Origin of the sequence: Corynebacterium minutissimum, from assembly GCF_000805675.1 — a bacterium.
GTDB lineage: Bacteria > Actinomycetota > Actinomycetes > Mycobacteriales > Mycobacteriaceae > Corynebacterium > Corynebacterium minutissimum.
The window spans coordinates 1-57083 of record NZ_JSEF01000012.1 but is presented as its reverse complement, the minus strand read 5'-3'; the positions used below and the strand labels follow the sequence as shown (position 1 = coordinate 57083).

General features: G+C 58.9%; 53 protein-coding genes and 2 pseudogenes (1 of these 55 running past the window's edge). 20 read left to right on the top strand and 35 right to left on the bottom strand.

Features of this window, described 5'->3' with window-relative positions; translation table 11 throughout:
* A protein-coding gene (locus NX84_RS06570; protein WP_039675103.1) for a glycosyltransferase family 87 protein crosses the window boundary here: on the top strand, nt 1-964 show its 3' portion. It extends 305 nt beyond the left edge of the window; 964 of the gene's 1269 nt are visible here — the last part of the coding sequence; the start codon falls outside the window, past its left edge; its stop codon occupies nt 962-964.
* Between the two features lie 117 nt (nt 965-1081).
* Here NX84_RS06570 and NX84_RS06565 read toward each other — a convergent pair whose 3' ends face one another.
* The 4 genes from NX84_RS06565 to NX84_RS06550 all read right to left on the bottom strand — a co-directional run bounded on the left by NX84_RS06565 (nt 1082) and on the right by NX84_RS06550 (nt 3854).
* Nucleotides 1082-1396, bottom strand: coding sequence for a transcriptional regulator (locus tag NX84_RS06565; RefSeq protein ID WP_039675101.1), 315 nt, complete (start codon nt 1394-1396; stop codon nt 1082-1084).
* Nucleotides 1393-1830, bottom strand: a complete 438-nt coding sequence (locus NX84_RS06560) for a hypothetical protein (RefSeq protein ID WP_039675098.1) — start codon at nt 1828-1830, stop codon at nt 1393-1395. Before NX84_RS06560 ends, NX84_RS06565 begins: the two co-directional genes overlap by 4 nt.
* Before the next feature lie 94 nt (nt 1831-1924).
* On the bottom strand, nt 1925-2941 hold the full coding sequence (locus tag NX84_RS06555) for a DoxX family protein (protein ID WP_039675096.1): 1017 nt from the start codon (nt 2939-2941) through the stop codon (nt 1925-1927).
* Between the two features lie 28 nt (nt 2942-2969).
* A complete protein-coding gene (locus NX84_RS06550; protein ID WP_039675094.1) occupies nt 2970-3854 on the bottom strand; it encodes a LysR family transcriptional regulator ArgP in 885 nt (294 codons plus the stop codon).
* A gap of 70 nt (nt 3855-3924) precedes the next feature.
* Between NX84_RS06550 and NX84_RS06545 the strand changes: the two genes are divergently transcribed.
* Entirely contained in the window at nt 3925-4614 is a 690-nt protein-coding gene (locus NX84_RS06545; RefSeq protein WP_039675092.1) for a LysE/ArgO family amino acid transporter, read from the top strand.
* On the opposite strand, the gene NX84_RS06540 is transcribed toward NX84_RS06545, so the two are convergent.
* From NX84_RS06540 to NX84_RS06515, 6 genes are all read right to left on the bottom strand, one after another.
* A complete protein-coding gene (locus tag NX84_RS06540; protein WP_039675091.1) occupies nt 4611-6035 on the bottom strand; it encodes a YkvI family membrane protein in 1425 nt (474 codons plus the stop codon). The two genes, NX84_RS06545 and NX84_RS06540, sit on opposite strands and share 4 nt — an antisense overlap.
* Nucleotides 6036-6232: 197 nt before the next feature.
* Nucleotides 6233-7294 (bottom strand): NAD(P)-dependent alcohol dehydrogenase, encoded by a 1062-nt coding sequence (locus NX84_RS06535; RefSeq protein WP_039675090.1) that lies wholly within the window; start codon nt 7292-7294, stop codon nt 6233-6235.
* Nucleotides 7295-7349: 55 nt separating this feature from the next.
* Nucleotides 7350-8855, bottom strand: a complete 1506-nt coding sequence (gatB, locus tag NX84_RS06530; protein WP_039675499.1) for an Asp-tRNA(Asn)/Glu-tRNA(Gln) amidotransferase subunit GatB — start codon at nt 8853-8855, stop codon at nt 7350-7352.
* A 43-nt stretch (nt 8856-8898) separates the two neighbouring features.
* Nucleotides 8899-10497, bottom strand: coding sequence for an aspartate:alanine exchanger family transporter (locus NX84_RS06525; protein ID WP_039675089.1), 1599 nt, complete (start codon nt 10495-10497; stop codon nt 8899-8901).
* A gap of 32 nt (nt 10498-10529) precedes the next feature.
* Nucleotides 10530-11561, bottom strand: a complete 1032-nt coding sequence (locus NX84_RS06520) for a 6-phosphofructokinase (RefSeq protein WP_039675088.1) — start codon at nt 11559-11561, stop codon at nt 10530-10532.
* Between the two features lie 22 nt (nt 11562-11583).
* Nucleotides 11584-12957, bottom strand: a complete 1374-nt coding sequence (locus tag NX84_RS06515; RefSeq protein WP_039675086.1) for a DHA2 family efflux MFS transporter permease subunit — start codon at nt 12955-12957, stop codon at nt 11584-11586.
* A gap of 48 nt (nt 12958-13005) precedes the next feature.
* On the opposite strand from NX84_RS06515, the gene NX84_RS06510 reads away from it, so the two are divergent.
* Nucleotides 13006-13329, top strand: a complete 324-nt coding sequence (locus tag NX84_RS06510; protein ID WP_039675084.1) for a hypothetical protein — start codon at nt 13006-13008, stop codon at nt 13327-13329.
* A 413-nt stretch (nt 13330-13742) separates the two neighbouring features.
* On the opposite strand, the gene NX84_RS12800 is transcribed toward NX84_RS06510, so the two are convergent.
* From NX84_RS12800 to gatC, 3 genes are all read right to left on the bottom strand, one after another.
* The gene (locus NX84_RS12800; RefSeq protein ID WP_126297606.1) at nt 13743-13937 is read right to left on the bottom strand and encodes a hypothetical protein; all 195 of its coding nucleotides are present in this window, start codon (nt 13935-13937) and stop codon (nt 13743-13745) included.
* Nucleotides 13938-14402: 465 nt separating this feature from the next.
* A complete protein-coding gene (gatA, locus tag NX84_RS06505) occupies nt 14403-15887 on the bottom strand; it encodes an Asp-tRNA(Asn)/Glu-tRNA(Gln) amidotransferase subunit GatA (protein ID WP_039675082.1) in 1485 nt (494 codons plus the stop codon).
* Nucleotides 15888-15889: 2 nt separating this feature from the next.
* Nucleotides 15890-16192 carry an Asp-tRNA(Asn)/Glu-tRNA(Gln) amidotransferase subunit GatC gene (gene gatC / locus NX84_RS06500; protein WP_039675080.1) on the bottom strand — a complete coding sequence of 101 codons (303 nt, stop codon included), beginning with the start codon at nt 16190-16192 and terminating at the stop codon, nt 15890-15892.
* Nucleotides 16193-16393: 201 nt separating this feature from the next.
* Here gatC and NX84_RS06495 point away from each other — a divergent pair, with 201 nt between their 5' ends.
* On the top strand, nt 16394-17053 hold the full coding sequence (locus NX84_RS06495) for an ACT domain-containing protein (RefSeq protein ID WP_039675078.1): 660 nt from the start codon (nt 16394-16396) through the stop codon (nt 17051-17053).
* Here the strand turns inward: NX84_RS06495 and NX84_RS06490 are convergent.
* The 3 genes from NX84_RS06490 to ligA are packed head-to-tail and all read right to left on the bottom strand — an operon-like array spanning nt 17050 to nt 20599.
* Nucleotides 17050-17811, bottom strand: a complete 762-nt coding sequence (locus NX84_RS06490) for an HAD family hydrolase (protein ID WP_039675076.1) — start codon at nt 17809-17811, stop codon at nt 17050-17052. The two genes, NX84_RS06495 and NX84_RS06490, sit on opposite strands and share 4 nt — an antisense overlap.
* A complete protein-coding gene (locus NX84_RS06485) occupies nt 17808-18578 on the bottom strand; it encodes an HAD family hydrolase (RefSeq protein ID WP_039675074.1) in 771 nt (256 codons plus the stop codon). The genes NX84_RS06490 and NX84_RS06485 overlap by 4 nt, the downstream gene beginning before the upstream one ends.
* On the bottom strand, nt 18575-20599 hold the full coding sequence (ligA, locus tag NX84_RS06480; RefSeq protein ID WP_039675072.1) for an NAD-dependent DNA ligase LigA: 2025 nt from the start codon (nt 20597-20599) through the stop codon (nt 18575-18577). The genes NX84_RS06485 and ligA overlap by 4 nt, the downstream gene beginning before the upstream one ends.
* A 149-nt stretch (nt 20600-20748) precedes the next feature.
* On the opposite strand from ligA, the gene NX84_RS06475 reads away from it, so the two are divergent.
* The 10 genes from NX84_RS06475 (at nt 20749) to NX84_RS06430 (ending at nt 27269) form a co-directional block, all read left to right on the top strand.
* Nucleotides 20749-21420 carry a 3'-5' exonuclease gene (locus NX84_RS06475; RefSeq protein WP_039675497.1) on the top strand — a complete coding sequence of 224 codons (672 nt, stop codon included), beginning with the start codon at nt 20749-20751 and terminating at the stop codon, nt 21418-21420.
* 64 nt (nt 21421-21484) lie between these two features.
* Nucleotides 21485-22000 (top strand): ArsR/SmtB family transcription factor, encoded by a 516-nt coding sequence (locus NX84_RS06470; RefSeq protein WP_039675070.1) that lies wholly within the window; start codon nt 21485-21487, stop codon nt 21998-22000.
* Nucleotides 22000-23010, top strand: coding sequence for a serine hydrolase domain-containing protein (locus tag NX84_RS06465; protein WP_039675068.1), 1011 nt, complete (start codon nt 22000-22002; stop codon nt 23008-23010). The genes NX84_RS06470 and NX84_RS06465 overlap by 1 nt, the downstream gene beginning before the upstream one ends.
* Nucleotides 23011-23019: 9 nt before the next feature.
* Nucleotides 23020-23283 (top strand): hypothetical protein, encoded by a 264-nt coding sequence (locus tag NX84_RS06460; protein ID WP_039675066.1) that lies wholly within the window; start codon nt 23020-23022, stop codon nt 23281-23283.
* A 441-nt stretch (nt 23284-23724) separates the two neighbouring features.
* Complete coding sequence (gene cmtR / locus NX84_RS12635) at nt 23725-24084, top strand: Cd(II)/Pb(II)-sensing metalloregulatory transcriptional regulator CmtR (RefSeq protein ID WP_060920947.1); 360 nt, start codon at nt 23725-23727, stop codon at nt 24082-24084.
* Entirely contained in the window at nt 24081-24683 is a 603-nt protein-coding gene (locus NX84_RS06450) for a cadmium resistance transporter (protein ID WP_039675063.1), read from the top strand. Before cmtR ends, NX84_RS06450 begins: the two co-directional genes overlap by 4 nt.
* Before the next feature lie 508 nt (nt 24684-25191).
* Entirely contained in the window at nt 25192-25380 is a 189-nt protein-coding gene (locus tag NX84_RS06445) for a hypothetical protein (RefSeq protein WP_126297605.1), read from the top strand.
* 45 nt (nt 25381-25425) lie between these two features.
* Nucleotides 25426-25674, top strand: a complete 249-nt coding sequence (locus tag NX84_RS06440; protein ID WP_231913682.1) for a FitA-like ribbon-helix-helix domain-containing protein — start codon at nt 25426-25428, stop codon at nt 25672-25674.
* Complete coding sequence (locus NX84_RS06435; RefSeq protein ID WP_039675057.1) at nt 25671-26066, top strand: type II toxin-antitoxin system VapC family toxin; 396 nt, start codon at nt 25671-25673, stop codon at nt 26064-26066. Before NX84_RS06440 ends, NX84_RS06435 begins: the two co-directional genes overlap by 4 nt.
* A gap of 72 nt (nt 26067-26138) precedes the next feature.
* Nucleotides 26139-27269 (top strand): ATP-binding protein, encoded by a 1131-nt coding sequence (locus NX84_RS06430; protein ID WP_039675495.1) that lies wholly within the window; start codon nt 26139-26141, stop codon nt 27267-27269.
* Nucleotides 27270-27277: 8 nt separating this feature from the next.
* Here NX84_RS06430 and NX84_RS06425 read toward each other — a convergent pair whose 3' ends face one another.
* Nucleotides 27278-28186, bottom strand: a complete 909-nt coding sequence (locus NX84_RS06425) for a uroporphyrinogen decarboxylase/cobalamine-independent methonine synthase family protein (protein WP_039675054.1) — start codon at nt 28184-28186, stop codon at nt 27278-27280.
* Nucleotides 28187-28258: 72 nt separating this feature from the next.
* Between NX84_RS06425 and NX84_RS06420 the strand changes: the two genes are divergently transcribed.
* Entirely contained in the window at nt 28259-28627 is a 369-nt protein-coding gene (locus tag NX84_RS06420) for a PH domain-containing protein (protein ID WP_039675052.1), read from the top strand.
* Nucleotides 28628-28629: 2 nt separating this feature from the next.
* On the opposite strand, the gene mnmA is transcribed toward NX84_RS06420, so the two are convergent.
* The gene (gene mnmA / locus NX84_RS06415) at nt 28630-29715 is read right to left on the bottom strand and encodes a tRNA 2-thiouridine(34) synthase MnmA (protein WP_039675050.1); all 1086 of its coding nucleotides are present in this window, start codon (nt 29713-29715) and stop codon (nt 28630-28632) included.
* A gap of 104 nt (nt 29716-29819) precedes the next feature.
* Between mnmA and NX84_RS06410 the strand changes: the two genes are divergently transcribed.
* Nucleotides 29820-30662 carry a spermidine synthase gene (locus NX84_RS06410; RefSeq protein WP_039675048.1) on the top strand — a complete coding sequence of 281 codons (843 nt, stop codon included), beginning with the start codon at nt 29820-29822 and terminating at the stop codon, nt 30660-30662.
* A 23-nt stretch (nt 30663-30685) separates the two neighbouring features.
* Here NX84_RS06410 and NX84_RS06405 read toward each other — a convergent pair whose 3' ends face one another.
* The gene (locus NX84_RS06405) at nt 30686-31840 is read right to left on the bottom strand and encodes a glycoside hydrolase family 25 protein (RefSeq protein WP_039675046.1); all 1155 of its coding nucleotides are present in this window, start codon (nt 31838-31840) and stop codon (nt 30686-30688) included.
* A 198-nt stretch (nt 31841-32038) separates the two neighbouring features.
* On the opposite strand from NX84_RS06405, the gene NX84_RS06400 reads away from it, so the two are divergent.
* Complete coding sequence (locus tag NX84_RS06400) at nt 32039-32413, top strand: hypothetical protein (RefSeq protein WP_039675044.1); 375 nt, start codon at nt 32039-32041, stop codon at nt 32411-32413.
* A gap of 615 nt (nt 32414-33028) precedes the next feature.
* Here NX84_RS06400 and NX84_RS06395 read toward each other — a convergent pair.
* The 9 genes and pseudogenes from NX84_RS06395 to NX84_RS06355 all read right to left on the bottom strand — a co-directional run.
* Nucleotides 33029-33349: pseudogene (locus NX84_RS06395) on the bottom strand (Panacea domain-containing protein); the annotation flags it as partial.
* Nucleotides 33350-33769: 420 nt separating this feature from the next.
* Nucleotides 33770-35140, bottom strand: coding sequence for a hypothetical protein (locus NX84_RS06390; protein ID WP_039675042.1), 1371 nt, complete (start codon nt 35138-35140; stop codon nt 33770-33772).
* Between the two features lie 260 nt (nt 35141-35400).
* Nucleotides 35401-40383, bottom strand: a pseudogene (locus NX84_RS06385) (DEAD/DEAH box helicase).
* A gap of 112 nt (nt 40384-40495) precedes the next feature.
* The gene (locus NX84_RS06380) at nt 40496-41653 is read right to left on the bottom strand and encodes a cysteine desulfurase family protein (RefSeq protein ID WP_039675040.1); all 1158 of its coding nucleotides are present in this window, start codon (nt 41651-41653) and stop codon (nt 40496-40498) included.
* A complete protein-coding gene (locus NX84_RS06375) occupies nt 41653-42612 on the bottom strand; it encodes an electron transfer flavoprotein subunit alpha/FixB family protein (RefSeq protein ID WP_039675038.1) in 960 nt (319 codons plus the stop codon). Before NX84_RS06375 ends, NX84_RS06380 begins: the two co-directional genes overlap by 1 nt.
* A gap of 12 nt (nt 42613-42624) precedes the next feature.
* On the bottom strand, nt 42625-43425 hold the full coding sequence (locus tag NX84_RS06370; protein ID WP_039675036.1) for an electron transfer flavoprotein subunit beta/FixA family protein: 801 nt from the start codon (nt 43423-43425) through the stop codon (nt 42625-42627).
* 34 nt (nt 43426-43459) lie between these two features.
* Nucleotides 43460-44611: a THUMP-like domain-containing protein gene (locus tag NX84_RS06365; RefSeq protein ID WP_039675033.1), complete on the bottom strand. Its 1152-nt coding sequence runs from the start codon at nt 44609-44611 to the stop codon at nt 43460-43462.
* Between the two features lie 33 nt (nt 44612-44644).
* The gene (locus NX84_RS06360) at nt 44645-45472 is read right to left on the bottom strand and encodes an NUDIX hydrolase (RefSeq protein ID WP_039675031.1); all 828 of its coding nucleotides are present in this window, start codon (nt 45470-45472) and stop codon (nt 44645-44647) included.
* Nucleotides 45473-45537: 65 nt separating this feature from the next.
* Entirely contained in the window at nt 45538-46350 is an 813-nt protein-coding gene (locus NX84_RS06355; protein WP_052319691.1) for an ABC transporter ATP-binding protein, read from the bottom strand.
* Nucleotides 46351-46470: 120 nt separating this feature from the next.
* Here NX84_RS06355 and NX84_RS06350 point away from each other — a divergent pair, with 120 nt between their 5' ends.
* Both NX84_RS06350 and glgB read left to right on the top strand, forming a co-directional pair.
* On the top strand, nt 46471-48477 hold the full coding sequence (locus tag NX84_RS06350) for a maltotransferase domain-containing protein (RefSeq protein WP_039675027.1): 2007 nt from the start codon (nt 46471-46473) through the stop codon (nt 48475-48477).
* A 48-nt stretch (nt 48478-48525) separates the two neighbouring features.
* Nucleotides 48526-50646: a 1,4-alpha-glucan branching protein GlgB gene (glgB, locus tag NX84_RS06345; protein WP_039675025.1), complete on the top strand. Its 2121-nt coding sequence runs from the start codon at nt 48526-48528 to the stop codon at nt 50644-50646.
* Nucleotides 50647-50801: 155 nt separating this feature from the next.
* Here glgB and NX84_RS06340 read toward each other — a convergent pair whose 3' ends face one another.
* Together NX84_RS06340 and NX84_RS06335 are read right to left on the bottom strand one after the other, a co-directional pair.
* Nucleotides 50802-51194, bottom strand: a complete 393-nt coding sequence (locus NX84_RS06340) for an arsenate-mycothiol transferase ArsC (protein WP_039675023.1) — start codon at nt 51192-51194, stop codon at nt 50802-50804.
* Between the two features lie 22 nt (nt 51195-51216).
* Nucleotides 51217-52821, bottom strand: a complete 1605-nt coding sequence (locus NX84_RS06335) for a peptide ABC transporter substrate-binding protein (RefSeq protein WP_039675021.1) — start codon at nt 52819-52821, stop codon at nt 51217-51219.
* 147 nt (nt 52822-52968) lie between these two features.
* Between NX84_RS06335 and NX84_RS06330 the strand changes: the two genes are divergently transcribed.
* Nucleotides 52969-54075, top strand: coding sequence for an HNH endonuclease signature motif containing protein (locus tag NX84_RS06330; RefSeq protein ID WP_039675019.1), 1107 nt, complete (start codon nt 52969-52971; stop codon nt 54073-54075).
* A 151-nt stretch (nt 54076-54226) separates the two neighbouring features.
* Here NX84_RS06330 and NX84_RS06325 read toward each other — a convergent pair whose 3' ends face one another.
* The 5 genes from NX84_RS06325 to NX84_RS06310 are packed head-to-tail and all read right to left on the bottom strand — an operon-like array spanning nt 54227 to nt 56940.
* Nucleotides 54227-55147 carry a tetratricopeptide repeat protein gene (locus NX84_RS06325; RefSeq protein ID WP_039675017.1) on the bottom strand — a complete coding sequence of 307 codons (921 nt, stop codon included), beginning with the start codon at nt 55145-55147 and terminating at the stop codon, nt 54227-54229.
* A complete protein-coding gene (locus NX84_RS06320; RefSeq protein ID WP_039675493.1) occupies nt 55144-55452 on the bottom strand; it encodes an MTH1187 family thiamine-binding protein in 309 nt (102 codons plus the stop codon). The genes NX84_RS06325 and NX84_RS06320 overlap by 4 nt, the downstream gene beginning before the upstream one ends.
* Nucleotides 55453-55462: 10 nt before the next feature.
* Complete coding sequence (locus NX84_RS13160) at nt 55463-55747, bottom strand: hypothetical protein (RefSeq protein ID WP_082013923.1); 285 nt, start codon at nt 55745-55747, stop codon at nt 55463-55465.
* Nucleotides 55747-56439, bottom strand: coding sequence for an endonuclease NucS (gene nucS, locus NX84_RS06315; protein ID WP_039675015.1), 693 nt, complete (start codon nt 56437-56439; stop codon nt 55747-55749). The genes NX84_RS13160 and nucS overlap by 1 nt, the downstream gene beginning before the upstream one ends.
* Nucleotides 56440-56463: 24 nt before the next feature.
* Entirely contained in the window at nt 56464-56940 is a 477-nt protein-coding gene (locus NX84_RS06310; RefSeq protein WP_039675013.1) for a DUF2550 domain-containing protein, read from the bottom strand.
* Nucleotides 56941-57083: the final 143 nt, after the last annotated feature.

Sequence of the window (57083 nt, the reverse complement as noted above, 5' to 3'; positions counted from 1 at the left end):
TCTCGTGTTGGCCTGCCTGTATGCCATATTCCACGCGCTGAAGGTCAAGCCGCTGTTGCCCGTAGTGGCGCTGGTGTGGGCAGCCACGATGTTCTTTGAGCCTATTCGCCTCAACAATGGCTTTGCCCAGATCAATATCGTCATCATGGCGTTGGTTGTTTTTGACCTCGTGCCGCGCAAGCGTTGGCTGCCCCAAGGCTGGCTCATCGGTTGTGCAGCGGCCATCAAAATTACGCCGCTGGCCATGCTGCTGTACTTTTTGCTGCGCCGCGAGTGGAAGCCGATTCTTACTGCTTTCATCTCCGCGGTTGTCGCCACGTTGCTAGCCGCTGCCTACCGCTGGGATGCCTTCGTGGAATTCTTCACCTCGAAGCTGCTCGACATGGGCTCCGGTGGGGACTTCGGCGTGGGCACGGCCTATCAGTCCAATTCCTCCCTCAAGGGCGTCATCCAGCGCCTCTTTACGTCTCAGGAGGCCATGGACAACCACGGCCCGCTCATCAACGTGCTGTGGCTCGTGGCGGCCCTGGCTGTCATCGCTCTAGGTTCCGCGCTCATTGTGGCGCAGGTAAAGCAGGGGCTGCTTGTCGACGCCCACCTCACCACCGCCACCGTCATGCTGCTCATCTCCCCAGTCTCGTGGTCTCACCACTGGGTCTGGCTCTCCCTCATCGTGCCGGTGATGATGTACCGCGCGTGGACTTGGCGCCAGTCCACCTGGGTCGCCGGCAGTCTACTGGCAGTGCTCGCGGCCTGGGTAGGCATGCTCGTCACCGTCCCAGGCAAATGGTGGTTCGGCGATAACATCGATGTCCACACGATGCCGCTGTATCAGAAATTCCTGGTCGATGACTTCGTGTGGCTCGCGCTCCTAGCGTGGGCGCTCTACGCCATCTGCCTCAAGGTTAAGGACACCCAAGCAGACAAACCTCATGCTGCACTCGCTGCGCCCCCTAGCAGCTAAGCCAAACGCAGATTCGGGATGCACACTGCCCTACCTGCCAAAGTTATGCGCCGTCATTGCCGCGCGAGGGAAAACTTTGGCAACTTGGGCACCTCATTCATTGCCACGATTCAGATCTCAGCCCTCGGCTAGAGCCTTGAGCGCTGCTAAGTGACCTCTAAAGGCCACTGCACCTTTCTCCGTGAGCGCAACCCACACTGAATCTTTAGCGCGGCTGGTTCCGTACTCGCGGAAGCGCGTCACGTAGCCGGCTTTTTCCAGAGCTCCGAGTTGCTTGGACAGGGAGGCATCGGAAAGCTCCGTGCGGTCTCGCAACATAGCGAATTTCATCTCGCGATTAACGTCTCCGCCCTGCGTGGCCCCAAAAGCATTGAGCGTGGCACAGATTTTGAAGCGGTTGAGCGGGTGAATAACAGGGTCGAGGCCATTCATCGCGGCATCCGATCCAGAGCACCCGTGTGCAGAGTCCAGAAGACCGCCGCAGCACACAGGACACCCGCAATACACGAGGCAACGAGGTGACCTTCAACGAAGGGATTGAAGAGCGCCGGTAAAAACAAAAATCCTAATCCTGCGTAGTAGCGCCACGTAACGCTACGGGAAGCATGAGGATCCACCTTCTGGCGCATCGAATCCCGAACCCCCGTGCGATAAAAGAAAGCCAGCCCTATCAGAAGGCCGAGAACTAGCAGAAGCCCACCCACGACGACGAGCGGGTGGACATCATCCTTGATCCACATATAGGCAAACCAAGCTCCGTAGGCCACCGCCGCAAGCAGAGTCAACCAAACGGGCGGCCGCTTGGCCGCGTCTGCGTGTTGCTTTTCCGCAAATGCGAGTGCTTCCCGGACATCCTGATCCGCCATGACGAAGACTCCCCTCTCGCGGCTTCCACCGCGTTGTTTTCCATTCCGGAAATCAACTTACTTTACACAATGGAAAACAACAAGAGGGAGGGGCTTAGCTCAGCGGATTAACACCTGCTCCGAACCACCAGATAGCAACGAGTGCCGCGACGCCAATGACGATGAAAATCCAGGATGTCGCCAGTGGGCGGCGGGTCCAGGAACGGTTGAAGTCCAGGGAGATGAAACCCGGACCGGTGAACTGCAGTGCTACCGCGATGGCGAACAGCACGAGGCCCAGCCACACGCTTTCGTTCCAGGCAAAGACATCAAGGCCATCGCCCGAGGCGTTGAGTCCGTGAATGGCCTCGAAGCCAGTCACAATAAGGCCGAACATCGCCGCCAGCGGAGTCACCAAGCCGAGCAGCAGGAAGGCGCCTGCGATGAGCTGGACGGTCGGAACACCAATGGCCAGCGCGGCCGCCATGGTGTACTCGCCGTACTCATTCTCTAGTCCCGACAGGCCCTCATTGCCGCCAAGCTTGAAGAATGTCGATGCACCGGCGACGAGCAGGTAGATGCTCAGCGCCAAGCGCACAAAAAGCAGACCGAAGTCGATGGTGCCGCGGCGAGCTCGCTGAGGCTCCTCCTCGGTCACCCTGGTCTCAGAATCAGACTCGATAGCCGGGTCAGCCACAGCGACGGTGCTCGGCACGTCATCGTACGTCTCAGCTGAAGGCTCTGCAGTGGCTTCTGCTCGCGGAAAAGCGGTGGTCTCAGTATCTGCAGCGGAGCTATCAAAAGACAGGGAGTCGCGAGTGTCACGGGAAGCACTCTCGAAGGTTTCGGTCTTGGCCTCAGCAGCAGGATCAGACGTAGGTGCAGAGTCGGTCGTGGCGGCCTCCGCTGGCTTTGGCTTAATAACCGTCGGCTCAGCGCGGCCAGCACGCTGGAAAAGACGGCTCTTCTTCGGCTCCTCAGCAGAAGCGCTGCCGGAAGCCTTATCAGTCACTGCGTCAGTGGTGGTCTCTGCCTTGTCAAGCTTGCCCGCCTTTACGGAGTTAGCACCAGAGTTGTAGGTTGGGATGTCATCGTCGATGTCGGTTGCTTTATCAGGAGTCTTATCGCTCATGCCTCCAACTTAAGCCAGCGCACGGTCCTTATGGTGCATCCTGTTCGGCGCGGCGTGTAGCTAAAACTGCCCGGCCAGCGGCCAGGACGTCAGCGGTGAGGTCTGCAAGCACCTCAGATTCGAGGCGCCATCGCTGCCAATAGAGGTCGATGTCGAGCGGGAAATCGTCGAGAAGCACCAGCTCCCCCGCATCCAACAGAGGCTGCGCCTGCAGCCGCGGCACCAGGCCCCACCCCAGTCCAAAGCGCACTGCCTCGACATATGACTCAGACGAGGGGATCTGTGAGACCCGCGCGCGCAGAACACGGGAATCAATAAACCTTTCGCGCATCGCATCATCAAGGGTGGCATCATTCGGCCCAAATCCCACGATAGGAAGCGTGTCCCAATCCTCGAAGCTCTCCGCGAGACTCGGTGCAGCGACAGCGAAATAGCGCATGGTGCCCAGGTACGTCGATTCGCAGCCAGACACCGGCGTGTGCTCGCGGGTCACCGCACCGAGGACATCGCCGCGACGCAACATGGCTAATGTACGCGCCTCATCCTCAATGCGGATACGCAGAGCTGCTTCCCCACGCGCAGCGGTCTTCTGCACAACAGACTGAAACCACGTAGCAAGTGAATCAGAGTTAATCGCCACGGTCAGAGGCACTCGAGAAAGGCGCTCAGTAAGGCGGGCATCCGCCTCCGCTTGGACGAGCGCCATGCGCCGCGCTGCTTGGGCGACGATCTCGCCGGCTTCAGTCACAGTGACGGGATTTCCGCGACGCAACAGGATGCGTCCGGTCGAGACCTCAAGCGCTTTGATGCGCTGACTCACGGCAGAAGGAGTGATTCCTAACACACTTGCGGCCGCCTCGAAAGAGCCCTCATCGACGATGGCCAGCAAAGTTTCGGTATGGAGTGGGTTCATGAAGCTATTTTAAACCAGCTGTAGAACACTTAACTGGACTTCATATGCATTCTTCCGCACACTGGATGCCATGTCAGTATTGCTCGCAGGATTTGCGCTGGGACTCTCCCTCATCATCGCCATTGGACCGCAGAACGCCTACATCATCAAGATGGGCATCAAACGCGATCACGTCGGTGCGATTCTGCTTGCTTGTTTGCTGTCCGACGTCGTCCTGATCAACGCCGGCACCGCTGGTGTGGGCATTCTGGTGGAGCGCTTCCCCACCGCTCTGACCGTGGTGAAGTATCTTGGCGCTGCCTACCTCATCTACTTTGGCTTCACCTGCTTCCGCGATGCCTTTAAGAAGGAGCAAGAGGCACTCGTCGTCCAGAAAACCGAACCCGTCGCCGCATCGGTTGACGCTAACGGCGGCAATAGCGATGCGCCGGGAGGCTCAGTCCTGACGAAGATTCGTCCCCGCGTACGCTCCAAGTCTTGGGTCAAGCCCGTCATGGCAGCAATGGCGCTGACGTGGCTTAACCCCCTAGCCTATGTTGATGCACTGGTCATGCTCGGCGGCATTGCCAACCAATACGGCGAACAGCGCTGGGTCTTCGCAGCCGGGGCCGTCCTTGCCAGTGCCGTCTGGTTCCCCTCCCTCGGCTTCGGTGCCTACAAGCTTTCTAATGTGCTGGCGAAGCCGGCGACGTGGCGCATCGTTAACATCGTCATCGGCTGCGTCATGATTGCACTAACGGCAAAGCTGCTGCTCCACTAATCCTGAGCGGGGCGGCCCTCTACGGGCTCGTCCTCAGCGGGGTCGCCGACGGCGCCGGTCTCCTCGACCCACTCCTTGATTTCTTCCTCGCTGCGATCTTGCTCCACGCCGTCGCGCTCGGTGTAGTAGGTGTGGTCGTTGCGGCTTTCTTCCCACTTCTCTTTGTCGAAGTCCACGTCATCGTCGCCGTGCAATTCGTCTACGACCTCCGTGACAAGATCCTCGTACAACGCTTCATCATCCATGTTGGAGTCAGCAATCTGCTGACCAATCTCGTCGTCGTAGCGCTCGGCATCGTAGTCCTCATCCGGGTGCAGCTTGAGGTGCAGCAGCGCGCGAATGCGCTCTCGACGCAGGCCTTCGTCCTTAATCTGGCTCAAAGAACGCAGCCACCCAAAGACCAGAATGGCCACGAGCACGATTCCCATGTACCCCAGTACTGGATAGACATACTGCATCAGCGCCTTGAAGCCAGCGAATGATACCGCGAAACCTGCAAGGCAGCCGGCGATAAAGATGATGCGGTATTTCGATTCGTTGCCGGACGATAGGCGCTTGCCCAGCGCATAGAACATGCCGATAGCCGTATTGAAGATCATCAGGTAAATGATGACGGCCATGATGAGGCCGAGAGTCGGGTGAATCTCATCGACCAAGGTGAGCATCGGGATGTCCGAATCACCAACGGCCTCCGCGTTCATGAGCAAAGAGAAGCCGGCGATACCCATGAGCACAGCATAGACCGCGCCACCCACGACGCCGCCCCAGCCCGCTTCGCGCGGGCTGATGTTGTCACCGCCGATGACCAGTGACATTGACACGGCCAGAATGAGGGCTAGGCCGTTGTAGTTGAGTGCAGAAATCAGCCAGTTCGGAATCGGAGATTCAATGGCCGCGGAGGCGTCGATGGCAGCGGAGACGTTTTCCGGCATGTGCATCAAGGTGTAGCCGCCCACAAACAGCACCGCAATGATGATGGACGGGGTCAGCAGGCCGATGACACGGGAGACCTTGTCCACGTCCATCATGCCGGTCACTAGGACGAGCACGAGCATGAGCAGCGAACCAACCCACGCCGGCCAACCGAATTGCTGCTGCATGTTGGAACCTGCGCCAGCCAGCATGACGAATCCCACCGCGAAGAGGGTAAGAATTACGGCGACGTCGAGAATGCGCGAAATGATCGGGTGGGTAATGTTTCGGAACACCTGATTGTGCTCGCTGGCATGGAAGTAGCTGCCCAGCTGAAGGAACACGGTACCGGCCAAGGTCATAACAAGGCCGGCAACCACGATGCCCCAGATTCCGTTGATTCCAAAGGACGTAAAATACTGGACAACTTCCTGGCCCGTTGCGAAGCCGGCTCCGACAAGCAGGCCGATAAAGGACAGGGCAATGCCCACAACGTTTTTATACGACACGTATATCCATCTTCTTTTCTGATTGTGAAGGAATAAAAACGCGCCACACCTCCCGTCAGAAGCATGGCGCAAGACTTATGTCCACGGTACGCCCAGCAGAAAAGAAAATGTAGGTACGGCGGCCGAGATATTACTCCAAAATACTTTCGCCAATGAGCAATATCACCGCAGCCTCCGCTCTAGGTCACAGAGTCCTTCTATCCTTGGTGGTCTGCAAACGTCGCAGTATCAATAACACAGCGGAATCTGACGTCACCGGCTACGACGCGATCATAGGCGGCGTCGACCTCATCGACGCTGACCTTTTCGATGACTGCGCCGAGGTTGTGCTCCGCGCAGAAGTACAGCATCTCCTGGGTTTCTGCAATGCCACCGATGTTGTTGCCGGTGAGCACCTTGCCGCCGCCGACGAGACGGTTAAGGCGCAGTGAGAGAGCTTCTGGTGGAAGGCCGACGACGGACATGATGCCGCGTGGCTTGAGCAGACGCAAGTAGTCTTCGAGGTCATACTCAGCGGAGATAGTGGACAAGATGAGGTCAAACTCGCCGCGGTGGTTCCTAAAGAAGTCTTCTTCTTCCGTGGTGGCCAGAAGGCGGGTAGCCCCTAGCTTCTTGGCATCCTCAGCCTTGCGCGAGGTACGGGAGATCACGGTGACATCCGCGCCCTTCGCGGCAGCGATCTGCACGCCCATGTGGCCCAATCCACCAAGTCCGACGATGGCGACCTTCTGGCCTTCCTTGACGTCCCAGCGAGCCAGCGGCGAGTACGTGGTGATACCAGCGCATAGCAACGGCGCCGCCACGTCAAAATCAAGGGAATCTGGGATGCGGAGAACAAAGTTCTCGTTGACGACGACCTTCTCGGCGTAACCGCCCTGCGTAATCGTACCGTCGACGTCCTTGGAGTTATACGTGCCAACGTTGCCGTTCAGGCAGTTTTGCTCCATCCCGGCCTGGCACTGCTCGCACTCGCCACAGGAGTTGACCATGCAGCCAACCCCCACGCGGTCACCCACCTTGAACTTTGTAACGTCCTCCCCCACTGCGGACACCACGCCGGCAATCTCATGGCCAACGGTGAGTGGAAAGTGCGCCTCGCCCCACTCGTTGCGGATGGTGTGAATATCCGAGTGGCAGATGCCGGCTGCCTTAATGTCGATGACGACGTCATCGGCGCGCGGGTCGCGGCGCTCAATCGTGACGACCTTGTAGGGTTCGTTTGGGCCGGTCTTCTGCAGTGCTTTCGCTCTAATAGTCATGGCGCCCACGGTACCCCGCAGGCGCCTGACCTCGCATAATGGAAACTTTTGCCAATTAGGAGAGTTTCTTAGCGATGAGCTGGTTGACCTGACCCGGGTCCGCCTTACCCTGGGTAGCCTTCATGACGGCACCGACGATGGCACCGGTGACCTTCTTGTTGCCGGCCTTGTACTTCTCCACGATGTCGGGATTGGCAGCCAGCGCCTCGTCGACAGCCTTCTCAATGGCGCCATCATCACGTACGACCTCGAGGCCACGCTTGGCGACGACCTCATCGACGTCACCTTCACCTTCCAGTACACCGTCGACCGCCTGGCGTGCCAGCTTGGTTGTGAGCTTGCCCTCCTTGACCAGTTCGACGACGCGTGCAACCTGAGCCGGGGTAATGCTCAGCGCGGTGAGCTCTACGCCTGCCTCGTTGGCCTTACCGGTGAGGTAGGACACCCACCAGGAGCGGGCTTCATCCGGAGTGCTGCCGGCTTCCACGGTCTCGATGATGAGGTCGAGTGCCCCAGCGTTGACCAGGTCACGCATCTCCTCATCCTTCAGCCCCCACTCTTCCTGGATGCGGGCGCGGCGAATCCACGGCATCTCCGGCAGGGTCTGGCGGATCTCTTCAACCCACTCGCGGGACACGATGACCGGCGGCAGGTCTGGGTCATTAAAGTAGCGGTAATCTTCGGCGGTCTCCTTCGGGCGGCCCTTCGACGTGGAACCGTCCGTTTCCTGGTAGTGGCGCGTTTCCTGGACGATCGCTCCGCCGTCGACAAGCACCTGCGCCTGACGCTGCATCTCGAAACGCACCGCCTGCTCTACCGAGCGCAGCGAGTTGATGTTCTTGGTTTCGGTGCGGGTACCGAACTCCTCCTGGCCCACTGGGCGCAGCGACACGTTGGAGTCCACGCGCATCGATCCCTGGTCCATGCGGGCATCGGACACACCCAAGGCCGCGACGAGCTCGCGCAGTGCGGACACATAAGCGCGGGCTACCTCGGGGGCACGCTCTCCGGCGCCAATAATCGGCTTCGTCACAATCTCGATGAGCGGAATACCTGCGCGGTTGCAATCCACCAGTGACGTCGTCGCGCCATGAATGCGGCCATCGGCGCCACCCAGGTGGGTCAGCTTGCCGGTGTCTTCCTCCATGTGAGCGCGTTCAATCTCCACGCGCCACTCGGTACCGTCGTCCAAGACGACGTCCAGGTAGCCGTCGTACGCAATCGGCTCATCGTACTGGGAAATCTGGTAGTTCTTTGGCTGGTCTGGGTAGAAGTAGTTCTTGCGGGCAAAGCGCGAAGACTCCGCAATGGAGCAGTTCAGCGCGAGGCCAATCTTGATAGCGCCTTCCACACCTTTGGAGTTGACCACAGGAAGGGCACCCGGCAAGCCGAGGGACACCGGGTCAACGTTGGAGTTGGGGGCTGCGTTGAAGTTCGTGGGCGAGGTGGAGAACATCTTGGTCTCCGTGTTGAGCTCCACGTGGACTTCCATGCCCATAACGGGTTCGAACTTTTCTAGGACCTCGTCATAGTCCATCAGGTCATACATCGCAGCAGTCATGCGTGCCATCTTAGTATGTCAGCGCGACTCCATGCGCAACCGGCTAGCCCAAGACGGTAAGGGCATGCGTGATGAGAATCTTGGCAATCATTGCCGCCGGATACACCATGGCGTATCCCAGTGCTACGCGCTGGTCATTGCTGGTGCGGTTGTTGACAAAGGCCAGCACTGCCGGCTGCGTTTGCGCGCCTGCAAGTGCGCCGGCAGTTTTGGTGGCACCCACATGCAAGAACCTCCGCAAGACAAAGGCGTACCCTGTCGCCACAATGGTGGTGACAACTATGCCAAGCAGAAGAATCTTCCACCACGAACCACTGGTAAAGGCGCTGGCAATTTCACTACCGGCATTCGTGCCTGCCTGGGCTAGGAACAGCAAGAGCCCCAGTTCCGCCAAGATGGTGTTTGCGGAGTGCGGCAAGGCCGTCACCGTGCTACCAATGCGCCCGATTCGTGCCATCACGAGTGCCACGATGAGCACGCCTGCCGCAGCACCCAGATTGAAAGAAGATCCGCCCGGAATCGGAATGTCGATGTGGCCCAGGAAAATACCCAAAGCAAGGCCCAAGCCAAGGGAAACCGGGTTGATGTCGGTCAACCCTTGGGAAGAATCACCTAGAAACTTAGAAATTTCCCGCATAGCACTCTGGCGGCCGACCACACGCACGCGGTCGCCCAGTTCCACGATGTGCTCGGGGATAGCTACCTGGTCATTGTCAGCTCGGCGGACACGGGAGATGCGTGCTCCCCACCTATCAGAAAGCTGGTTGTTGAGCTCCGCGATGGTCTGTCCGGCTAGATTGTGCTCTGAAATAGTGATGCGGCGGAAATCTAGGTCATGGCGATCGTCGTTGAGAATCTGTGGGGACTCACGTCCGGAGCGCTCAATAATGTTGTCCAGGTCCTCCGGTGCACCCACCAGCGTCACTACGTCACCTGGATGCAGTACATCAAAGTACTTGGGGATAACAATGTCATTGCTGCCGACGCGACGCAGACGCGTGACCTGGATTTCCCCATTGCCAATGTCCGCAATTTCGGCAATCGACGTTTCACGCTGCAGCTGCATGTGCTGGCGGGTCACCGGTGAAAGGGTGTCGTCGTCATTGCCGGCATCCCGAAGCACGACGACTGTCGCTACCAGCATGCCGATAACACCAAAGAGGTAGGCCACCGCATACCCCACGGTCGCAGCACCAGGATCGCCCGTGGCTTCCGACGCCGCCGCCAGTGCCGGCGTATTCGTAACGGCACCGGCAAACGTGCCAGCAATCGTGGCGAGGGGAAGCTCAAAGACAAACGTTCCCAAGCCCCACGCGGCGATGGCGGCAATGATGAACACACCAATCATGGACAACACTGGCCCGGTTGCAGTCTTCAGGGATTTGAAGAAGGACACACCGGAGTTGTTACCGATTCCGAAGGCAAACAACACGAGGCCGAACATGCCCAGAATCGGCGGGACTGATGCTTCCACTCCAGCTGCCGACGCCGCTGCCGAAAAGGCGATGCCCAAAAAGAGCACCGCGGCCGCTCCAAGGCTAATGCCGCGGCTCTTAATGCCGCCCAAGGCCATGCCGACACCAATGAGCAAAAAGACCAACAAGACTGGCTGCTCAGCAAAATAAGCGAGGACGCTCGTCATTACTTCCTTTAAGACGTGGTTCTGCGCGTCCTTTAGCCGAACAGGGCCTGCGCGTTGGCGTAGCGCTTTTCCGGAACTACCTTGAGCTTGCCCACGGCGTCTTCGAGAGGCACCAAGTTAATATTTTCGCCGTGCAGGGCCACACACATTCCGGACTGACCGTTGTGTGCCGCGCGTGCAGCGTGGGTGCCGTAGCGAGTAGCGAGGACGCGGTCATAGGCCGTCGGCGTACCACCGCGCTGGATGTGACCGAGGACGGTAGTACGCACGTCATAGCCCGTGCGCTTCTTAATCTCATCGCCGATGACTTGGCCAATACCGTTGAAGGTCTGGTGACCAAACTGGTCCACGCCGCCCTCTTCGAAGTCCATCGTGCCTTCCTTGGGGAGGGCACCTTCTGCTACACAGACGATGCCGTACTTCTCCCCCATCTGGAAACGGCGTTCCATGGCCTTAGTGATATCGGCAATATCAAACGGCACCTCAGGAATCACCGTGTAGTGTGCACCGCCAGCCATACCCGCATGCAGCGCAATCCAGCCCACGTGACGGCCCATGACCTCAACGATGAGAATACGGTCGTGGGACTCCGCCGTAGTGTGAAGACGATCGATGGCGTCGGTTGCTACGGAGACCGCGGTGTCGAAGCCAAAGGTGTAGTCCGTAGCGTTGACATCGTTGTCAATAGTCTTCGGCACGCCAACGACCGGAATCCCGTTGTCAGAAAGCCACTTGGCGCCCTTGAGGGTTCCCTCACCGCCGATGGCGATGAGCGCATCAACTTCGGCGTCGGCCATATTGGCCTTGATGGTATCCAGACCCGCCTTGAACTTGTCTGGGTGCAGACGGCCCGTACCGAGGATGGTGCCGCCGCGCAGAAGGATGCGGTCAATTTCTGCATCGTCATAAAGGTCACGGCGGCGGTCTTCCATGAGACCAACCCAGCCGTCCTCATAGCCGACGACCGTATCGCCGAACTCGTTAGATGCGGTACGAACGACCGCGCGGATAACAGCATTTAGACCGGGGCAATCACCACCGGATGTCAGTACAGCAAGACGCATGAGTCCCAATCTACCCCCTTCCCTATAGCTGTGCAGGTTCCGTAACTGCATGCAGGGTATCGCGGAAGAAGAGTGACGCACCCAACCCCACTGCCAGCATCATTACGATGATGATGAGGGAATTCGCAGCGCCGGCCACCTGCATGACGGCTGAAACCGCCGCGACGCCGATGACGGAGCCTACTTGACGCGACGTGTTATACACGCCCGATGCTGCCCCCATAAGCTGTGGCTCGATGTCTCGCATGGTGGTGGCTGCATTAGAGCCCCAAATAAAGGACTGCCCTGCCCCCAACGCCGCGCACGGCAGGGCCAACCACCACGCGGTGACATCAGCATGCATGAGAAACCACAAGGCGAAGAATGTCGCGATAAGAATTCCAAAGCCGGTAGCTGCCAGTCGACGTGGATCCAGCTTGTCCGCAAGGATCCCTGCCAGGGGCGATACACACAGCGACACTAGCGCCATGGGTGTCACAACGAGGCCCGCATCCCGTGCGGATAGCCCTTGCGAGCCCTGCAGCCACATCATGATGGGAATCATCATCGACGCCGCCATAAATCCCATCGCCACAATTGCGACCGAGCCCGCAGAATAGTTACGGTCTGCGAAGAGCTCGAGTGGAATCAGTGGCTCGCGGCTGCGCTTTTGCAGTCTGACAAAGACCGCGATTCCGACGAGACCTACGCCAAGAAGCGCCCAGATCCACCACGACCAACCCGTCTCCGGCCCCTGCTGCACGGCGAAGACAAGGCAGGTTAGCGCGACAAACGACGCCCCCACGGACACGTAGTCAATCTTCCTCGCCGTCGTTGGCAGCGACGGCACCCACAGCGCTGCCAGAACGATAGCCGCGATAACGAAGGGAACGTGAACCCAGAAGACTGCCTGCCAGCCAAAGACCGCAACAACGAATCCACCCAACAGAGGTCCTGCCAAGGACGCTACCGAGCCCACAATGCCCCAGACACCCAGCGCACGACCGCGCCGCTCACGAGCAAAGACCCGGTTAATCACCGCCATAGTCTGCGGCATCTGAACGGAAGCTCCAAAGCCCTGAACCGCGCGAGCCGCAATGAGAAACTCCACGTTAGGCGCCAGCGCACAAAGGAGAGCTCCAATACCAAAGAGACCCACGCCCAATTGGAACATCCGCTTTTGCCCATAGATATCCCCGAGCCTGCCGGTAAACAGCAAGGGCACTACAACAGCCAGCAAGTAGATAGCAGACACCCACAGCACCTGATTGACTCCAGCGTTGAACTCCCGGAGGACGTCGGGAAGCGCAACGGCGATCATTGTCTGGTCCAGCAGAGAAATGAAAAATCCCAGGGACAACGCGGCCATAGCGCGCCAAGCTTGGCTTTCAGACGGTAGCGCATCGGGTTGATTCATGGAGCGAAGTCTAGCCGTCGCCTCGGACACCGGCCTACACTGGGCGTCATGGGAATGATTGATATTAAGAAACCACAGGACGTTTCAACTGCCACTACCGTGGCTCTTGGTCTCATCGGCGGATGGCTCACGGCCAGGGAGACTGGAATTCGTCCACTCGGTGGCGTTGTCCTCGCCGCCGCGGGCGCATGGGCTGGCCGCAGCTGGTGGACGAAGACGAACCCAGCAACTACGGCGGGATTGACCGCACTGTACGCAGGCGCGTTCGGCCTTTCTCACCCGCTAGCTAAGAAGATTGGTGCTTGGCCGTCTGTCCTCACTGTCACTGCCGCGAGTGCCGGCGCCGCCTACGCGCTTTCCGACGCCCACTAAGCCCCCACAATAAAACGCCCAGCGTGCGCCCAATTAGGGAATGGCGCTCGCGGGCGTTTTATTTGCCTCTCTCACAGTGTGATCCGCACCCAGCAGATGCAATCACTAAGATCACTCTAACCCATGACTATGCAAATGTAAAGTCTTAAGCAATTTTATTTTCTAACGACCACGTTTTCCCTGCTCGTGACGTATATTCACTTCCTGAGAAAATATAAGCCCCAGACCGTCAGACCTTAAAGACACATCGCTTCCCCACCTTCCCAGAGGCGAAAATCTTGATCCATCTGTGCAATATGTTCACGCCCGGGTTGGGCTACGGCACCCGCTGTAAACTGACAGCAGTGCCGCACTTACCCCCAGCGCAAGTAACGGCCGCATAACTGGCCTCTACACGACTAAATCGATTTACCCTAGGTACGAGCGGCTTTTTCGATTTTTGCTAACGCAACTACCAAATGCATAAGGAGCCTTTTCGAGTCTAACTCATTTCCAGCATCAATATCCGCTTCGATAACTCCTATTAGCTGAGCAGTACATGGGGAAGTTTCAGGGGAAACAAATTCACGAGATTTCGACAGAACAGACAGTAGGGTCTTGTCATCCATGTGTGATACACGCCTCTCTACAATGTGGTATAACTCTCAATAAAGAGAATACCCAACATGAAGAAGTTTTTCTTTGCCACCGTTGTCACCACACTAGTTTTGTCCGCATCTGCCCCTGCTGCCGCCGCAGCAGAACACGCCCTTGCAGTCCCCAATCCAGCGACCGAAGTATAACCCCAAGGAATTGTTTGGGGCGGAACGGTCCGAGTATTCAATTCCGAGCAAGAGTGCCTATTCGAGGCTGAAAAGAAGAACTATTGGGACGATGACCTTTGGTACTACTGTGAGAAGCAACCGTCCGGAGCATGGGATCTGAAGCGACGCCAAGGATTCTTCGGGGCAAAATAGCTGAAACACTAACACTATGACCTAGCACGTAGAAGCCAGTGACCTCCCACGATTGTGGGAGGTCACTGGCTTCTACGCGTTACTGCTATAGGCCAGCCACAAGTAACCCGAAGAGTATTACTCGCGGCCAGCTTCGTAGGCAGCGCCTACCTTGTACAGGCGGTCATCCTTGAACGCCGGAGCCATGATCTGCAGGCCCGTTGGCAGGTTGGTATCGGACGCCAAACCAGAAGGCACAGACATGCCACAAACACCCGCGAGGTTCAGAGGCAAGGTGCAGAGGTCGAAGTTGTACATCTCCATAGGATCCTCCACCTTCTCGCCCAGCTTGAAGGCGGTGGTCGGCGTCGTTGGGGATACAAGGACGTCTGCTTGCTCGAAGGCACGAGCGAAGTCTTGGGCGATGAGCGTACGCACGCGCTGAGCCTGCAAGTAGTAGGCGTCATAGTAGCCAACAGACAGCGCATACGTACCCAGCATGATGCGGCGCTTAACCTCAGGTCCAAAGCCTTCAGCGCGAGACAACGACATGACCTCCTCAGCCGAGTGCGTGCCATCATCGCCCACGCGGAGTCCATAACGCATGCCGTCGAAACGAGCCAGGTTGGAAGAGACTTCACACGGCATGATGAGGTAGTACGCGGCCAAAGCGTCATCGAAGTGCGGGCAGTCAACCTCAACGATTTCGGCGCCCTGGGACTTCAGCTGCTCAACGGCAGCGTGGTAAGACTCCATCACACCCGGCTGCCAACCGTCACGTTCAAATTGCTTAATCAAGCCAACCTTGACCCCAGACAGGTCGCCATTAGCGCCCTCCTTCGCCGCCGCAACAACCGGAGCAACCGGCTTGTCCACTGACGTGGCGTCAAAGGAGTCGTGGCCGGCAATAATCTCGTGCAATAGCGCGGTATCCAGTACGGTGCGGGCGGTCGGGCCTGCCTGATCTAGGGAGCTCGCGGCGGCGATAAGGCCGTAGCGGGACACGGTGCCGTAGGTCGGCTTCACGCCGACAGTGTTGGTCAGCGCAGCAGGCTGACGAATGGAGCCGCCCGTGTCGGTACCGATGCCCAAGGGAGCCTGGCCGGAAGCAAGGGCTGCGGCAGTACCACCACCGGAGCCGCCCGGGGTGCGCTCAGTGTCGTAGGGGTTGTGGGCGGGGCCGTAAGCGGAGTTCTCATTCGAGGAGCCCATAGCGAACTCGTCGAGGTTCGTCTTACCCAAGATAGGGATGCCGGCCTCACGCAGCTTGGTCACCAGGGTGGCGTCGTAAGGCGAGACCCAGCCTTCCAGCATCTTGGAGGCAGCGGTCGTCGGAGCGTCCGTCGTGACGAGAAGGTCCTTAAGTGCCAGCGGCACGCCTGCCAAGGCGGAAGCGGGCTCCTCGCCGGCGTCGAGGGACTTATCGACGGCGTCGGCAGCCGCCAGTGCTTCCTCAGCACCTACGTGCAGGAACGCGTTGAGCTCATCGTTGGTTTCTGCAATGCGATCGAGGAAAGCCTGGGTAACCTCACGGGAGGTCAGCTCGCGAGAGTGGATCTTCTGCGCCAGCTCAGCAGCGGTCAGTGCGGTAATACCCTCGGTGGGCGCAATGAATTGTGCCATTCTTATTCGTCTCCTCCACCCAGAATCTGCGGAACCATGAAGCGGTCATCTTCAGATGCCGGCGCCTGGTCCAGTGCTTGCTCGGCGGTGAGGGTGCGCACGATAACGTCCTCACGCATTGGGGCAACCACGGAGTGCGGGTGCGACAATGGCTCCACACCTTCAGCCTTGACCTTGCCAACCGCGGACACCGAGTCCACGATTTCGTCGATCTGTGCAGCGAACTGCTTCAGTTCTTCCTCGCTCAGGGCCAGTCGCGACAGCTTTGCCAGGTGCGCGACCTCGTCACGCGAAATATCAGACACGCGAACTCCATCCTTTTATTCATCGAGACGGTTAATAGCTAAGCACCCATGGTACTGCACGCGTTCGCCGTCGCCACCACCACTCCGGGCGCATGTACACCACCGAGGTTATTGAATACTATTCGGACGCTTGTGTACCATAGATCACGTTAGGTTAACCTATTAATTCTCCTTCACAAACCTGCCCAGAGAAAGAAACATATGTCGTACCTCGTCCGTGTCCTTCTCCCCGATACCCCTGGCAGCCTAGGCCTTTTAGCCAATGCCCTCGGAGAGATTGAGGCCGATATTCGCTCTGTGGACATCGTGGAGAACTTCCCCGACGGCACCGTTATGGATGACATTGTCCTAGATCTGCCGAAGACCACCATGGCTGATGAGATTATTACTGCTGCGCAGACAGTAGACGGCGTGGAGATTGATTCTATCCGCCCATTTAGCGGGCGCGTCGATCGCCGAGGCCAGATCCGTTTGCTCGCCACCGTGGCCTCGCGCCGCAATGTGACAGCCGCTATGGAGGAAGTCTGCGCGGCAATCCCCAAGGCGCTGACATCAACGTGGGCCGTCGTAATCACTAATGAAGACCCCATCAAGCGGATTGCGTCCTCCGACGCCGCGCCTGCCGACGATGGCACGATCCCAACCGATCTCAGCATCGACTCCGCCCGCATCCTCCATCCGGAGAAGGACACGTGGATTCCTGAGTCGTGGGCGCTGCTCGATTCCGCGCTGGCTGCCGCTCCCCTCGTCGGAACCAAATACGTTGTGGTGATGGGCCGCGTGGGCGGCCCGGATTACCTCGCCTCAGAGGTTGAGCACCTGGGTGACTTGGGCGCTATTTTGGGCGCATTCCTAAGCTAGGCTCGCGCCAGTAGGCTTTTGAGCCCCGCGGCGACGTCCGGCACAATGTGGTCGACGTGGCCGCTAATTTCTCCGTGCGGGAAGCTAAAGGACTCCGTGGCTATGGCATGCATGGAGAGGTCGTTGAAGCTATCGCCGAAGGTATAGAGCTGGGCCTCCTCATGGCCGAGACAGCTCAGAAGCCGCGTCAAGCCTTCTCCCTTGTTGTGACCTGGCGGCATGATGTCGTAGAAATCGCAGTTGAAAGATGACTCGACGTCAAAATTCGCACGAACCCACTCGTCCACCTCTTGGCGCAGCGCGGCATCGCCGGGAATCCACAGGGACATGAGCACGGTGTCACGCTTGGCGACGTCCCCCAAATCCCCCACCTGCGCACCTGCCACCATCGATGACTCCTGGCCGGAGAGACCCTCCCACACAATCTGGTCAGCCCCAGTCAAGCCGGTGGTATAGATATTGAGGGCCTTGCCAGTGAAGCGTTCAGCGATAGCCGTGACAGTATCGGCATCCAAGTGCTCTTCCTGAAGGACCGTATAATCCCCCTCAGTGAGAACCGTGCCGTTGTACAGCACGTGGTAGTCCAGCTCCACACCAAAGGGCTCGAGCGTACCGCGGGCATTAGCAATGGACTTACCTGTGGCGGAAACAGCAAGATTTCCGGCCGAGCGCCACGCGGCAATCGCTTCCTTGACCGCCTCCGTGATGTTCTCATCAACGTAGACAGTGCCATCCATATCCAGAGCCGCGATCTTCATGATGAATACCTTAGTAGCCCCTCCACGGCGGAGTCTACGATGACGTGACAGGCCTCGCGGACGGTGGAATGTGCCCAGGGGAAGGTGAGGGGGACGTCGGCAAGCGCATGCATAGGCAAGTCATTGTGCCCATCGCCCAAGGTGATGACCTCTGTATCCGCTCGGTCAAGTGCGAGGTAATCCATCAACCATGTCAAAGCAAAACCCTTGTCATGCCCGGGCGGAGTGATGTCGAAAAAGTTGCGGTTTAGCGCCGTACCGACGTCGAAACGTGCCGCTACCCACGACGCAATGTCATGCTGTAGGTCCGCGTTCCCCGGCGTCCACGCCGCCACAAGGGGAAAGACTTCCTGCTCAATCGCAATAGGTGGAACCGGAACTGGGTCTGTAATGATGGGGTTGTGTACCCCATTAACGTTTCGCACAAGGTGCCCGTCGGGGCCCTCGAGACGCGTGCAGTAGAGGTCTAAGTCAGGAATGTCACGCACGTATTCGTAGACGGCACGCACAGCCTCCGGCGGGACATGGTTCTCATAGAGAAGCCGCTGCTCACCGTCGAGGATGACCGTGCCGTTGCACAAGAGGTAGTAGTCGAAGTCGATGTCGAAGGGCTCCAGCGCCCGCCGCATCGCGTAGGGAGATTTGCCTGTGGCCACTACGGCGAGGTTGCCCGCAGCGCGCCATTCTGCAATAGCCGCAGGAACTTCCTCCGGCATGTGCCCATCGAAGTAGATGGTGCCGTCAAGGTCACAGGCAGCTAGCTTCATGCCTCTCCGGTCTCCAGAAGGCGCTCGAAGCCGGCCTCATCGAGGATGGTCAACCCAAGGTCACGAGCCTTCTGTTCCTTGGAGCCAGCATTCTCGCCCACAACGACATAGTTGGTTTTCTTTGAAACCGAACCAGAGGCTTTGCCACCACGAGCAATGATGGCTTCCTTGGCAGAATCACGGGTGAAGTTCTCTAGAGTTCCGGTGACCACCACGGTGAGGCCCTCCAGGGTCTGTTCGGGCTTGTCACTGACTTCATCCGCCATCGTTACGCCCGCTGCGCTCCATTTCTGGACGATTTTGTCGTGCCAGTCCACCTCGAACCAAGCCTTGAAGGATTCTGCAATGATGCCGCCAACTCCGTCGGTATCGGCAAGCTCCTCAACTGAGGCTTCACGCAGCGCCTCCATCGAGCCGAAACGCGTAGCGAGCGCGCGGGCAGCGATGGGGCCCACATGGCGTATGGACAACGCCACAAGAACGCGCCAGAAATCAGTCTCACGCGCAGTCTTGAGGTTCTCCAGCAGCTTCTTGCCGGAAGCATTAAGCTTGCCGCTCTTCGTCGTGTACATAGAAGACTTGAGCAGCGCTTCCTCATCGAGGTCAAAAAGATCCGCCTCGTCCTTGAGCACGCCGGAAGCAATGAGATCTGCCGCGGCCTTTTCCCCTAGTTCACCAATATCGAGCGCCTTGCGAGAAGCCAAGTACTCAAGGCGCGCTGCAAGCTGCGCGGGGCAGCTGCGTGTATTCGGGCAACGCCAGTCTTGGTCACCCTCCTTCTGTGGAGCAAGCTTCGTGCCACAGGCAGGACAGTTCTCTGGGAAAACCCACTCGGTCTCACTACCATCGCGCTTGTCCAGTACCGGACCAAGGACCTCCGGAATAATCTCTCCGGCCTTGCGGATGATGATGGTATCCCCAATGAGGACATTCTTGTTCTTGACCTCGAACTGGTTGTGCAAAGTGGCCATAGAAACCGTTGATCCGGAGACGAAGACCGGTTCCATAATGGCAAAGGGCGTCACGCGTCCGGTGCGCCCCACACCAACCTCAATGTTGAGCAGCTTGGTGGTCACTTCCTCCGGCGGGTACTTGTAGGCGATAGCCCATCGAGGCGCACGCGACGTCGCTCCCAGCGCTCGTTGGCTGGCCAGGTCATCGACCTTGACCACGAGGCCATCCATCTCGAAGTAGGCATCGTGCCGGTGCTCAGCCCAGTGTGCAACCTGCTCCTGGACTTCCTTGGCGCTGGCAACCCTCTTGGTATACGACGAGACAGGAAAGCCCCACGCTTCCAGTGCTAGGTATGCATCATGCTGGGAGGTGGGCTGGAACCCCTCACGCGCGCCAATGCCGTGGCAGACCATGTGGAGTCGGCGCTCCTTAACATCCTCTGGGTTCTTCATGCGCAGTCCACCCGCGGCTGCATTGCGAGGGTTAGCAAAGGTGGGCTTGCCGTCTTCGCGGCGGGCGGAGTTGATCTCCTCAAACTCATCCGGGCGCATGTACACCTCGCCGCGGACCTCCACCAATGACGGGACCGTGTATTCTTCCGTTCCGGTCAGCTCCTGCGGGATATCCGGGATGACGCGCGCATTGGCAGTGATGTCCTCGCCTACGCGACCATCACCTCGTGTTGCGGCCGTGGCGAGCTTGCCGTCGCGGTAGACGAGATCGATGGACAAACCGTCAATCTTCAGCTCGGTGAGGTAGGCCTCGGCGGGAGTGCGGTCCAGCCAGTCCTGCAACTCGTCAGCGCTAAAGACGTTGTCCAAGCTGTACAGGCGCTCCAGGTGCTCGATGTCGACAGCACCTTCCGGCGCGGCTCCCACCTGCTGGGTAGGCGAATCCGGAGTCTGCAGCTCTGGATGCTCAGCCTCCAGTTTCAACAATCGCTGAAAAAGCGCGTCAAAGTCTGCATCCGGAATCGACGGCTCACCGTTGTAGTACAGCTCACGGTGCTTGCGCACTTCCTGGGCAAGCTCGGACCATTCGCGTTGGATATCTACTGCATCACTCACGGTTAACCAGTGTAGCGGGGCCGCTGGACATGCCTGTGACCTGCAGTTGGTCATTCTGCAAGACTTCGTCCGTCATTCTGCAGGAGTCTGTTCGTCATTCTGCAACACTTCCACAGTGCATGTCCGAGCCGGGCGCTAGAGTGTTGTCCATGAACTTCGACGCCACCCGCATGCTCTCCTTCGACCTCGAGACCACCTCCGTGAACCCTAAAGAAGCCCGCATTGTCACCTCTGCCCTGGTGCGCATCGATGGGCGCGACGTCAATAGTCAGGAGATGCTCGCTGACCCAGGCGTGGAGATCCCGGAGGAAGCCGCTAAGGTTCACGGCATCACCACGGAGAAGGCTCGTGCCGAGGGCCGACCGCATGAGGACGTGCTCAAGGAGACGGTCGACGCCATCTATCAGGCCTGGGACGATGGTCTGACCCTCATTGTCTACAACGCCGCCTATGACTTATCAGTCCTGCGCGCGTTGACCGGGGACTTCACAGTGAACGGTCCGGTCTTCGATCCTTTCGTCATCGACCGCGTCAAAGACAAGTGGCGCAAAGGCAAGCGCACCTTGGGAGAGGTTTCCGCACACTACGGCGTGGAGTTGAGCAACGCACATGAGGCGACTGCCGACGCCCTCGCGGCCGCCCGCGTGGCATGGAAGCAGGTGCGTCAGCACTTCCCCGAGCTAGCCCAGATGGATACCAACGAGCTCATGGAGTATCAGGCCGTGGAGTGGTACAAGGACCGCGAATCCTTCAAGAAGTACCTGGAGGGCCGCGGGCGCGATGCCTCGGATGTCTCCACCGCGTGGCCGATGATCTCTTAGCGTCAACGCCCTATTTTCCGGTTGCCCCTTGCCAGGTTTCTAGAATTCTGGAATTCTAGAAACCATGGAAACGACAGTCGAAGCACGCCTCGCCGAACTCGAAGCACGCGTGGCCGCCCTCGAAAGCCGCACCAGCACCACCGACGCCACTTCCACATCACCGCCCCCAGAGAAAGAATCGACCTACTGGCTGGTCGAGGCCCTCGCTCCCAACCAGCAACTCCCCGACGGCTCCGTCATGTTCGGCGGCAACATTGCCTTGGGTAAACGCTCCTATGCCTATCAATGGCAACGCCCCACCACGTTCGTCACCGACGAAAGCTGGTCAGAAAATCTCGAGCGCCTCTCCGCACTCGCCCATCCGGTTCGCGGCGAAATCCTGCGCCGCCTTATCGCCGCACCTGCAACGGCCGCCGAGCTTGTCGACGAAAACATCGTCTCCTCCACCGGCACCGCCTATCACCACTTAAGCGCACTCACCCACGCCGGTTGGACCACCAAGTCCGGCGGCGAATATGCCATCCGCCCCGCCCGAGTTATCCCCCTTCTCACCATCATCACTGCAAGTGAGGACCACTAATGAACAACCGTGCCGTATCCAAGATTGCCCTAGCCATCATCACCTTCATTGCTGTTGCCGCCGTCCTCCTCGTTGTAGGGCCACAAAGAATTGCTCTGACACAAGACAAGACCGGCGACGAAGCCCTAGCAACCCAGCTGGAAGAGCACTCCGAATCCGGTTTCCACAACCTGACCGCCTTCACGCTTCACGACGGCAAAGCCACCTTCGCGGGACTAGGAAGCGATGAGCACACAGAGGTTGAAATCGGCTCCGTGACCAAAATGTTCACCGGCGAGCTGGCCCACCAGCTCGCCGAAGAAGGAAAGTTGAAGCCTGATACCACTGTGGGCGAGGTCCTCGATGTCGGCGATGCGCCCGTCGCTGACGTCACCGTGAGGGAACTTCTCGACCACACCTCTGGACTACCCCGGCTGGCAAGCACGAACCTCCTCAGCAGTCTCGCCTCGGGTGTCACCGGTTCGAACCCCTATGAAGGCGAGACTGTAGAGGACATCCTGGCTGCCGCCACGAAGGCCGAGCTGAAGAACCGCGGCGAAAAATCCTATTCCAATCTTGGCTATGGGCTCCTGGGCCACATGCTGGAGACCGCCGCCGGGCAACCTTATGAGCAGATGCTCAAAGAACGCATCTTCGAGCCTGCAGAAATGACCGAAACCTACCTCATGACGCCGGGCTCAGTGCCTGGCGACGCTCCACGGGGCCTCACCCCCACCGGCCGCCACGCGGAGCCTTGGGAGATGGACGGCTCCGCACCCGCAGGCGCTATCCGCTCCACGGCAAGTGACATGGCCAAGTTCGCCGAGTGGTTTATGGATAACGGCGATACAGAGTACGGCTGGGTTCCTAACGAAGACGGCCCAGGTTTCTGGCACAACGGCGGCACTTATGGCTATTCCACGATGCTCATCATCGACCCCGAGACCAAAGGCGCCGCCTTCGCTAACAACGATTCCTTCACCGGCACCGAAGACCTAGCCCAATCACTATTCGACGAGCTCGCATCCTAAGGAGAAACCGTGTTCCTCACCATCAGCATGATCATTATCATCGCCTCCCTCCTGTGGTCCGCATGGAAGGCATTTACCACCCCAGGGAAGACGGTCTACCGCGCTATTTCTGTAGCGATAACTGCCCTCGTCATAGTCTTGATCGGAAATGCCATGCCCTGGTATGACGGCCTCCACTTCTTCTGGTGGTACGGCCTCGTCGCCGCATGCGCTCTGTACGCCGGCGCGGTGGCTTGGCGGGCTATGGACTCGAAGCCCGCAAACACAATCTAATTCCTCCCGCAAACTGACGTTATGACTGCTCCCTCTCACCGCACGGTTCACATCTATAACATCGCCCCCACCGTAACTGCCACCCTTCAGAAGCGCGCTGGCGGCGCGAACCGTCGTCAAACCCCGAGGTGTCCCCGCTGCAAACGGGAATCGAGTCAAGGCTGCGGATGAGGTAGATAAGTTTGTTCGAGCCTTCCCAGTTCAAGATGATGAGGTCATCGAGTTTTGTCCCGTTCGGGTCATTGCGTCGGGCCTGAAAACCGATCTCGCGAACTACGCCAGGCAAGTGCGCAACTTAAATCTCGAGCTGGCGACGCTGCTTTCGCAACTTTGCCGGAATCTCTGCCATCTCTGCTACTTCCACTGCCTCTTGAGCAACGCACACAGCTGCAACGCTATCCGGAACTTGACTAGTTCAGCGATCACTGTATAGTTCAGTGCATGCTGACTATTGCTTCGCGTCTCGACGTGATGAACCGCCTGGGTCGTGCACTGGCCGACCCCACTCGATCCCGGATCATCTTGACCCTGCTCGACCATCCCGCTTACCCGGCGGAACTGTCCCGAGATCTGGACCTGACACGCTCGAACGTGTCCAATCACCTGGCATGCTTGCGCGATTGTGGGATTGTCGTCTCCGAGCCCGAGGGGCGTCGGACACGATACGAGATCGCCGATCCGCACCTGGCGCAGGCGCTGACCACATTGGTCGATGCCACCTTGGCAGTAGACGAAGACGCCCCGTGCATCGATCCCGCCTGCTCGCTTCCCGGGTGCTACGCAGCTGGGGAGGACACATGATCCTCACCTCGGTCTTGCAGGCGATAGGCCTGTTCGCAGCTACCAACATCGACGACATCATCGTGCTCTCCCTCTTCTTCGCGCGAGGGGCAGGCCAGCGCGGCACTACCGCCCGCATTCTGGCCGGCCAGTACCTCGGATTCGCGGGCATCCTCGGTGCCGCGGTTCTAGTGACCATGGGCGCCGGAGCATTCCTGCCCTCGACAGCCATCCCGTACTTCGGTCTAATCCCGCTGGGCCTCGGCCTCTGGGCTGCATGGCAAGCCTGGCACGGAGACGATGAGGACGATGACGACGAGGCCAAGATTGCCGGCAAGAAGGTTGGCGTGGGGACAGTCGCAGGCGTCACCTTTGCCAACGGTGGCGACAACATCGGCGTCTACACCCCTGTATTCCTCAGCGTGGAACCTCTCGCAGTAGTCGCCTACTGCGTTATTTTCCTCGCGCTCGTTGCGGTCCTGGTGGGCCTGGCAAAGTTCGTCGCCACCCGCCCCCCGATCGCGGAAGTGCTCGAACGCTGGGAGCACATCCTTTTCCCCATCGTTCTCATCGGCCTCGGCATCGCGATCCTCGTCAGCGGCGGAGCCTTCGGGCTCTGACGTAGCGACTGCGTTCCAAACGGCCCCGACCGGGCGCACCCCTCTCGGTTCAAACCCCAACAACTACCCGCAGCCAGTCCTGCGTGATCGCAGCAACAAGACCGCCATGGAACGCTACAAGACCCCGCCACCCAGCGAACGAAGCCACCACCGGCTGATCCTCAACAACGAGGACGAAGCCCGTGGCCTAGAGGTCGTGGGCGAGTGCCGAAATTGGGCCTAAAACGGCGTTGAGACCAAGAAAAAAATGACCCCTCCAAACGAAGGGAGTGGGTCATTTTTTCGTTCGCGGCTATTTTTTGGCTGGCAGGAGGTTTCGTAAAAAGATTGAAGTGGTTTCGTGAAAGCCCCCAAACGCGCCGCCTTCGCCAACAACGATTCCCTCACCGACACCGAAGACCTAGCCCAAGCACTATTCGACGGGCTCGCGCTCTAAGGAGAAACCGTGGTCCTCACTATCAGCATAATCGTTATCATTGCTTCTCTTCTAGGGTCCGCATGGAAAGCAATGTTGTCCTCAAAAACGAGCTCCCGCGTTATTTCCATCCTGATGAACACCCCCGCTGTCGCCGTTATCGGACTTGCCATGCCCTGGCATGACGGCCTCCACTTCTTCTGGTGGTATGGCCTCGTCGCCGCATGCGCTGTGTACGCTGGCGCGGTGGCCTGGCGGGCCGGCGAGGCAAAAAATCCCTAAGGTTATCCATAGTGCATGCATATTGCATGCACTATTATGGCGGGTATGACAAACCCGAAAACTATCAATGTTCAGATCCGTGATGTCAATGCTGACGTCGTCGACATTCTCAAAAAGCGCGCCGACCGTAAGGGCATTTCCCTCTCCAGCTACCTGCGAGAGACCCTTGAAAAGGTCGCTTCTCGCCCGTCCTTGGAAGAAAAGTTGGAAGAGCTTTCGCAGCGCGAACCCATTGAACTCAAGAAGGACTTTGACGTGGTGGCCGCAATACGTGAAGCACGGGACGCTTCATGACGTTGTTAGTCATCGATGCCTCCGCAGCGATCGAGTTCCTCTTGAGGCGCGATGCGCTTCAGCGACTTAGCACTGCTTACCCCGAGGCCGATTTTATTGCCCCGAGCCACATGCCTTTGGAGTGCCTCAACGTGTTGAAAAGGTTGGAGCGAGCAGAAGCAATCGACAGCGCTACGGCAAGCTTTCTAGCTAACGATGTCATGGAATTCAACATTGAGTTGATTAGCGTCGGTGACATCGCCAACCACGTTTGGAGCCGTCGACACACCTTCTCCATCTATGATTCAGCTTATGTAGCAGTGTCCAACATCTTCGAAGCTCCTCTTCTTAGTCGCGACACTCGGCTCATGGCCGCGTGGCCCAACTCGATCGACTTGGACGGCTTGCCTTAAGCACCAGAAGTCTCCCAAATCTCCGCACTTTATAAAGTCTCCTAAATCTCCCATTGCGCTACGATGGGCACCATGTCCCCACAAGAGAACCCCTTCCGCCCCACGTTCGGCGTTCCACCACTCTTTTGGGTTGGCCGCACGGCAGTGCTCGACACCTTCCGCTCCGCGCTCGACTCCCAGCCGGGAACACCCGGCCGCTCACTTATCATTAGCGGCGCTCGCGGCATTGGCAAGACGGTGCTCCTGAACGAACTCGAAGACATCGCCTCGAGCCGCGGGTGGATTACGTTGCGGGCATCTGGCCGCAGCTCCATGGTGGAAGAACTGGTCGATACCACCATCCCACGCATCATGGACAAGCTAGCCCCGGCAGACAAGCACAAGGTCAACCGCGTCGGTGTTGGCGGTTTGGCAACCATCGGCATTCAGCACAACATGGAAGAGGCCTTTAAACCCACGCTCAACACTCGCCTGCGCGAGCTTTTAGCGCTGCTCAAAGGCACAGGCGTACTGCTCACCATCGACGAGGTACAGGACGCGGACGCAGACCACCTTACGTCCCTGGCCGTGACCTACCAGGACCTCGTGCGCGATGAGCTCGACGTTGCCATCGTGGCCGCTGGTCTGCCGCAGGGCGTTAACCGCCTGCTGGACTTGCCTGGCGTGACCTTCCTACGCCGCGCCCAGAAGTTCGTTTTGGGTCCGCTCTCTCCTGCTAACGCCACCGTGGCGTTCACAGAAACTGCCGCGCACTCTGGGCTCGAATTCACTGATGATGCAGTGTCCGCCGCCGTGCACCTTTCCCGCGGCTACCCCTACCTAGTGCAGCTCGTCGGTTCGTTGGCCTGGGGCAGGGCGCAGCGTGGAGGTGGAAGCAGCATCGAGGAACGCGACGTCGCAGCAGTATCAGCCGAGGCGATCTCGGTTCTAGGCGCCCAGGTCCACCAGCCCGCTACCCTGGCGCTCCCGCCGGCGCAGCGTCTCTTCCTCGAAGCGATGAGCGCGGTCATGGAGGACGGCACGGCGGAAATCAAGAACGTCGCCGCGCACCAGGATCGGACGGTGCGCTCACTCTCGGCTACGCGCCAAAGGCTTATCGACGCCGACCTCATCGAACCCACTGCCCACGGCCAGCTCCAGTTCGTCATCCCATATATGGAGGCTTACTTCACTGCGACGGACAGCCTGGGACGAGTCGATTAAAAGCTGGGTTAAAGGTCACCGGCGTCGCGAATAAGGATATCGGCGGTCTCGGATACTGAGCGCAGGGTTCTAGCGGAAGCCTTGACCGGGTAGACGTCGAAATGATCGACGAGCAGCTCGCGTGGCATGCCGATGCGATCGAGGTGGCGGGCCAGCTCGATGGCCTCCGCACGGGCATCGGAACCCTTCATGCCTAGACCGATGCGGTGGCCAGCGCTTAAGTGCTCTCCCAAACCATCAAGGTGACGCGGGGTCTCTAGACCACGGAAATCCGTGAGGAAAGTGGTAGCTGCAGGTGCCACTGACCACAGCGGCGGGGCGTGCAGGTAATCCGCGTCGAAGGACTGCAGGAGGTCGAGCGCGACCTCATCGGGGACGGCGGGAATGGTGTCGAAGTCGGTGGTGCCAGGAATGCGCCCGGCCACAACGTCAGCGAGCAAGGGCTCGTCGAGTTGGACGACGACCTCCCCCTGGAAGCGGCGCGCGACATCCGCGGCGTGGGCGTGGACACCATGAAGCAAAGACTCGGCCAGCTCGTTAAAGGCGCCGCGGTCGGTGAGGACGCGGTGGCCGTCGGAAAGCTCAATGCTCGCCGCCAGCGACCAGGGGCCAAGTGCCTGCACCTTAACCTGGGGAACAGTCTCACCCCAGACCTCCTGGACCTCGTCGAGGTCGCGCTCCAAGCGGTCCCACGTGCGGCGCGTGAGAAGCTGCGGGCGCGCCGTCATGCGCCAGGAGCGCGGGCCGCGGTCAATGGAAATAGCCTCCAACATGCTGGCCGTGCGGCCCACCGCATCGGAGCCCAGCCCACGCTCGGGCAGCTGCGGGATGGCGGGAAGCTCGGTCTCCCCCATGATGATGTCCGCGGCCTCCGCCATCGACGTGCCGGGCATGGGGCCAAGGGCAAATCCAGTCAACTCATGTCCTCCTCAACATCCTCTATAATCCCACCATCAAGAAGGCTACAGTCACACAGAAAGGACAATGTCATGCCTCTAGAACAATTTACTGGATGGACTTTCTACTCTCCCTGCGAGATACCCAATGATATTCCAGCGATGCTGACTGCCAACGAGAAACCAGTTTGCGCTTTTAAGACGATTCGAGATGCAGCGGTCTTCACCACTCATCGACTAATTGTCCGGGATTCACAAGGACTTACAGGCAAGAAGGTCGAAGTCTATTCGCTCCCATATTCCGCCATCAATATGTGGTCGACCGAAAACGCGGGAAAGCTTCTCGATGTCAACGCAGAGCTTGAGCTGTGGACTCGTGCTGGCCACATCAAAATCAACGTTGGACCCAAGGTCGATATTCGGGCACTCGACCGACTCATCGCTGACTGCGTGCTTCGCTAGAACTACTCAGTCCCGCAAATCGTGCCAGAGCCCAGCACAATATCGCCCAGCTCGTCCGGGCTCGGCAAGTAGAGCACCGCGGCCTGGCCGCGTGCTACACCGGAGAGTGACTCGTTAAGCTCCAGCGTCATGCGGTCAGCCTCACGGTCCACGTGGGCGCGGCAGGGAACGACGGAGCCGTGGGCGCGCACCTGCACCTCGCAGTCGAAGTCACCATTCATCGCCGGGTGCAAGTACTTCAAACGGTCGGCCCCAATGCGGGTCACGGCCAGGTCTGCGCGCGATCCGACGGTCACTGTGCCGGTGGCGGCGTCGATGTCGGTGACGTAGCGAGGGGAGCCGTCCGCAGTCGGCGTCTTGATGTCCAAGCCCTTGCGCTGGCCGATGGTGTAGTTCCATGCGCCGTCGTGTTCCTTGAGTTCCTTGCCCTCAGTATCCACGATCATGCCGGGGCGCAGACCAATGGAACGGCCCAGGAAGGCCTGCGTATTGCCGTCCGGGATGAAGCAGATGTCATAAGAATCAGGCTTGGACGCAGTAGAGAATCCGTGGCGCTTGGCTTCCTCGCGGATTTGCGGCTTCGGAGTATCGCCAATCGGGAAGAAGCAATGGTCGAGCTCCTCCTTGGTGATGACACCCAACACATAGGACTGGTCCTTGTTCTCATCCAAGGAACGGCGCATGTAGCCTTCATCGTCGATAGTGGCATAGTGGCCGGTGGCCACCGCATCAAAACCTAAGGCCATGCCCTTGCGAAGCAGCGCCGCAAACTTGATCTTCTCATTGCAACGCAAGCACGGATTCGGGGTCTCACCGCGAGCATAGGAATCCACGAAATCCCCGATGACGGCTTCCTTGAACTCCTCGGAGAAGTCCCACACGTAAAAAGGAATGCCGAGCTTGTCGCACACACGACGGGCATCGGCGGAATCCTCCAAGGAGCAGCAGCCACGAGCCTTCTCACGGGTCTGCTGCGCATCCTTGTGCAGCGCTAGGTGCACGCCAATGACGTCATGGCCCGCCTCCACCGCACGCGCAGCGGCGACTGAGGAATCGACGCCGCCGGACATGGCTACCAGTACTCGCATGCTCTCCCCTTCTCGTTGCTTTGTCGTCCACCAAGGCTAGTCGCGGTGTACCTCATACCCCAACACGCGGACCACACAGCCTATTCCCTAAGCTAAGAGGCACTATGGGCAGAAAGCGCAACACCACCAATTCCATCGCGGGCACCTACGAGATATCCACCGGCGAGCTCGTCGTCGAGCCGGATCCTTTCCGCGACGGCGCCTTCATCCTCAATATCAACGGTGTGCCCTCCTCCCACCTCATCCCCGATGAGCCACGAACCCTCGAGTTTGAGTACATGCGCTGGATTGCTGCCGCGGTGGAGAACCTCGCTCCTGGCAAGCGCCTACTCCACCTGGGCGGCGGTGGCTGCTCGCTCCCCCGCTACTTCGCTGACCTGTGGCCGGATTCCCACAACACGGTGGTCGAACTCGACGCCAAGCTGGCCGAGCTCATCCGCGAGCTGGCCGATATCCCCTCTGCACCCCGCGTGAAGATTCGCGCCGGCGAGGCACGTGCCGTGACCGAAGGTTTCCCGCCGAACCGCTTTGACGTCATCATCCGCGATGTTTTCGCCGGCGCCGTCACGCCAGAACCGCTAACCACCACGGAGTTCTTCCAGCACGCCCACGCGACGTTAAGCCCAGGTGGACTCTACGTGGCCAACTGTGGTGACCATTCCGATCTTCAAGGCGCGAAGGCGGAGCTAGCCGGAATGGCGGAGGCCTTTGCCCACCTCGCGGTTATCGCCGACCCTCCCATGCTTAAGGGCCGGCGCTACGGCAACATCATTCTCATCGGCTCAGATACCGAGCTACCTGCGGACGGCTCCCCCGAAGCCGCCGCCCTAGCCAAGCCGCTACTCTCTGGTGCGGTGCCTGCACACTTCCGCGACGAATCCTGGACCCGCCGCTTCTTTACCGGCGCGAGCCTACGCCACGACGCCCCGGAGGGCGTGGAGAGTTAAGGACACTCAAGCCCTAAAGAGACTTAGCCCAGGCTCTTGAGCAGGTCCGCCACCTGCTTGGAATCAAATGCCGGGATGTCCACACCCGCGGCGTGACCAACACTGCGGGCGGCACGGCTGGCATACTCTACGTCCTGCTCGCTGACGTTGTTGGCATCAAAGTCCTGCAGGTGCTGCGCGTTATCCAAGAAGATTGCCAGGTCGCCGACGGTAGCGTCGTTGTGTGCCAGGTCCTTGAGGTCGTCGGTGCTAATAGCGCCAGTGTTGAGCAGCTTCTCTGCCTGCTTCACAAGCCCGGTCGGATCCACTTCCAAGCCCGCATCCTTCGCGGCATCAGCCACGGCAGGAACGGCGGCCGCACCTGCTGCCAGCGCCAGGATTCCGGCAATCAGCACGCCGGCGTCATCACCAAGGTCCACGCCCGGAATGACCAGGTCATCCAATATGCCACCGAAGTCAATGTAATTGCCACCGGAGAAGGAATGCAGCTGAGTCTCAGTACCGTTGAAGAGGTTCAGGTCAACGTCGGTCTCAATGCCGGCCACTCGCCCAGAACCCGAGCGCTGCCAGAAGGCCAGCTTGTCCCAGCCGCCGACCGGGTCTGGCGCGGTGTCCTGGTAGGCCGCCAACCACAGCGGGTACTCGGAGAAACGCGAGGTGTTACCCATCTCGCCCATCCAGAAGTACTTGTAGGTGTACAGCATCGGCGTGCGGCCAGTCAGGGACTTCACCTCCGTCATGAAGGTATCAATCCAGTCAGCAAGCTGGTCGGCATTCAGCCCCTCATCAACCTCAATGTCGAGCACCGGCGGAAGGGTCTGCGTCGGCACCAGCGCAATCTGGGAGGCAAAGCTAGCCGCCTGCTGCTTGGCATCCCCTGCCGGGCGGGCGTAGTGGTAGGCGCCAACCTTGAGCCCAGCAGCAGCTGCGGCGTTGGCGTCCCGCACGAAGTGGGAATTGACAAACCCGATACCTTCTGTGGCCTTAACGAAGGCATAGGACTGGCCATCTGACTTCACGGCATCCCAATCGATTCCGCGCAGGGACATGTGGTTATTGCCGGAGACATCCACACCGGAAGGTGCGTAGGACGGGATGGCAACAGCAGTGGAAACGGATAAAGCAACGGCCGCTACTGCGGTAACGGCGGCGGTAACAAGGCGACGTGCATGGCTCATGCGCGCCACACTACCTCCGCTTTAACACCAATCACTGAAACAACACGCGAAACACTAAACGCTTTTGTCACATCACTGACGCCACTCCCCAGAGCCTCGCCGTGCAGCACCGCCCGCTGCTACACTGCGGCTCAACCTCGCCACCACACATTCTGGCAATGGCAACACCAGACACTGACGCCGACAAAGGACAGCGCCATGGAACAGCACACCGCCGAGCCCAATCGCCCCGAAGAGCAATCACCGGAAAGACGACGTGGCTTGGCACGATTCTTCAATGAGACGCTTGCCCTCAAAGGCACTATTGTCGTTCTTTGCGGCTGGGCGATTGGATACGGTTCACTCTTCATCGCGGATCTCGTTGGTGACGACGCGTCATTCCTCTTCGGCTTCCTAGGCCTTTTCATCCTTATCGGTCTGCTCTTGGCAATGTTCGTCCTAACACCGCTGTTTGCCTTCCTAGCCTTGGCTGCACTGCTATCCGATGATCCAGCGCGCAAGAAATCCGGCACCATCACTCTCGTACTCTTAGCTGTGGCACTGGTCCCCATCATCATTCACTACAGCAAGTGATTGGGCAGTGCTTGGCGACGCACCTCCGAAAGGTGCAGTTATCAAGAGTTAGAGTTTCGACAATGACGACAGTAGGCGCGAGGCGCCGAGGACTCTCCCGTTAAGTGTGTCGTTTCTTGACCGGATAAACCTTGTGCTCTGGGTCGTACCAGAGCACACGAAACAGGCTTCCTGATCGGAACCCCCACAACCGGCAAGCTCCACTCAATCTAAAACGGAAAACTCGTTCTTCATTTTGATCCAGCTGTCGTAGTCGATTCTGCGCAGCTTTACTCAATTCGTTGATTGCGTGGTCATGGTTTCGCCGGTGACCCTTGGTCCCTTCGTTTTCACACTCTGCCCAAGTCTTCTTAGTTAGATCATCAAGGAACCTAAGTAGTTCCACTGTCTCGTTGGCACTCAAATCCCATCGGCATCCGTCAGCAGCACCGGGAACTTCGTCTATCTCCCTAGCCGTCCAACGAACTAATTCGTTCTTATAAGAAGCATCTTGTGTTGCGCTCACCGGAACCTTTTTATCGTCAGCCGTGGCAACCACTGGAGGCACGTACTTTCCACCAGCGTTTTTCCGTTGGCGCGCAAGTTTCTTCTTCTTACGCTTTCCGCTGCCCATCGTTACGCACTGGCAGCAGATTGCATGGCACTGTAGAAGTCTTGCATGACGTCTGGGCTAACTTCGTTCGTGGAGGGAGCGCCGTCTGCAACGCCTGCGCGGGCCTCTCGCCACGGACGTTCATTATGCGATAAATCGCTCAACTGTTGACCATTCAAGTGACCGTAGGCAGCTAGAACTGCATCAATGGTGTCTTTCTCGTCGGCGGTTAGCTGAGTAGAGTCACCGGGAAACATGTCAGTGCTCGCGGTGAATTCTCCGCGGTGGCACCGATAAAGGTCACGGCAAACAGGACCGTTAGCCCATGCCTCTATGCGGGAATTGAAAAGCGGCCTTTCGCCCTACACAAGGCTCCATGCTTGGGCGTAGTAAACGAGCTTCTGGAGCTTCATAGTGCTTACGCCAGAATCAACGTTTTCCAGAATGTAACGAGCTACATCGTTGACGCGCGCCATATCCAGCTCCTTTCGCCCTGTCCTGTTGCATGTTTCTACCTTTTATTTTCAATTATCTACCAAAAGTGCGCGTGCTCTAACAGATACACGAGAAGCCTCGTGTGCTTCCCCCCGATCGGTGAGGCTCAGGCTAATAGCCTACTCACTTTACAAACATCACTTGACTTCTCGTTAACAGAACACGGGTTGTGGGTACAAAGAGGGTATGACTAAGTTAGCTGGCTAAGTGTGAGCAGATCAACCTTAACGATTTTTCACTAGTCAGACCCGAGAGCGCCAAGTTGGAGCCTAGTCTCCATGTCCTTCTTCAACATCACTGTTTTGATCACTAGTATCCAATACATCTACATCCGCGTGATTCCAACGGAAGCTACTATTCGCTTTAGTTAACCGAGCGCTTTCCTGCTTCCATTCCTCGTCCGCCAACAGAATTGCCCAATTGTCATTATCTAATTCATCCTGCGATTTCGGATAGAACTCTTCAATGTTGGTTATACGGCTCCAGGTGTAGTCCATAATCGGATTGTGGGGGTCGACTTGGAAACAACACCAGGCTCTAAGCCAGTTAATGCCTTGTTCTGCCGTACGCACGATTTCTGCAAATTCAGGATAATCATTATCGGCATGCTTGATCCCTTTGTAAGCGGTGTTAAATCGGCTAGCCCATTGCGCAGGATGCAACATTGCAATCCTTGGCATGCTAAGGCATATCCGTTTTAGATAGACAGGAAAGCAGTTAGCTACTGTTCCCCGCTCTACTTGGCCAGGGATTCTGTGTCCGAATTCCTCTACCGCAACTGCTACATTTAACAGCCGATTCTCCCAAGAGATCTTTTCGGATAAAGCTCTTTTTAAAGCATCGACGCCGGGCTTATTATTTGCCCAGAACTCTAGCCAGTGGGAAAGAACTTCGGGGTTTTCCGTGGAATAGTGGATTAGCGCCTCAGGATTTCGACCTTTTTCTATATCAAGCAGAGAATCCTCGTTACCTAATGTTTCGACTCTACACTCCTTCCAATAGTCAGGATCGATTGGTCGATGATTGAGGTCAAGTACTGGATTGCTACTCGAGCTAACGCTTCGCTCAGAAAAACCAATAGGTTGACCATATATGATCGAAAGAAAGTCGAGAATTGCGGAATGTTCCCCAAACGCAACATCACGTTCTTCTGGCTTCTCCAGCTTTGTGATAATTCGAGCAATGCTAAATGCCTGTAGCCCCTTGCCCATTCCGATTGACTCAGTACGTGCTTCAATAACAATCCGGTGGTTCAACTGTCCCTTAAACGGAATTGTCTTCGGCTTTTTGAGATTGATCGCCAGCCAGTTTTTATCGTCTCTGTAATCGGAATCGATAAGCTCTGTACACTCCGGCATCCAGTTACGCAACATCGGCACGTACGAGACAACCTCAGATGCGTTCTCCCATGTCCTGCCATTTCCATCGAAGATCAATTGTTGAGGTCGCAGCTCCCACCGCTCAACTCCCTGAAATGGCCCCGCACCCTGCACCTGAATTGTCCAGCAATTTGCTACCTCGACTTGCCCCAGTTCGTCTACAAAAAGGAAGTCAAATGAACGGTTCCAGGTGCCACGGGGATTAACCGAACCCGTCCAACGTTCCTTAGACTCGGCATATTCCGAAACCAGTGAGATCACACACTGACCACCCTGTCGTGATAGCGATGCTGAAATTGGCGCATGTCCATCTGAGATGATCCAACCTTGCCGATCCCGACCTGCGGTCAAAACGTTATTGGTTTTCAATTCCCAGCCAATCCGAAAGTAGTTTCATCAACCCTGCAAAATGGGCAACCCTAATTTTAGCCATGTTCCTCAACTAACTGTTCATAATTTGTCTGCAAAAGACACTGAGAGTGCAGATTTACCATACATCTTGTGGACAATTTGGCTCCCGACTACTTGGAATTCAATCCATCCACAATCCGTACCGTCTCCATCGCCACGCGCACCACTTTCCCAATGAGGTCCACGATGTAGCGCGGGTTGCCCACCTCGTCAGCCCAATCATTCGGGTCGTTGACGATGCCAGAGGCCTTATCTTTCTTGACCTGGTAACGGTCAATCAGCCAAGCGACAGCTGAGCGCGAACCCAGCATGTACTCATCCGCCTCGGCCGGAATGCCAGCAATGGTCACGCGCTTGTTGTAGATCAGCTTGGTCACGTCATTGACGTTCTTTCCCGTCTCCAGGTTCTTGCGCTTGGCTCACTTCATCTTGAGCACGCGCCATGTCTCACGGTCGGACTCATCACCCTTGACCTGAATATCCAGCGGCCATGGCTCCACGTCCTCGTAGCCCACGTGCAGGTCCATCAACTCCTGGCCCGCAGCAGCAAACTTGTCGAACTCCGCACGCGAGGATGGTGTCTCAATATGCGGCAGCATCTTTTTTAAGTCAGCCGCGTACTTCGTGCGGTAGCCGGGGTCATGCAGCTTGCCGTAGACAAAGTGGAAGATGTCATCACCCGTGATGTCAGCACCCAGTGCATCACGGTAGAGAGCCTTAATCTCATCCGTAATGTTATCCACGCGCACGTAGCCGTCAACGACCTCACCCACCTTGCCATAGATGCTGGCCTCGCCCTGCTTAGCGACGCTGCCCTCACCAAACAACCCACCATCATCGGCGGAGACGGCGGCCCAGGTGAAGCGGGGAAAGAATTGGCCAGTGTATGTGAAGAACGACAAATCAGGCATGAGACCAGTTACCAACACAGCGAAGTTTGCTGCACCCCGTGGAGCCATCACTACGAACCCAATATTGCAATGCTCTGGGGTTGGGAACATAGATGGGAGTTGGTATCGCTCATGATTTAGCATTGAGTCAAAGTAGACATGTTGCGAACAAAATGGTCGATAAAGACCCTGCACTAATTTTTCGGAGTCAAACTTAAAAATTTCGTTCCGATACACCGAGTTTCTTAGAGAACGACTCCACTTGATCCGCTGTCCATCGGAAAACGTCGGATTCTGTTTTAGGAAGTCATTAACCAGCAATTCGCCCTTTGCCCTTCTTCTGTCTTCCTGGAGTTGGAAAACGGAGCGGGCTTCTTCAAAAGCGCGTCCAAATCTTTGCAGTTGGCTTTCGAGCTGAACTCGGTTGAAAGAATAGACCCATGAATCACGATTAGTTTGTAATCCTGCGGAAAAGGAGTTAAAGATTCTTGGGGATGTTCCTCTCTTTTCTCCGATAATAGGCCACGTTGCAAAGTCTTTTGAGCGTTGAGTTAGCCAATCCCCTTCTTGGTTCGGAACAATCGACTGCCAATTCAAATTTCCGACAGTTGCATTAACTAGTTCTTCAATCTTCTCCGCCTTTGACGCATAATCCGGTGAAGCTACATAATGCAATTCAAACGGCTTTTGGCTTGCATCCTTGACACCGATGGCAATAGAAATTCCTACTCGAATGTCGAAAACATTTCCGCCTTCCCTCTTCGCGACATCTCCGGCAGTGCGAGAATTACCCCTCAGGTTGAATATGTAGAGGTCAGTGAAATCCTTTGCCATGGACAAACGAATACCGTCACCGGTGTTTCCATCAAGCCAACCATTATTCGTGACAAAAACAACTACACCCTGATCTCCAATCCTGTCTGTTGCCCAACGGAAGGCACGAAGGTAGGAATCATAAAGTGAGTTCTTATTTGTTGCGGTGGACCTAGCAGCATAAGTTTCCGAGATCCGCGCATCTAGACTTGGATACTTGCGATTGGCATTGAGGTCATTGGCGGACTTTTGACCAACTGAGTACGGCGGGTTACCAATCACCACGTTGATTGGTGCCTTCTTCTGACGCTCGATTGTCTCGTTGTTCTCACGGAAGATGTTGAGGTCCGGGATGTCGCCTTCCTCGTGGATTTGGAAGGTATCGGCTAGTGCGATGTTGGTGAAGGGCACGTACTCCGGTGCGGGTTCACCATTGCGCAGCGCTGCTTCCTCGCGCAGGGCGTTGTATGTGGTCTCAATGTTGACGGCAGAGACATAGTAGGCCAGCAACATAATCTCGGTAACGAAAAGTTCGTTGGCGTACTTGCGGGCGAGATCTTCCGGCTTGATGAGGCCGGACTGTAGGAGACGAACCGTGAAGGTGGAGGTTCCGGCAAACGGGTCGAGAATGCACACGCCCTCGTCGGTCAATCCCTTACCGAAGTGCTTCTTGGATACGTCATCGGCGGTGCGCAGGATGAAGTCAACAATTTCAACTGGGGTGTAGACGATGCCGAGGGCTTCGGATTGCTTCTTGAAGGCCTTGCGGAAGAAGCGCTCGTAAAGTTCCTTGATGACCTGCTGTTTGCCGGAGGCAGAGTTCACCTCAGAGGCGCGGACGCGGACGGACTCGTAGAACTTCTCCAGGGACTCGGTTTCGGTATCGAGGTTCGCCTTGGACAATGCCTTGACCATCTTCTCCATAACCTGGGCCACGGGGTTGTGGGTGATGAAGTCATGATTCTCAAAGAGGGCGTTGAAAACCGGTGCTGTAATGAGGTGCTGCGAGAGCATCGAGATGGCGTCTTCTTCGCTGATGCCATCGTTGAGGTTGTTGCGCAAACCTTCGACGAAGCTGTCGAATTCTGTGCGCAGGTTTCCATCGGCGCCGTCGAGTAGCGCCTTGATGCGGGTGATTTGGTTCTCCGCGATGGTGGCGACGTCGTCTGCCCAGTCCTCCCAGTAGGTGCGAGTGCCGACCTTGTCCACCAGCTTGGTGTAGATAGCTTCTTGCCACTGCTCCAGTGAGAACAAGGCAATCTGCTGGGTTACTGTCGAATTATCCGTCAACGGCTCTGTCGACTTAGTCTGATCCGCCTCTTTGAGCTTCTCAGCATCGCTTTTCTCGTCGTCCCCTGGGACGTGAACGACGTCAATCGGCAAGTCTTCCTGTCCGGCCGTGCCGTTGAGGGCGATGGAATTAATCTTCGCGTTGAAGCGGTCATCGTGGGCGCGCAGCGCGTTGAGGATTTGCCAGACCACCTTGAAGCGCTGGTTGTCGTTGAGTGCTTCTGCTGGGGAGACGTTGCTGGCTACGGCGACGGGCAGGATGATGTAGCCGTAGTCCTTGCCCTCAGACTTGCGCATGACGCGGCCGACGGACTGGACCACGTCCACCATGGAGTTGCGGGGGTTAAAGAAGATGACGGAGTCTAGCGCGGGAACGTCAACGCCTTCGGACAAGCAGCGCGCGTTGGTAAGCATGCGAGACTCGTGCTCCCCTGCTGGGGATTCCAGCCAGGACAGCCTTGTGCCACGCTCCATGGCGTTCATGCCGCCGTCGACGTGCTGGGCGGCGACGTTAAGGTCGACGTTGGTCAGGGAGACGTCGTTAAGCACTGCCTTTTCTTTGAGCAGTTCTTGGTGGGTGCCGATGAGCGAGGGGTAAGTCTCCGCAATGAGTTGGGAGGTCTTGATGTCCTTGGCAAAGGCCACCGCGCGCTGCATGGGCTGGGCGTCCTCCTCGAAGCCGCCCTTCTTGCCTTGCAATTCGCCGGAGCGCTTGGCCAAGCCGTTCCAGGCGCCGATCATGGCAGACGCCAAAGAGAGGTTGACCTGGTTGTTCTCACTGTGAGCCATGGCTTGGGCAGCCACGGATTCATCCACGGTCATGACAAGCACCTTGTAGTCCGTGAGCAGGCCCTTGTCCACGGCCTCACCGAAGCCGAGGCGATAGAACTCTGGGCCGTAGATGGCTTCATCATCCATGGAGGCCAGTTCCGCGGAGTGTTCTTCGGCTTTGCCCTTGACGGCTTCGTCGTAGAGGCGCGGGGTGGCCGTCATGTAAAGGCGCTTGGAAGCCTTGATGTAGTCGGCATCGTGGACGCGGACGAAGTTGCTGGCGTCCTCACCGGCCAAGGTGATGCCAGTGGTGCGGTGGGCTTCATCGCAAATGACGAGATCGAAATCATCGAGGCCCACCTGCTGGGCCTCATGCACCGCCTGGATGGACTGGTAGGTGGAGAAGACGATGTTGAGGCCCTTGGCACGCTTGCCGGATTCGAAGCGCGTCGTGATGTCCTTGCCTTCAGTGGAGACTGGGACCTCAAGGTCATAAACAGCTATGTCCTCGGCCTTCTTGGAGACCTTGCTATCGGAGCACACCGCGAAGGCGCGCATGTCGAGGCGGCCCTGGGCGGTCCACTCCTTCAGGGTTTGGGAGAGCAAGGAAATAGACGGCACGAGGAAAAGGATGCGGGCTTTGCCGCCGTTGTCCTCAGCGACGCGCTCCGCTAGGCGCAGGGCGGTAAAGGTTTTGCCGGTACCGCACGCCATGATGAGCTTGCCGCGGTCATGGGTCTTAAACCCTTCGATGGCTTTGTCGATCGCCGCCTGCTGGTGCGGGCGGGGCTCAAAAGTCTCGCGTTGGGAGAGGTTGATTTGGATGGTCTTATCGCGTACCTCTGAGCCAGGGAAAGCCACATCCCAGTTGATGGGTGACTCCGCAATCGCGGAGATGCCAATGCGGCTGGTCGGAATAATCTGGTTGGCTAGGGCATCCTCCGCGTGGGAGGACCAGTGATCCGTGGTGGAGATAATCAGGCGGCTGCCAAAGTGCTGGCGGCCTTCTTCGGTGTCAAAAGAATGCCCGGAAGCCTCGAAGAAGGAATCCAGGTGGGACTTCTGGATGCGCGCCTTGGAGTCATAGAATTTGCACTGGATGGCGGTCCATTTGCCGTCATCCACGCGGCGAGCTACCAGGTCAATGCCGGTATCTGCCTTACCACCGTTGTAGCGCCAATCCGTCCAGCGGCAGACCTCATCGAATTGGTTCTTCAAGGTCGGGTCGGTCTTGAAATAGTTGACCATCAGCTTCTCAAAGGCAATGCCATATTTGGCCTTTGGTTGGTTTTCACGCAGCTGTTCTAGGACCTCAGAGAACTTCGACATGACAACATTGTGCCTGATGGGCTATCGGCTCCGTGGCACAACACCGAAGATTGCGAAACGCATTTGCTCGCCTTTGTCTTTGGGCGTCGGTACTGGCCGGGAGCTGTTGTGTTTACACCGACCGCGCGCGGCGAATGATCTCTGGGAGTTCTGCCAGGACGGCGTCGATGTCTTCTTCAGTGGTCATTCGTCCCAGGCTGAAGCGCAGGCTGCCGCGGCCGTGTTCTTCGTCAATGCCCATGGCTTCGAGTACGTGGGACATGCGGTTAACTCCCGCATGGCAGGCGGAGCCGGCGGAGGCTTCGATGCCGGCGGCGTCGAGAAGCATGATGAGGCTGTCGCCGTCCGTGCCGGGGAAGGACGCATGCAGGTGAGAAGCCAAGGTGGGCTCCGCGGAGTTGATAATGACGTTGTCGATGCTGGATTCGATGCCAGCCTGAAGCTTGTCGCGGAGTGCAGTCAGGCGGGTGTCCTCCTGCTCCATTTCCGCGACGGACTCGCGCAGAGCTGCGGCGAGCGCACTCGCACTAGCCACGTCGACGGTGCCGGGGCGGATGCCGCGCTCCTGGCCGCCACCGAAAGCTAATGGCAGTGGCGCCGGGGTACGGCGTGCGAGCAGTAGGCCGATGCCCCGGGGCCCGCCGAACTTGTGGGCGCTGGCTGCGAGTGTGGTAGCACCCAGCTCGTGGAAGTTGATGGGCAGTTTGCCGGCGACCTGTACGGCATCGATGTGCACCGGAGTGTTCTGCGCGGCGGCGCGTTCGGTGATGTCCGCGACCGGCTGAACAGCGCCGGTCTCGTTGTTGGCCCACATGCAGGTTGCCACCGCGGCCGGGGTATCCAGGGCGCTTAAGTCACTGACGTGACCGGTGGAATCAACCGGGAGAAGCTCTACAGTGGCGCCGTGCTCAGCGTGGAGCTTCTCCACGGTTTCGAGTACAGCAGGGTGCTCGATGGGGGTCGAAACGATTCGTGTCGACGTTTCGTCGGCAGCGCCCCCGCTGGTGGTGCTAGTAGTCTGCGCAGCGCGGTACAGCCCCTGGATGGCGATGTTGTCCGCCTCCGTGCCGGAGGAGGTGAAGATGACCTCGATGGGTTCGCAGCCGAGCAGCTCGGCGACGGTCTCGCGGGCGTCATCCAGCACAGAGCGCGCTTTGCGGCCTGAGGCGTAGGACGCGCCCGGGTTGAGGGAGCTAGCTGCTCTAGTCCATGCGTCGATGGCGCTTTGGCGCATGGGCTGGGTGGCTGCGTAATCGAGGTAGAGCGGCATTAGTTGCCAGCCTCCTTGCGCTTGGTCAGCTCCGCGGCCAAGGCCGGGGCGATCTCGTGGAGGTCACCCACCACGCCGAGGTCAGCGATCTGGAAGAAGGGCTCATCCTGGTCCTGATTGACCACGACGATGGTCTCCGAAGTCTGCATGCCGGAGGTGTGCTGGATCGCACCGGAAATGCCTAGGCCAATGTAGAGCTTCGGGGACACGGTTGCGCCGGTCTGACCAATCTGGAAAGCGGGGTCGTAGAAACCTTCGTCCACAGCGTCGCGGGTGGCGCCGACGGCGGCACCGAGGGCGTCGGCAAGCGGCTCCACCACGTCGGCGAACTTGTCGCCCACGCCGCGGCCACCGGCCACAACGACCTTGGCCGAGGTTAGCTCCGGACGGGCGGTCTTTTCAGCCGGAGTGAAGGAGGTGACGGTGACGTCCTTCGCGGTGGCAGCCGGCAGCTCGAAAGGAGCAGGAGCTGCGGTGACCGGCTGCGGCTCGGCAACCACGGAGCCTGGGCGCAGGGTGTAGACCACGGAGCCGGTAGCCGTGGAGGAAGTCTCGTAGGAGCCACCGAAGATAGTGTGGTGTGCGCTGCCGTCAGCATTGATGCCGTCGACGTTGACCAAAGCGCCGGAGCCGAGGCGGGCGGCGAGGCGACCGGCAATCTCATTGTTGGTCGGGGTAGCGGCCAACACGATGGGCGCTGGGTTATTGGCGGCCAAGGCGTGGAGGGCGTCGACCTCCGGGGTGACGATGCGCTGCTCATAGTCCGCAGCGGTGGCCTGAACCACCTGGGCGGCACCGAAGTTGCCCAACTCGGCATCGAAGGAGGCGGCGGTGGCGGCATCCTTGGCAACAACGACGGCGGAGACGGTGCCGAGCGCGCGGGCGGCGGTGATGAGCTCGCCGGTGACGGGGCTGAGCTGCTCTGCTTCGTGCTCAACTAGGACATAAACGTGAGACATGTGTTTTCTCCTTTAACCCTCGATGAGATTCTTGGCGGCCAGGAAGTCCGCGACCTTGGCGGCAGCCACGGTCGCATCCGGATCGGTAATGACCTCACCGGCGGTGCGGGCTGGGCGCTGCGCGGAGGCGGTGACCGTGGTGGTGGACGGCACGCCGTCGATGCCCAGGTCCGAAACGGCGAGCGTGGTGACCTCAGCCTTCTTGGCGGCCATCAGGCCCTTGAAGTTGGGGAAGCGCGGCTTATCGGCCTTGTCGGTAAAGGACAGGAGGGCTGGGAGATTGGCCTCAAGCTCCCAGTGGCCGTGGGCGTCCTCGCGAGTGCCGGTGGCGGTGGCACCCGCGAGGGAGGCAGCCTTGAGCTCCGTGAGCGCGGGCAGCTGGCGGTACTCGGCCAGGAGGCCAGCAACAAGGCCAGTGGAGGCGTCGGAGGAGTTGTTGCCCAAGGTGATGACCTGGACCTCGCCGAACTTTTCTGCCACCTGGTTGATGGCGGCGTTAAGTACCCAGGCGGTAGCCAGGGCGTCGGCGCCGGCGAGGGCGTCGTCGACAACGTGCACAGCGTGGTCGGCGCCCATGGCCAGGGCCTTGCGCAGGGCCTCGTCGGCAGCAGCCGGGCCCATGGTAAGTGCGACGACCTCATAGCCGGCATCGGCATTGTCGTCGCGCAGGCGCAGAGCCTGTTCGACGGAGTACTCATTGACCTCATCGATAACGTTATCCACCGAGGTGCGGTCCAAGGTGTGGTCCGCCTCGAGGGTCTTGGTTGACCACGTATCCGGTACGTGCTTGACCAGAGCCGCAATGACTGGCATGTGGGCACTTCCCCTTCCGTAAATTTTGAAACTATTAGGGTGCGTAATTACCTTCGGTCGATACTACTCGCGGTCCGCACAGCACCGCGACTCCCTTCGCCCCAATGCGGGTGACCACGAGCGTCTTGGCCGTCGAGCCCTTGAGCTTGAGCTTCTTGCGCAGCTGGTCCGGGTCCACATCTTGCCCGCGTACCAAGATCTCCAGGGAGCCCACATCGTGTGCGGCCATGGCCGCCTTGAGCTTCCTCATGGGCACCATCTCGATGAATTCAAATCCAGAGGTGCCCTCCGGCAGGCGCTCACCGGTCAGGTAGGCAATGCGCGGGTCCAGCTGGTGCAGCCCTTCTCGCGCGGCGTAGTATCGCACCAGCCCGGCGCGCACGATGGCGCCATCGGGGTCGATGAGGAAGCGGCCGATGGGGCCGGCGTCGGGAAGCTCGTCTTCGTCGAGGTCATCGTCAATGATGTCTGTGTGCAGTCCTTCGGGCGTTGCGTTGAGGATGACCGCTCTCTTCCCTGTTCCAAGTCCCTGCGTATACAGGCAGGTCTCTTTGACCCCGCCGTCGAGGCTGACCACGCAGGCTAAGCCCTCCCACTCCGAGTGGTCGATGCCCGGCGCGCATTTGATGGCTAGTTCGCCGTGGGTGGCAAGAAGGCCCTGCGGGGGTGGCAGGAGCTCATCGAGGCGGGTGATGCGCTTGCCCCCGGCGCGGCGGGCGGGGTCGGCGATGCATACCCGTGCGGTCGTAGTCGTGGTGAGTGCATCGGCACGAAAGACTGGGTGCGCGATGTTGTGCTGCGCCATGGCGACGCGGGAGGCATCAATGTCGCTGCCCACGTATGTCCCCGGCGCATAGGCCTGTCCCTCGGTACCGATGGAGCACGTGAGGTCATGAACGAGGTCAACGCCGCGTTCCTTGAGAAATGCCGCGCGGTAGGCGGCGACGGCAGGGGGCGTGGCCTGCTGTGCGGAGTCGTGGTCCATGAGCCACTCCCCCGGCAGTTTCCCGGAGTGCCGGGAGTTCAGCAACTCGGCCACCGCGCGCCCGTACTCGCCGAACTGGGCCTGGAGCTTGGCGACGTCCCTCAGGTGCCCCTTCTTCGTCCCCTCCAGGTTCGTTGCGGCGGCGTCGATGACGGATGCGTTCTCACAGAGGAAAGAGACTTCGTCCAGGGTGTAGCTCATGGTGCGTTCTTTAGGATTGTTCTCACAGCCGGTCTAGATGCGGTTGACGGGAAAGGTGGTGAAGAATTCGCGGTAGCGCTCATCGTCTTCGGGGTCGCCGATGATGGGCCGCAGGTCGGAGAAGGAGGCATCATCCATGACCTCCTGCACGCTGCGATAGGAGGCCAGGCGCTTGAGCTGCGCCCAGGTGGGGATGGCGAGGCGGACGAGCCCGGCGCGCCAGCCGTCAAGGACGAGCTGTGGGTCGAACCATCCGGCATCGTCGGCCTCACCAGTATCGCCATCGGGTTCTTGGCCTTCTGGCAACACGCCAATGAAGAAGAAAGTGTCGAACCACTGGCTTTTAACTTCCCCGGCCCAGCGCGACCACGGCAGGAGCATGTCGGCATCGACGCGCATTCCGCTGTGGGAGAGGAACTCTGTGAACGAGATAGCGTGAGTTTCCAGTAGTTCGCGTTCGCGGTGATAGCGGGAGGCGTCGGAGACGATGCCGTCGTCCCGGATGGCCAGCAGCGTGCCGGATTCTTCGAAGAGCTCGCGTGCGGCGGCGAAGACGAGAGCATGGGCCTTGTACTTCGTTACGCCCATGCGCCGCGCCATGGAGACTACGGAGCGCCCAGCCCACAGCTCGCCGGAGTCCCAGGAGCGGGGCGGGAAATCGCGCGGGTCTACTCCCCCGCCCGGAAAGACCACGTGCCCGGGGTAATTGCGCATGGTGTGGACGCGTTCTTGAATCCACACCTGGATGCCGTCGGGGCTATCGCGCAGCAGGAGGACGGTTGCGGCCAAGCGCGCGCCGTTGAAGCCAGTGGTGTCGCCACTATCGATGGCATCCAGGGCGTCGTGATCGAGCTGGCTCATGCAACTTTCCGTGTCATTGATATCGCACTCGCGCTATCAAGGGCTGCTGTCAAGGGCTTGGTGGGCTACCTAATACGGCGGGCGAAGTACCTCTCCCCGATTCGGTCCACCTGGATAGGCTGGTGGAAGGCAGTGGAAAGGTTCTCCGATGTGAGCACCGTATTGATGAGTCCTTTGGCCACGACTCTACCCTCATCCAGGATCATCGCATGCGTAAATCCGTAAGGGATTTCCTCGACGTGGTGAGTAATCATGACGATGGCAGGGGCATCCGGGTCCAAGGCCAAATCACCCAGGTAACCCACGAGGTCCTCACGGCCACCCAAGTCCATGCCTGCGGAAGGTTCATCCAGGATGAGAAGCTCCGGGTTGGACATGAGCGCGCGGGCTAAGATGACGCGCTTCTTCTCACCTTCCGACAGTGTTCCCCACGTGCGCTTAGCCAGGTGGGAAGCGCCAACTTGGGCCAGGATGTCATCAGCACGGGAGAAGTCCATATCCTGGTAGTCCTCGCGCCAGCGGCCGAGCACGGCATAACCAGCGGAGACCACGAGGTCATCGACACGCTCGCCGTCCGGGATGCGGTGCTGCACGGCGGCAGAAGAAATGCCGATGGCCGCGCGGAGATCGCGCATATCGGTCTTGCCGATGCGCTCGCCCATCAGGTAAGCCACGCCCGCAGACGGGAATTCCTCAGCAGCGGCCATGCGCACGAGCGAGGTCTTACCCGCGCCATTGGGCCCGATGATGACCCACCGCTCATCGAGCTCAACTTGCCAGTCAACGGGGCCGACGAGGGTATTGCCGCCTCGGCGCAGCTCGACGCCGCGGAAGTCGATGAGCCAGTCCTCATCGGTGGGCTGGTTCTCTAGGTTCATATCGCCAGTTTGCTCAGGAGTGTTCACAGTCCCCCATTGTGGCCGATATTTTCCGTCGCCGGTGTAACTGACACAGTCTTCCCCCGGTGAAACTGGCACAGCTGCATTATTCTAAGGGGCATGACTCAACGCCTTGGAATCGACGATGTCCGCCCTTCTCTGTCTGGAAACGTAGCCTCGAAAGCCGTAGTAGGCGAGGTTATCCCCGTGACCGCATTGGTATGGCGCGAGGGCCACGATGCCGTCGCCGCGACCCTATCGGTATGGAACACCGAATCCCCCTCCACCTCCTCCGTCACAATGACAGTGGATCCGGATAACCAGGATCGCGTCCATGGTGTCTTTACCCCTGCTATCCCGGGCCGTTGGTTCTTCCGCGTCGATGCCTGGTCCGATCCCATGGCCACGTGGCGCAATGCCGTCACCAAGAAGATGGAAGCCGGCCAGTCGGCACGCGAGCTCAACAACGATCTTCTCCACGGCGCTGAGCTTTTCGAAGAAGCCGCGATTCAAAGCCCCAGCGACAAGGCTGAGCTGCTCTTTGAAGCGTCGAAGGCGCTGCGGGATGAGCAGGGGGACGTCGATAAGCGCGTGCGTACCGCGCTTTCTGATGAGGTGGCTGAGATTCTGCACCACCACCCGCTGCGCCACCTCCTCGTGGAAGGTGAGATCCACGAAGTCTTGGTGGATCGCCGCGATGCGCTGTTTAACTCTTGGTATGAGCTCTTCCCGCGCTCCACGGGTGGGTGGGACGCCGAGGGTAACCCGGTGCACGGCACCTTTGAGACCACCGCTCGGGCACTTGAGCGCGTGGCGGCCATGGGCTTTGACACCGTGTACTTCCCGCCGATTCACCCCATTGGTGAGGTGCACCGCAAGGGTAAGAATAACTCCGTGGTGGCCGAGCCCGGCGATGTTGGCTCGCCGTGGGCCATCCAGGATCACTCCACGACCCACCCGGAACTGGGCACGATGGAGGACTTCAAGGCCTTGGTGAAGAAGGCCGAGGAATTGGGCCTCGAAGTCGCCCTCGACTTGGCACTCCAGGCCTCCCCGGATCACCCGTGGGCCAAGAGCAATCCGGAGTTTTTCACCGTGCTTGCCGACGGCACCATTGCCTACGCCGAAAACCCACCCAAGAAGTACCAGGACATCTACCCGCTCAACTTCGATAACGACCCGGACGCCATCTACGCCGAGATCTATCGCATCGTCATGATCTGGGTCGAAGCCGGTGTCACCACCTTCCGCGTGGACAACCCACACACCAAGCCCACCAACTTCTGGAACTTGCTCATTTCCAAGGTGCACGTGACCCACCCGGAGGTCATCTTCCTGTCCGAGGCCTTTACCCGCGCCCCGCGCCTCTTTGGTCTGGCTAAGGCCGGCTTTACGCAGTCCTATACCTACTTCACGTGGCAGACCTCCAAGTATGACCTGACCAAGTTCGCAGAGATGCACGTGGAGCAGGCCGATATTTGCCGTCCCAACCTCTTTGTCAACACCCCGGATATCCTCCACGAGTCCCTCCAGACCGGCGGGCGTGCCATGTTTGCCATCCGCGCCACCCTGGCGGCTACGCTCTCCCCGCTATGGGGTGTCTACTCCGGCTTCGAGCTCTACGAGCACCAAGCCGTTAAGCCTGGCAGTGAGGAATACCTCGACTCGGAAAAGTATGAGCTGCGCCCGCGCGATTTCCAGGCAGCCGTGAAATCCGGCGACTCCCTGGAATCCTATATCCGCCTGCTCAACCTCATCCGCCGAGAGAACCCCGCTCTGCAGCAGCTACGTACACTGCGCTTCCACAACACGGATAACGAGGCCATCATCGCCTACTCCAAGGCGGATGCTGCGACCGGCAACGTGGTTTTGGTCGTGGTGAATCTCGATCCGCGCAATGCTCAGGAGGCTACGGTCTATCTGGATATGCCCGCCGTGGGCCGCCACCCGGGGGATCACTTCACCGTCCAGGACGCCATCAGTGGCTCGGCCTACGAGTGGTCCGACCGCAACTTTGTGCGCCTGGAGCCGCTTCGCGACGTCGCCCATGTCTTCATCCTTCCCCCTGCCGACCATGACCTGCAGGAGCAGCTGGCGTGGCGCCGTGTAGAGGACTACCGCGCCTAGTTGTCTGTTGGCCCACGCGGGTAACGAGAGTTAGGTAATTTGGTCAGTATGAACATCCCGGCTACCGATCGTGAACGCCTTAATTCCTGCCGCCACCATGCTCCCCATGACTTTTATGGGTGGCATCAAGGAACCGTCCGCACCCGCCGCCCCGGTGCCGAAGCCGTCGAGCTCGTCACCGCAGCAGAAACCATCGCCATGACCCCCGAGGGCGATGACATCTGGGAGGCGCCGCTGGCGGTTGAATCCGACTACCGCCTGCGCATTACCTACCCTGGTCAGCCCGCAGTTGAGGTGGCCGATGGCTACCACTTCCTGCCCACCCTGGGCACCTTGGACCAGCACCTTATTGGTGAGGGCCGCCATGAGCGTCTGTGGGACGTCCTCGGCGCCAACCTCAAGACCTACACCACCGACATGGGTACGGTCACCGGTACCGCTTTTGCCGTGTGGGCCCCGAATGCGGAAGGTGTTGCCGTTGTCGGTGACTTCTGCGGCTGGAACCCTACCCAATTCCCCATGCGTAGCCTGGGCTCCACCGGTATCTGGGAGGTCTTTATCCCGGGCGTTGGTGAGGGCGAGCGCTATAAGTTCGCCGTACATGGGAAGAATTCGCCGCGCATCGACAAGGCCGATCCCCTGGCCAAGCGCACCATTGCCCCGCCGGAGACGGCCTCGGTGGTGACGAAGTCCGACTTTGCGTGGACTGATGAGGAATGGATGTCGCAGCGCAACGATGACCTCGATGTGCCGATGAGTATTTATGAGCTGCATGTAGGCTCTTGGAAGATTGGCGCCAACTACACCAGCTTGCGCGAGGAGCTCATCCCCTATCTCTTGGAACACGGATTTACCCACGTGGAAATGCTGCCTGTGGCCGAGCACCCCTTCGGCGGTTCCTGGGGATACCAGGTGTCGGGCTACTACGCTCCGTCGGCACGCTGGGGTACCCCGGATGAGCTGCGGGCGCTTATCAATGACCTGCACACGGCTGGCATCGGCGTCATCATCGACTGGGTCCCCGCCCACTTCCCCAAGGATGAATGGGCACTGGGCCGCTTCGACGGTCAGGCGCTCTACGAGCACCCGGACCCGCGTCGCGGCGAACAGGCCGACTGGGGCACCTACGTCTTCGACTTCGGCCGCAACGAGGTCCGCAACTTCCTCGTGGCTAATGCCCTCTACTGGGCGGAGGAGTTCCACATCGACGGCCTACGCGTCGACGCCGTGGCCTCCATGCTCTACTTGGATTACTCCCGCGACGAATGGTTGCCCAACATCTACGGCGGCCGCGAAAACCTTGAGGCAGTCCAATTCCTCCAGGAGACCAATGCCACCCTCAACCGAACCCACCCGGGTGTTCTCACCATTGCGGAGGAATCCACCTCCTGGCCAGGTGTTACCGCACCGACTCACGAAGGCGGGCTTGGCTTTAACCTGAAGTGGAACATGGGCTGGATGAACGACACCTTGGAGTACTTCAAGCACGAGCCCATCCACCGCCGCTACCACCACGGCGAGCTGACCTTCTCCATGGTCTATGCCTACTCCGAGCGCTACGTGCTGCCGTTTAGCCACGATGAAGTCGTCCACGGCAAGGGCTCCCTGTGGGAGCGCATGCCGGGCGATGACTGGAATAAGGCTGCGGGCCTCCGTGCCCTCTACGGCTACATGTTCTCCCATCCCGGCAAGCAGTTGATGTTCATGGGACAGGAGTTCGGCCAGACCACCGAGTGGTCCGAGGGAAACTCCGTGGACTGGTCCAACCTTGAAGGCTGGGGCAATGAGTGGCACCACGGCATCAAGCGCCTCGTGAGAGATCTCAACATCGTGTACAAGCAGCACCCAGCCCTGTGGTCGCAGGATTTCACTCAGGACGGCTTCCAGTGGGTGAAGGCTGACGACGCCAATAACAACATGCTCGGCTACGTCCGCTATGGCAAGGACGGCTCCACGCTACTGGCGGTGTGCAACTTCTCCGGCAGCTCGGTACCAAACTACGACCTCTGGGTACCGCGCGATGGCGCGTGGGAGCTCGTGCTCAATACTGACGACGCCGTCTACCAGGGTGCTGGCAACGACCTAGCCCACCATGTCCACTCGGAAGGCAACCACCTCCACCTGCACCTGCCGGCTAATTCAGTGCAGTGGTACGCCTTCCGCGGCTAAGCTGAGTGGCCTAGCGCCGAGCCTGGCTCGGCGCGTGCTCACGCTCGTCGCAAGCAAGGCCTGAGAGACACAACTGCCCGATCTGCCAAAGATCACCGCTGGGATCGAATTCCAGCCCCTGCTTTTGGCAGATCAGGCAGTTTCAGTTTTCAGTCCTACGCGTGAGCATCAAGGAAAGCTCTTACGCGAGCATCAATGTCATCGCGAAGCGCATCCATGCGCTCCTCGCCCTCCATGCCGCGCAGGGACGGATCTTCAATCTCCCAGCGCTCGCAGTTGCCGGCGTAGTGCGCATCGCCGACGACGATGACGTGGTCGACGGAGGAGGCTAGAGATTCGTCGATAAGCGTTGGCGTTCCCGACATATCGGCACCAATCTTGGCCAGTGAGGCCTGTGCCTCGGCATTCACGCCCTGCTCGCGGTGCTGCTCGGTGGTCTGCACGCCAGCAGAGTGAATCTCCCAATCGGGCGCGTGCTTCTTGGCTAGAGCGGCAGCCATCTGAGACTTGCCACGGTTGGTGTTGCAGAGAAAAAGTACGGAAGTCATACCTCCGTACTGTAGACGATGATTACTGAACGGTTTTCTCGATCTCGTAGTAGACCGGCAGGGACTTCCAGTTGAAGGTCACGTTGCTCACATTCTCAGACCAGCCGCCGACAACGTTCGGGTAGAAGAGCGGAATGGCAGGAAGGTCTCGCAGGAGCAGCTCCTGGGCCTGGTTATACAGCTTGGCGGCTTCCTCCGGGGAATTAGCGCCATTGGCTTTGACGATGAGCTCATCGAACTCTGGATTGGAGTATTTCGAGTCATTGGAGGCCACACCCGTGGTGAAGTTCGGGGCCAGGAAGTTGCCCATCGACGGGTAGTCCGCGAACCAGGCGGTGCGGTAGGCGCCGTCCATGCGTTCAGCGCGGTAGGCCTCACGGAAGGACTTGAAGTCCGGATAAGGGTTACCCACGGCTCGGATGCCCAAGGTGTTGCTGATGCTATTGGCCACGGCATCGGCCCAATCCTTGTTGTCGCCATCAGTGTTGTAGTTGATGGGGAAGGTGTCTTCAAAGGCACCGTACTTCTTGTCGGCCTCGGCCCACAGCTTCTTGGCCTCCTCGGGGTTAAAGTCCAGATTCTCCGAGCCTGGCAGGCTGTCGCTATAGCCGGTGAGCACTGGCGATGTGAACTCGCGGGCTGGTGTGCGGGTGCCGTGGAAGATAGTCTTCGCGATTTCCTCGCGGTTGATAGCCATCGACACCGCACGGCGACGCAGCGTGCCCTCTTCCCCACTAAAGTGCGGGGTGTCCACGTGGATGGACATTTCTAAGTAGGTAGCAGCCGGCTTCGTTTCCTGGCGCTCGCCCAAGTCCTGCTCGTAGTTGCCGAATGCCGAGGACGGGATTGCCTCCAGCACATCGAGGTTATTGGAGAGCAGGTCCATGTAGGAGGCACCGCTGTCGGCGTAGAAGACGAACTCGAGGCCATCGTTCTTCGGCGTGCGATCCCCGCCGTACTCTGGGTTCGGCTCCAGAACAATGTTCTGGTTGTGGTTCCATTCCTTGAGCCGGTACGGGCCATTGGAAATCGGGTTCTCACCAAAGCCCTGCGGATCGTCGAGGGCTTCCGGCGGCAGCGGGAAGTAGGCGTTATAGCCCAGACGCGACGGGAAGTCACTCTCCGGCTGGGTCAGTTCGATGGTGAAGGTGCGGTCATCGAGGACCTTGAGGCCCTCCATCTCCTTCACACCTTCGCCGTAGCCTTTGATGGAGGAAAAGAAGCTCTCGTTAAGCTGCTCGTTCGCCACTGCATAATTCCACGTATCGACGAATGTCGCGGCTGTCACCGGCGTGCCGTCAGAAAAGGTGATGTCCGGCTTGAGGGTGACCTTGTAGGTCTTCTCCCCTTCTTTGTCGATGGACTCCGCCATCTCATTGTGGGCCTCACCGTCAGCGTCGTAATAGATGAGGCCGGAGTAAAGCATATCGACGACGCGCCCGCCGCCGTTCTCATTCGTCATAGCGGGGATAAGCCCCTGCTGGGGCTCGGTACCGGGGACGCGGACGATGGCATCGCCACCGGCCACCGCCTCTTGTGAGCTCCCGCTACACGCGGCCAGTGGCACAGTGAGTGCCACTGCGCCCAACAGTGCGGTAGCGGTTCGGAGAGTGCGAGATGTGCGCATGAGATTCCTTCTGTCAGAGCAACACTGAGATGTGCGTTACAACACTTTTTAGAATGTAGCATTACTCAATTCACACCCGAGGAGCTTTGAGAAACTTTTCGCTGCTCCGGTTGCGGGGCCTTTGGGCCTGTTTTAAGCTTCGTGGCCATGGGGGTATTAGAAACCTACTTCCACTACCGCAACTCGGGGATCGCGCTAGTGGAACAAGCAACCAGCTCACCCGACGAGCTCCGCGCGCTCGGCGCCGACGCCAATGACGCTACTGAGCTTTCCCACCTTCACCGCACCTACTTCGGGCAAACCCGCTTTATCGGCAAACAACGCAAAGCCCGTGCCGCCGCGGTGGCACACAAACATAGCCTTAGCGTTCTTACCCTGATTGAGTCCTACACCGCACGCGTGAAAAAAGACCTCGATGCCTGGAACCTACGCATCAAGCTTGCCGGCACCCCCGCTCACCGCATCCGCCAGGTCGCCACCAAGCGTTTGAAGGAGCTTCGTGTCAAGCGCACCGCTAAACCCGGAGTACGCTTCACCTACCGCTCTAAAGGCCCGAACTCCATCACCATCACCGACACCCCCACCGTCATCGCCGACATCAGAGGCACCCTAGAATCCGTCAACAAAACAAACCTGCTTGAGGCTGCCCGCACCGTCATTGTCACCGGTGGTATTGGCACCACACCCGCCGTACATGCTCAAGTCGTTGTCACCCTCAACGAACTCGACCAAATTATTAACGGGGATGGGGAGGAAATCGAACTTAACCTCACCAACGGCGCACGCATGACCGGGGCAGACTTCTTAGCCTACAAGTTTGCTGAGATTGGCTACGCCACCATCATCCACCCCCTTGAAGGGCCTATTAACTCTTATAGGATTCAGCGGCATGCCAGCTGGAAACAACGCATCAGCCTGGCTGCTGAATTCCAAACCTGCTCTAGGCCCGGCTGCAATAAACCAGCTGATTACTGCGAAGTCCACCACCTCATCCCCTGGCAGGCAGGAGGTTTTACTAACCTTAAAAACCTCACCTTCCTGTGCGCCTACCACAACGGTATTAACGACGATGACCCCAAACGCCCCACCGGCAGGGGCTACATGTTCCGGCTTAATACCGGGGTGAGCTACATCCCGCCCTGGGGTGTGCCAATTACCGCCATGCCCGAATACCAAGAAGCCACAGCCAGACTCGCCGCCGAACAAAAAGGACAAACCACAGGCCAACCACCCGACCCGCCGGGTGCAAGCTGAAGCTTCGCACGCACGGTCCCGCGCCTAAACCCGCCAACCACACCACGGTCAGCGGGCACATCGGCGATCCTACAGCTAGTGGAGGCGAGCGCAGAGACGGCGAAACCCGCCAACCAGAGGAGGTTGGCGGGCCAGACAGCGAGACTAGGTACTAGTACAGCGCGCTAGCGAGCTGCGTGCGGGCTGAAAGCACGCGCGGATCACCAGAATCATAGAGGGCAAACAGCTCGAGCAGACGGTCCTTCAGGCGGGCCTTGTCGTCGCCGGCGGTGACCTTCATGGCGTCGATAAGCCGGCTAAAGGCAACGTCCGGAGTCCCGGCGACAATGTGGGCATCAGCGGCCGCGAGCTGCTTATCCACATCCTGCGGATTCTCCTCAGCTTCCGCAATGGGGTCGCCGTCCTTCGCGGATGCATTAAGCCGCTTGAGCACCACGGTAGTGGCACGCGCCTGCTTGATTTCAGCATTATCAGGCTCGGCGGCAAGCACCTCATCGTAAGCAGCAATAGCGGCGTCGAAATCGCCAGCATTCAGCGCGTCCTCTGCCACGAGCAGGCGCGGGTCGGATGCTTCCTCCGTTTGGGGCTGCTCAGCACCAGTATCCTGCAGGCCGCGCAGCTGAGGTCCGAGTTTCTCGACGATCGCCGCTACCCACTGCTCCAGGTTCTCTCGGGGCTGGCTACCTTCAAAGTTGGTGACCGGCTGGCCGGCGGCAATCGCCACGGTGGTGGGCAGGTTCTGTACGCCAAAGACTTGGGCGACCTGCGGCACCACATCGGCGTTGATGTAGCCCACGATGAACGTCAAGCCGCCTGCCGCGGCCATCTCCTCGAAGTCCTTCTTCAGCTGCTCCGAGGCCGGGGAACGCGGGGAACCAATAAGCGCGATGACGGGTACCTCAGCGGAGCGGCGCACGAGGTCATTCTCAAAGTTCTGCTCTGTGACCTCAAAGAAGGGCTGCACACCAGCCGGGGCACCGGTAGTGCCCTGTTCCTGTGCTTTCGCCTTGGCCTCTGCCTGCTGTTTAATGGCTCCCAAATCGAGGGCGCCTCCAACGTACGGTCCGGTCACTGATTCTCCTCCAGGTAACGGTTAACGGATTCTACTTTTTGGGTTATCTGCCCGGTGACGCCTTCGCGAATATCGGCCTTAATGACCAGGCTCGTGCGTGGTGAAACTTTACGGACGGCATCGGTGGCCTCTTTAATCACCGCAAAGACTTCGTCCCACTCACCTTCAAGGAGGGTGAACATGGCATTAGTCTCGTTGGGTAGGCCGGAAGCACGGACCACGCGCACGGCCTCCGCCACGGCGTCAGACATCTCGGCGCTCTCATCACCCACGATGGTCGGGGCTACAGAAAAGGCAACAATCATGCCCGCTAGTCTACCGCCGCTCCCAGCAGTGGCGGTGCCAGTGCCGGCGGTCATCGCCTTGTCTGCCGCTATCGCGCGGCCACGCCACAATGTGCGTAACCCCAGGCGGGATGTTCTGGTTGCAGCCGGGGCACACGTAGTACTTCTGCGCGGCCGAACTGCCGACGTGCCGCATGATGAAAGGTTCCCCATTCGTCCAGCTCGGCCCCGGAACGGTCTGCGAGCCGAGCAACGCGCCGCCATCCCGCGGCAAGAAGCGGGGCTCCTCCCGGATTCTACGGTTTCGGCGTGGCATTAGAACAGCCGCAGCTCGTTGGACTCGATGCCGCGCAGCTCCTGGTAATCGAGCACTACGCAGCGGATCCCGCGATCTTCGGCGAGGGTCCGGGCTTGTGGCTTGATTTCCTGTGCCGCGAACACACCATGGACCGGTGCTAGCAGGTCATCGCGGTTAAGCAATTCCAGGTAACGCGTAAGCTGCTCGACGCCATCGATACCACCGCGGCGCTTGACTTCGACGGCCACGAACTCATTCTGAGAGTTCTTCGCCATGATGTCCACTGGGCCAATCGCCGTGGGATACTCGCGGCGAACCAGCGAGTACCGCTCCCCTAATGTTTCAATGTGCTCCGCCAGAAGCTCCTGCAGGTGTGCTTCGACACCGTCCTTAACCAAGCCTGGGTCTTCGCCCAAGTCCATCTCGATGTCCTGGTGTACCTCTGCGATGGTGATACGAAGCTGTTCGCCTTTAGGGTTCTCCACCAACCACAGCTTCTCACCGGTGTCCTCGCCATCGATATCCGTAATCTCCGACTCCTCAAAGGTGCACGGAGGAGTCATCCAATTCAAGGGCTTGTAGGCACGGTCGTCCGCATGCACAGACACCGAGCCATCGGCCTTGATAAGGATGAGTCGGTCCGCCAAGGGCAGGTGGGCGTCGAGGCGGCCGACGTAATCTACAGAGCAACGGGCGATGACTACACGCATGCCCTCTACCCTAACGGGTGGGGTCTATTTCTTTGGAAAGCGGGTGGCACGCTGGCGCATCTGGTGATAGTTCAGCTTCTCTTTGCGCTTCGACGGTGCTGCTTCCACCCAGGCATTTAGGGCCATGATGCCGTGCGCATCGGAGGCAATCTCATAGTCCTTGCCATGGACGCTGATCCCCATAACCTGGTCGCTGGCGGGCATAAAAGAAGCCTCGTCATCATCCAGCGAACGGATTCCGTTCAAGGTGATGTCGAGGCGATTGAACCGCATATTGGCGCGGGGAAGAACAGATCGAAGCTTAAAGTACTCCATGTATTCGCCGCTATAGCGCACCAGCCCATGCCGCCACGAATGAGAGTCCTTGGCCGGCAGAACACGCAGGAGCACCGTTGTTCCGCGGGATCGCAGCGTAAAAAAGCGCACTGCGGCAAGGATGATGACAACCAGAATAATCAGGATGAGGACGAAGAGTAGCCCTTGCAACACCTGAGAATTCATGACAAATGTTCCTTTACGGCAACGCGATATGTTTCAACGATTGTACCGCCTAGCAACATTGCAATGCCAGTTGGACGGATTCTAGTGGTCGTGGAAACACGATTTTAGTTTTCGGTGGCATAGCTTAGCAGTTCGGCCATTTT

Bases quoted from the DNA above. Each gene is read 5' to 3' on its own strand.
- NX84_RS06515 (WP_039675086.1), bottom strand. From the start codon at position 12,957: ATGAATCAACCCGATGCGCTACCGTCTGAAAGCCAAGCTTGGCGCGCT.
- gatA (WP_039675082.1), bottom strand. From the start codon at position 15,887: ATGGCACAATTCATTGCGCCCACCGAGGGTATTACCGCACTGACCGCT.
- NX84_RS06445 (WP_126297605.1), top strand. From the start codon at position 25,192: ATGTTGTCCTCAAAAACGAGCTCCCGCGTTATTTCCATCCTGATGAAC.
- cmtR (WP_060920947.1), top strand. From the start codon at position 23,725: ATGCTGACTATTGCTTCGCGTCTCGACGTGATGAACCGCCTGGGTCGT.
- NX84_RS06535 (WP_039675090.1), bottom strand. From the start codon at position 7,294: ATGACTATTAGAGCGAAAGCACTGCAGAAGACCGGCCCAAACGAACCC.
- NX84_RS06470 (WP_039675070.1), top strand. From the start codon at position 21,485: ATGGAAACGACAGTCGAAGCACGCCTCGCCGAACTCGAAGCACGCGTG.
- NX84_RS06565 (WP_039675101.1), bottom strand. From the start codon at position 1,396: ATGAATGGCCTCGACCCTGTTATTCACCCGCTCAACCGCTTCAAAATC.
- mnmA (WP_039675050.1), bottom strand. From the start codon at position 29,715: ATGCGAGTACTGGTAGCCATGTCCGGCGGCGTCGATTCCTCAGTCGCC.
- NX84_RS06400 (WP_039675044.1), top strand. From the start codon at position 32,039: ATGGAACAGCACACCGCCGAGCCCAATCGCCCCGAAGAGCAATCACCG.
- NX84_RS06420 (WP_039675052.1), top strand. From the start codon at position 28,259: ATGCCTCTAGAACAATTTACTGGATGGACTTTCTACTCTCCCTGCGAG.
- NX84_RS06435 (WP_039675057.1), top strand. From the start codon at position 25,671: ATGACGTTGTTAGTCATCGATGCCTCCGCAGCGATCGAGTTCCTCTTG.
- glgB (WP_039675025.1), top strand. From the start codon at position 48,526: ATGAACATCCCGGCTACCGATCGTGAACGCCTTAATTCCTGCCGCCAC.
- NX84_RS06360 (WP_039675031.1), bottom strand. From the start codon at position 45,472: ATGAGCCAGCTCGATCACGACGCCCTGGATGCCATCGATAGTGGCGAC.
- NX84_RS06410 (WP_039675048.1), top strand. From the start codon at position 29,820: ATGGGCAGAAAGCGCAACACCACCAATTCCATCGCGGGCACCTACGAG.
- NX84_RS06520 (WP_039675088.1), bottom strand. From the start codon at position 11,561: ATGCGTCTTGCTGTACTGACATCCGGTGGTGATTGCCCCGGTCTAAAT.
- NX84_RS06485 (WP_039675074.1), bottom strand. From the start codon at position 18,578: ATGAAGCTAGCTGCCTGTGACCTTGACGGCACCATCTACTTCGATGGG.
- NX84_RS06555 (WP_039675096.1), bottom strand. From the start codon at position 2,941: ATGAGCGATAAGACTCCTGATAAAGCAACCGACATCGACGATGACATC.
- NX84_RS06310 (WP_039675013.1), bottom strand. From the start codon at position 56,940: ATGAATTCTCAGGTGTTGCAAGGGCTACTCTTCGTCCTCATCCTGATT.
- NX84_RS06495 (WP_039675078.1), top strand. From the start codon at position 16,394: ATGTCGTACCTCGTCCGTGTCCTTCTCCCCGATACCCCTGGCAGCCTA.
- NX84_RS06475 (WP_039675497.1), top strand. From the start codon at position 20,749: ATGAACTTCGACGCCACCCGCATGCTCTCCTTCGACCTCGAGACCACC.
- gatB (WP_039675499.1), bottom strand. From the start codon at position 8,855: ATGACTGCTGCGATGTATGACCTGATGGACTATGACGAGGTCCTAGAA.
- NX84_RS06330 (WP_039675019.1), top strand. From the start codon at position 52,969: ATGGGGGTATTAGAAACCTACTTCCACTACCGCAACTCGGGGATCGCG.
- NX84_RS06560 (WP_039675098.1), bottom strand. From the start codon at position 1,830: ATGGCGGATCAGGATGTCCGGGAAGCACTCGCATTTGCGGAAAAGCAA.
- NX84_RS06340 (WP_039675023.1), bottom strand. From the start codon at position 51,194: ATGACTTCCGTACTTTTTCTCTGCAACACCAACCGTGGCAAGTCTCAG.
- nucS (WP_039675015.1), bottom strand. From the start codon at position 56,439: ATGCGTGTAGTCATCGCCCGTTGCTCTGTAGATTACGTCGGCCGCCTC.
- NX84_RS06490 (WP_039675076.1), bottom strand. From the start codon at position 17,811: ATGAAGATCGCGGCTCTGGATATGGATGGCACTGTCTACGTTGATGAG.
- NX84_RS06335 (WP_039675021.1), bottom strand. From the start codon at position 52,821: ATGCGCACATCTCGCACTCTCCGAACCGCTACCGCACTGTTGGGCGCA.
- NX84_RS06440 (WP_231913682.1), top strand. From the start codon at position 25,426: ATGACAAACCCGAAAACTATCAATGTTCAGATCCGTGATGTCAATGCT.
- NX84_RS06380 (WP_039675040.1), bottom strand. From the start codon at position 41,653: ATGCCGCTCTACCTCGATTACGCAGCCACCCAGCCCATGCGCCAAAGC.
- NX84_RS06370 (WP_039675036.1), bottom strand. From the start codon at position 43,425: ATGCCAGTCATTGCGGCTCTGGTCAAGCACGTACCGGATACGTGGTCA.
- NX84_RS06405 (WP_039675046.1), bottom strand. From the start codon at position 31,840: ATGAGCCATGCACGTCGCCTTGTTACCGCCGCCGTTACCGCAGTAGCG.
- NX84_RS06525 (WP_039675089.1), bottom strand. From the start codon at position 10,497: ATGACGAGCGTCCTCGCTTATTTTGCTGAGCAGCCAGTCTTGTTGGTC.
- NX84_RS06430 (WP_039675495.1), top strand. From the start codon at position 26,139: ATGTCCCCACAAGAGAACCCCTTCCGCCCCACGTTCGGCGTTCCACCA.
- NX84_RS06545 (WP_039675092.1), top strand. From the start codon at position 3,925: ATGTCAGTATTGCTCGCAGGATTTGCGCTGGGACTCTCCCTCATCATC.
- NX84_RS06365 (WP_039675033.1), bottom strand. From the start codon at position 44,611: ATGAGCTACACCCTGGACGAAGTCTCTTTCCTCTGTGAGAACGCATCC.
- NX84_RS06450 (WP_039675063.1), top strand. From the start codon at position 24,081: ATGATCCTCACCTCGGTCTTGCAGGCGATAGGCCTGTTCGCAGCTACC.
- NX84_RS06320 (WP_039675493.1), bottom strand. From the start codon at position 55,452: ATGATTGTTGCCTTTTCTGTAGCCCCGACCATCGTGGGTGATGAGAGC.
- NX84_RS06355 (WP_052319691.1), bottom strand. From the start codon at position 46,350: ATGAACCTAGAGAACCAGCCCACCGATGAGGACTGGCTCATCGACTTC.
- NX84_RS13160 (WP_082013923.1), bottom strand. From the start codon at position 55,747: ATGCCACGCCGAAACCGTAGAATCCGGGAGGAGCCCCGCTTCTTGCCG.
- NX84_RS06375 (WP_039675038.1), bottom strand. From the start codon at position 42,612: ATGTCTCACGTTTATGTCCTAGTTGAGCACGAAGCAGAGCAGCTCAGC.
- NX84_RS06350 (WP_039675027.1), top strand. From the start codon at position 46,471: ATGACTCAACGCCTTGGAATCGACGATGTCCGCCCTTCTCTGTCTGGA.
- NX84_RS06550 (WP_039675094.1), bottom strand. From the start codon at position 3,854: ATGAACCCACTCCATACCGAAACTTTGCTGGCCATCGTCGATGAGGGC.
- NX84_RS06465 (WP_039675068.1), top strand. From the start codon at position 22,000: ATGAACAACCGTGCCGTATCCAAGATTGCCCTAGCCATCATCACCTTC.
- NX84_RS12800 (WP_126297606.1), bottom strand. From the start codon at position 13,937: ATGGATGACAAGACCCTACTGTCTGTTCTGTCGAAATCTCGTGAATTT.
- NX84_RS06510 (WP_039675084.1), top strand. From the start codon at position 13,006: ATGGGAATGATTGATATTAAGAAACCACAGGACGTTTCAACTGCCACT.